The sequence below is a fragment of the Arthrobacter sp. 2MCAF14 genome (assembly GCF_052115645.1).
Classification (GTDB): Bacteria; Actinomycetota; Actinomycetes; order Actinomycetales; family Micrococcaceae; genus Arthrobacter.
Genome location: NZ_JBFRHB010000036.1, coordinates 1 through 42,406 on the forward strand (window position 1 = coordinate 1; position 42,406 = coordinate 42,406).

The 42,406-nt window shown below is 63.5% G+C and carries 37 protein-coding genes and 2 pseudogenes; 33 read left to right on the forward strand and 6 right to left on the reverse strand.

Translation table 11 applies throughout. The annotated features are described in order from the left end of the window. Positions 1-225 (reverse strand): annotated as a pseudogene (locus tag AB4074_RS20060) (hypothetical protein); the annotation flags it as partial. 382 nt (positions 226-607) lie between these two features. Between AB4074_RS20060 and lgt the strand changes: the two are divergent. The 4 genes from lgt to AB4074_RS20080 all read left to right on the forward strand — a co-directional run bounded on the left by lgt (position 608) and on the right by AB4074_RS20080 (position 5,670). Further along, positions 608-1,498 carry a prolipoprotein diacylglyceryl transferase gene (gene lgt / locus AB4074_RS20065; RefSeq protein WP_441414966.1) on the forward strand — a complete coding sequence of 297 codons (891 nt, stop codon included), beginning with the start codon at positions 608-610 and terminating at the stop codon, positions 1,496-1,498. A 248-nt stretch (positions 1,499-1,746) separates the two neighbouring features. Next, positions 1,747-4,017 carry a transglycosylase domain-containing protein gene (locus AB4074_RS20070; protein WP_441414995.1) on the forward strand — a complete coding sequence of 757 codons (2,271 nt, stop codon included), beginning with the start codon at positions 1,747-1,749 and terminating at the stop codon, positions 4,015-4,017. A gap of 878 nt (positions 4,018-4,895) precedes the next feature. Next, positions 4,896-5,399, forward strand: coding sequence for a hypothetical protein (locus AB4074_RS20075; RefSeq protein WP_441414967.1), 504 nt, complete (start codon positions 4,896-4,898; stop codon positions 5,397-5,399). 73 nt (positions 5,400-5,472) lie between these two features. Beyond that, positions 5,473-5,670 (forward strand): hypothetical protein, encoded by a 198-nt coding sequence (locus tag AB4074_RS20080; RefSeq protein ID WP_441414968.1) that lies wholly within the window; start codon positions 5,473-5,475, stop codon positions 5,668-5,670. 816 nt (positions 5,671-6,486) lie between these two features. Here the strand turns inward: AB4074_RS20080 and AB4074_RS20085 are convergent. Continuing rightward, positions 6,487-6,954 (reverse strand): hypothetical protein, encoded by a 468-nt coding sequence (locus tag AB4074_RS20085; RefSeq protein ID WP_441414969.1) that lies wholly within the window; start codon positions 6,952-6,954, stop codon positions 6,487-6,489. A 241-nt stretch (positions 6,955-7,195) separates the two neighbouring features. Here AB4074_RS20085 and AB4074_RS20090 point away from each other — a divergent pair, with 241 nt between their 5' ends. The 3 genes from AB4074_RS20090 to AB4074_RS20100 all read left to right on the forward strand — a co-directional run bounded on the left by AB4074_RS20090 (position 7,196) and on the right by AB4074_RS20100 (position 10,132). Then, the gene (locus tag AB4074_RS20090) at positions 7,196-8,167 is read left to right on the forward strand and encodes an MIP/aquaporin family protein (RefSeq protein WP_241710775.1); all 972 of its coding nucleotides are present in this window, start codon (positions 7,196-7,198) and stop codon (positions 8,165-8,167) included. Positions 8,168-8,798: 631 nt separating this feature from the next. Next, positions 8,799-9,818, forward strand: a complete 1,020-nt coding sequence (locus tag AB4074_RS20095) for an SDR family oxidoreductase (RefSeq protein WP_241710774.1) — start codon at positions 8,799-8,801, stop codon at positions 9,816-9,818. Then, positions 9,815-10,132: a hypothetical protein gene (locus AB4074_RS20100; RefSeq protein ID WP_241710773.1), complete on the forward strand. Its 318-nt coding sequence runs from the start codon at positions 9,815-9,817 to the stop codon at positions 10,130-10,132. The genes AB4074_RS20095 and AB4074_RS20100 overlap by 4 nt, the downstream gene beginning before the upstream one ends. A 43-nt stretch (positions 10,133-10,175) precedes the next feature. Here the strand turns inward: AB4074_RS20100 and AB4074_RS20105 are convergent, their stop codons facing one another. Next, the gene (locus tag AB4074_RS20105; RefSeq protein ID WP_441414970.1) at positions 10,176-10,661 is read right to left on the reverse strand and encodes a MarR family winged helix-turn-helix transcriptional regulator; all 486 of its coding nucleotides are present in this window, start codon (positions 10,659-10,661) and stop codon (positions 10,176-10,178) included. An 82-nt stretch (positions 10,662-10,743) separates the two neighbouring features. Between AB4074_RS20105 and AB4074_RS20110 the strand changes: the two genes are divergently transcribed. The 15 genes from AB4074_RS20110 to AB4074_RS20180 all read left to right on the forward strand — a co-directional run bounded on the left by AB4074_RS20110 (position 10,744) and on the right by AB4074_RS20180 (position 29,171). Continuing rightward, positions 10,744-11,199: a hypothetical protein gene (locus AB4074_RS20110; RefSeq protein ID WP_241710771.1), complete on the forward strand. Its 456-nt coding sequence runs from the start codon at positions 10,744-10,746 to the stop codon at positions 11,197-11,199. After that, entirely contained in the window at positions 11,196-11,846 is a 651-nt protein-coding gene (locus AB4074_RS20115; protein WP_441414971.1) for a gluconate 2-dehydrogenase subunit 3 family protein, read from the forward strand. Before AB4074_RS20110 ends, AB4074_RS20115 begins: the two co-directional genes overlap by 4 nt. Beyond that, positions 11,843-13,471, forward strand: a complete 1,629-nt coding sequence (locus AB4074_RS20120; protein ID WP_241710769.1) for a GMC family oxidoreductase — start codon at positions 11,843-11,845, stop codon at positions 13,469-13,471. The genes AB4074_RS20115 and AB4074_RS20120 overlap by 4 nt, the downstream gene beginning before the upstream one ends. 2 nt (positions 13,472-13,473) lie before the next feature. Further along, entirely contained in the window at positions 13,474-15,267 is a 1,794-nt protein-coding gene (locus AB4074_RS20125) for a thiamine pyrophosphate-requiring protein (protein ID WP_441414972.1), read from the forward strand. Beyond that, the gene (locus AB4074_RS20130; protein ID WP_441414973.1) at positions 15,267-16,385 is read left to right on the forward strand and encodes an enolase C-terminal domain-like protein; all 1,119 of its coding nucleotides are present in this window, start codon (positions 15,267-15,269) and stop codon (positions 16,383-16,385) included. The genes AB4074_RS20125 and AB4074_RS20130 overlap by 1 nt, the downstream gene beginning before the upstream one ends. A 16-nt stretch (positions 16,386-16,401) precedes the next feature. Then, on the forward strand, positions 16,402-18,156 hold the full coding sequence (locus AB4074_RS20135; protein ID WP_241710766.1) for a glycoside hydrolase family 15 protein: 1,755 nt from the start codon (positions 16,402-16,404) through the stop codon (positions 18,154-18,156). 355 nt (positions 18,157-18,511) lie between these two features. After that, positions 18,512-19,093, forward strand: a complete 582-nt coding sequence (locus AB4074_RS20140; protein WP_441414974.1) for a hypothetical protein — start codon at positions 18,512-18,514, stop codon at positions 19,091-19,093. A 225-nt stretch (positions 19,094-19,318) separates the two neighbouring features. Next, complete coding sequence (locus tag AB4074_RS20145) at positions 19,319-19,774, forward strand: MarR family winged helix-turn-helix transcriptional regulator (protein WP_441414975.1); 456 nt, start codon at positions 19,319-19,321, stop codon at positions 19,772-19,774. After that, complete coding sequence (locus AB4074_RS20150) at positions 19,771-21,375, forward strand: chloride channel protein (RefSeq protein ID WP_441414976.1); 1,605 nt, start codon at positions 19,771-19,773, stop codon at positions 21,373-21,375. Before AB4074_RS20145 ends, AB4074_RS20150 begins: the two co-directional genes overlap by 4 nt. Positions 21,376-21,594: 219 nt before the next feature. Beyond that, the gene (locus AB4074_RS20155) at positions 21,595-22,653 is read left to right on the forward strand and encodes a recombinase family protein (RefSeq protein ID WP_441414977.1); all 1,059 of its coding nucleotides are present in this window, start codon (positions 21,595-21,597) and stop codon (positions 22,651-22,653) included. 164 nt (positions 22,654-22,817) lie between these two features. Then, positions 22,818-23,099, forward strand: a complete 282-nt coding sequence (locus tag AB4074_RS20160; protein WP_241710761.1) for a DUF4177 domain-containing protein — start codon at positions 22,818-22,820, stop codon at positions 23,097-23,099. 1,074 nt (positions 23,100-24,173) lie between these two features. Beyond that, complete coding sequence (gene ligD, locus AB4074_RS20165) at positions 24,174-25,418, forward strand: non-homologous end-joining DNA ligase (protein WP_441414978.1); 1,245 nt, start codon at positions 24,174-24,176, stop codon at positions 25,416-25,418. Positions 25,419-25,561: 143 nt separating this feature from the next. Beyond that, on the forward strand, positions 25,562-26,248 hold the full coding sequence (locus AB4074_RS20170) for a hypothetical protein (RefSeq protein WP_441414979.1): 687 nt from the start codon (positions 25,562-25,564) through the stop codon (positions 26,246-26,248). 11 nt (positions 26,249-26,259) lie between these two features. Beyond that, positions 26,260-27,312 carry a DUF3048 domain-containing protein gene (locus AB4074_RS20175; RefSeq protein ID WP_441414980.1) on the forward strand — a complete coding sequence of 351 codons (1,053 nt, stop codon included), beginning with the start codon at positions 26,260-26,262 and terminating at the stop codon, positions 27,310-27,312. 614 nt (positions 27,313-27,926) lie between these two features. Then, complete coding sequence (locus AB4074_RS20180; protein ID WP_441414981.1) at positions 27,927-29,171, forward strand: amidohydrolase family protein; 1,245 nt, start codon at positions 27,927-27,929, stop codon at positions 29,169-29,171. Here AB4074_RS20180 and AB4074_RS20185 read toward each other — a convergent pair. Then, a complete protein-coding gene (locus tag AB4074_RS20185) occupies positions 29,168-30,379 on the reverse strand; it encodes an ROK family protein (RefSeq protein ID WP_441414982.1) in 1,212 nt (403 codons plus the stop codon). The genes AB4074_RS20180 and AB4074_RS20185 overlap by 4 nt on opposite strands. 128 nt (positions 30,380-30,507) lie before the next feature. Here AB4074_RS20185 and AB4074_RS20190 point away from each other — a divergent pair, with 128 nt between their 5' ends. The 4 genes and pseudogenes from AB4074_RS20190 to AB4074_RS20205 all read left to right on the forward strand — a co-directional run. Further along, entirely contained in the window at positions 30,508-31,602 is a 1,095-nt protein-coding gene (locus AB4074_RS20190) for a Gfo/Idh/MocA family protein (RefSeq protein WP_441414983.1), read from the forward strand. 40 nt (positions 31,603-31,642) lie between these two features. After that, on the forward strand, positions 31,643-32,551 hold the full coding sequence (locus AB4074_RS20195) for a sugar phosphate isomerase/epimerase family protein (RefSeq protein ID WP_441414984.1): 909 nt from the start codon (positions 31,643-31,645) through the stop codon (positions 32,549-32,551). Positions 32,552-32,571: 20 nt separating this feature from the next. Continuing rightward, positions 32,572-33,321 (forward strand): sugar phosphate isomerase/epimerase family protein, encoded by a 750-nt coding sequence (locus AB4074_RS20200; protein WP_441414985.1) that lies wholly within the window; start codon positions 32,572-32,574, stop codon positions 33,319-33,321. Continuing rightward, a pseudogene (locus tag AB4074_RS20205) lies at positions 33,297-33,932 on the forward strand (Gfo/Idh/MocA family protein); the annotation flags it as partial. The gene AB4074_RS20200 and the pseudogene AB4074_RS20205, both read left to right, overlap by 25 nt. 116 nt (positions 33,933-34,048) lie before the next feature. Here AB4074_RS20205 and AB4074_RS20210 read toward each other — a convergent pair. Continuing rightward, entirely contained in the window at positions 34,049-35,611 is a 1,563-nt protein-coding gene (locus tag AB4074_RS20210; RefSeq protein ID WP_441414986.1) for a PAS domain S-box protein, read from the reverse strand. Between the two features lie 166 nt (positions 35,612-35,777). Between AB4074_RS20210 and AB4074_RS20215 the strand changes: the two genes are divergently transcribed. Genes AB4074_RS20215 through AB4074_RS20245 form a run of 7 tightly spaced genes read left to right on the forward strand, consistent with a single transcriptional unit; the run spans position 35,778 to position 41,450 of the window. Next, positions 35,778-36,917 (forward strand): acyl-CoA dehydrogenase family protein, encoded by a 1,140-nt coding sequence (locus AB4074_RS20215; RefSeq protein ID WP_441414987.1) that lies wholly within the window; start codon positions 35,778-35,780, stop codon positions 36,915-36,917. 22 nt (positions 36,918-36,939) lie between these two features. Next, on the forward strand, positions 36,940-37,320 hold the full coding sequence (locus AB4074_RS20220) for a hypothetical protein (protein ID WP_441414988.1): 381 nt from the start codon (positions 36,940-36,942) through the stop codon (positions 37,318-37,320). A gap of 4 nt (positions 37,321-37,324) precedes the next feature. Further along, complete coding sequence (locus tag AB4074_RS20225; protein WP_441414989.1) at positions 37,325-37,819, forward strand: nuclear transport factor 2 family protein; 495 nt, start codon at positions 37,325-37,327, stop codon at positions 37,817-37,819. A 28-nt stretch (positions 37,820-37,847) separates the two neighbouring features. Further along, positions 37,848-39,128, forward strand: coding sequence for an aromatic ring-hydroxylating oxygenase subunit alpha (locus tag AB4074_RS20230; protein WP_441414990.1), 1,281 nt, complete (start codon positions 37,848-37,850; stop codon positions 39,126-39,128). Continuing rightward, positions 39,118-39,675 carry an aromatic-ring-hydroxylating dioxygenase subunit beta gene (locus AB4074_RS20235; RefSeq protein ID WP_441414991.1) on the forward strand — a complete coding sequence of 186 codons (558 nt, stop codon included), beginning with the start codon at positions 39,118-39,120 and terminating at the stop codon, positions 39,673-39,675. The genes AB4074_RS20230 and AB4074_RS20235 overlap by 11 nt, the downstream gene beginning before the upstream one ends. Positions 39,676-39,682: 7 nt before the next feature. Continuing rightward, a complete protein-coding gene (locus AB4074_RS20240; protein WP_441414992.1) occupies positions 39,683-40,441 on the forward strand; it encodes an SDR family NAD(P)-dependent oxidoreductase in 759 nt (252 codons plus the stop codon). A 49-nt stretch (positions 40,442-40,490) separates the two neighbouring features. Beyond that, positions 40,491-41,450 (forward strand): PDR/VanB family oxidoreductase, encoded by a 960-nt coding sequence (locus AB4074_RS20245; RefSeq protein WP_441414993.1) that lies wholly within the window; start codon positions 40,491-40,493, stop codon positions 41,448-41,450. A gap of 104 nt (positions 41,451-41,554) precedes the next feature. Here AB4074_RS20245 and AB4074_RS20250 read toward each other — a convergent pair whose 3' ends face one another. Next, the gene (locus tag AB4074_RS20250; protein ID WP_441414994.1) at positions 41,555-42,175 is read right to left on the reverse strand and encodes a response regulator transcription factor; all 621 of its coding nucleotides are present in this window, start codon (positions 42,173-42,175) and stop codon (positions 41,555-41,557) included. Between the last annotated feature and the right edge of the window lie 231 nt (positions 42,176-42,406).

A 42,406-nucleotide genomic window follows, 5' to 3' on the forward strand; every position in this document is an offset into this window, starting at 1 on the left:
ATTGATGTGCCAGATGCTCACCCTGAGACCGACGGCCGCCTGGGCCTCGGACGAGTCAGGCCAGAGAAGTCCGGAGAGGAACGTCCGCGGCCGCTCGCCGAGCAGGGCCAGCGCGGTGATAAGGCGTTGCTGCCGATGTGCTACCTTCTCCCGCCGGCCGGCCCGGGTCAGCATCCACCCGTTGAGCAAGCTCAGGGACCACTGCGGATCTGATGATAAAACCACGTCAATACCACCCCAATCGACCGCCGAATCACCGTAGGGCAAACGTCATTTGAATAGACACTATCGAATAATGACCAGCCCGGTCGCGAGTGACCGCTACTTGAATCAGGGCACCCTATCCGATGCCCTACTTACCAGGTCCAGGGGTTTCGGCAGGACCGGGGTCGCAAAGGCTGCCTATATCCCGCGTTTGAGTCCGCCTCTGGCTTGGAAGTAGAGGGCAACCGTTGAGTCCAGTTTGGACTCATCAGGAGGGCGTATGCGATCAGTGGGGCCTGAGGGCTGTTCCGGCCCGGGAGCGCCCGCCGGAACCCGGCTGACCTCAAGGTTGCCGAGCAACACTGTTTTTGCCCTAACTTTCCGAACAGGATCCCGAATCTCCATGACTGCAACTGATTCATTCTTCCCGTCCCCGACCGTGAGCGCTTTTCATCTGGGTCCCTTGAGCATCCATTTCTACGCCCTGTGCATCTTGGCAGGGATCGCGCTCGCCATCTGGCTCACTTCCCGACGTTGGACCGCCCGGGGCGGCGAGGCCGGGCAGGTGCTGGACATTTGCCTTTGGGCCGTGCCCGCAGGGATCATCGGGGGCCGGATCTACCACGTCATCACCGACCCTGAGCTGTACTTCTTACCGGGAAAGAATCCGTGGAACGCCTTTGCCATCTGGGATGGCGGCCTGGGGATCTGGGGAGCCGTGGCCCTGGGGGTAGTGGGTGCGTGGATCGGCTGCCGCAGGGCAAAGGTATCTTTGGTTGCGTTCCTGGACGCGGCGGCACCAGGGGTGGTTTTTGCCCAGGCCCTGGGCCGGTGGGGTAACTGGTTCAACAACGAGCTCTACGGGGATCCGACGACCCTGCCGTGGAAACTCCAGATCCACCAGATGGACCCTGCCACCGGGTCGGCGGTGACCGATCCCTCCGGTGCCCCCGTGGTCCTGGGCTACTTCCAGCCCACGTTCCTCTACGAATCGCTGTGGTGCGTCGTCGTCGGGCTGGTTCTCTTGTATGTGGACCGGCGCTTCACTCTCGGGGCGGGAAGCGTCTTCTCCCTATATGTTGCCGGATACACGGCAGGACGCTTCGCTTTTGAACTGATGCGCTCCGATTATGCCAACCTGATCCTGGGGCTCCGGGTGAACACCTGGGTTGCCGCCCTGATCTTCCTCGCGGGTGCCGTCGCATTCGCCCTGCTGTTCCGACGCAAACGCTCGACGGCCATGCCCGGGGACTCGGTCCCGGACTCCGCTGAACCGCAGATGGGCGGCGGCTGACATGCCGTGCCGGCATGCCTGCACGCACCCGACCCCGCCAACGCGCCCGATTTGCGGGCAACGCCCACCACCCGGGCGCTTGAGAGGCGCGGGGCGCTACGCCAGAACCCACACGATCCATCGCCAGAGAAGCTGAGGAAGATATGTTCAAACGGATACCGATACGAATTCGCCCCCTGAGGAGTGGACGGGGTGTGCTCCCGCACGGTGCGGGGTCCAATCCGGCCGGGACCCCCGCCCCGGCCGCCGTGGCTTCCGGCAGGAACCCGCTCTTGGATACGGGAACAACGCTCGGCCGGATCCTGGTCTTCCTCGGCGTGAGCGCCGTCTGCGGGATGCTCGTGGCCGGCCTGATGGTCCCTGCCGCGGCCGTGGCCGGGATCACAGCGAACGGCTCGGTCCAGTTCTTCAACGGAATGCCCAGCGAGCTGACCGTGGCCCCTGCCGGGCAGGTGACGAGGGTCCTCGCGGCAGACGGATCCCAGATCGCGACGCTGTTCAACGAGAACCGTACCCAGGTTCCCCTCGAGCAGATGTCCCCCAACATCAAGAACGCGATCGTCGCGATCGAGGACTACCGCTTCTACGAGCACGGGGGCATCGACCCGACCGGGATCCTGCGCGCCCTCGTGACGAACAGCGGCGGGGCCCGGCAGGGCGCCTCCACGCTGACCCAGCAGTACGTGACCAACGTGCTCAACGAGAACCTCATCGCCCAGGGCAAGGACGCCCAGGTCGTGCTCAACGGCCAGAAGAGCATCAGCGACAAACTCCGGGAGATGAAGCTCGCCATCGGCCTCGAGAAGCAGTTCACGAAGGACCAGATCCTCGCCGGCTACCTCAACATCGTCGGCTTCAACGCCAATGCCTATGGCATCCAGGCCGCCAGCCAGTACTTCTTCTCCGTTGACGCCAAGGACCTCACCGTGCCCCAGGCGGCCCTGCTCGCCGGGCTGGTCAACGGCCCCTCGCTGTTCGACCCGACCCAGCACCCGGTGGCGTCCAAGACGCGACGGGACCTGGTGCTCGATGCGATGCTTCAGCACGGCTACATCAACCGGCAGCAACACGACGACGCCGTCAACACTCCGATCCAGCTCAAGGTCAACCCGCCCAAGCAGGGCTGCGCCTACGCCGTCCAGGCCCAGTACTTCTGCGACTACGTCCTCCACCAGATACAGAACGACCCCGCCTATGGCGCGACCCAGGAGGACCGGATCCAGAAGATCATGCGCGGCGGCCTGACCATCAAGACCACCCTGGACCCGCGTCTCCAAGGACCCGCCCAGGCCCAGGTCGACGCCACGACAGGGGCGAACCCGGACAAATGGGGAGCCTCCCTCGTGACGGTCCAGCCCGGCACAGGCAAGGTCCTCGCCATGGCGCAGAACTCCCGCACGCTCGCCGGCCAGGGCACCGGCTTCGTCTCGACCTACAACTTCAACGTCGACCGCGCGGACGCCAACGGCAACGACCTGGGCGGCGTGGGCGGCATGCAGCCCGGCTCGACCATGAAACCCGTGACCCTCGCGGCCTGGCTCGGCGAGGGCAAAACGACGAACCAGATAGTCGACGCGTCAAAGCGGCGTTACGGCGTCAACTACCCGTGGAAGACGACATGCGGGCCCGTCCATGGCTGGTTCGACAGCACCCTTCCACCCTCCACGGACCTGCAGAACGACGAACCCGGCTGGTACCGCCCCATGACCGTCCGCCAGGGCATCTACAACTCAATCAACACCGCGACGTTCGCCTCCCTCGCCGGCCTGAACGACTTCTGCGACGTCCAGCGGGCCGCCGACGCCATAGGTCTGCACCTGGGCGACGGGAACGACAAGAAGATCGACCTCTCGACCCTGGGCAATATCCTGGGCAGCCAGAACGTCGCCCCCCTGACGATGGCCAACGCCTTCGCAACCTTCGCCGCGGACGGCACGTACTGCGCACCCATCTCGATCGCCGAAGTCGACGACGCCGCGGGCAAAAGAATCGGAGGACAGGCATCCGCGTGCCAGCCGAACGCCCTGAAACCCGATGTCGCGAAGGCCACCACCAATGTCCTCCAAGACGTCCTCACCAAGGGCTCCGGCCTGCTCATCCCGCAGAAGCTCGGCGTCCCGGACGCCGCCAAGACCGGCACCAACCAGTACAACAACCAGACCTGGGTCCTCGGCTACACCAAAGGCCTGGCAACGGCGTCCTTCTTCGGAGACCCCTTCAACGGCGGTCCCTCCCGGCTCGGACGCGACATCACGGTCAACGGCAAATACTACCCGGTGGTCGACGGCGCCTACATCGCCGGCCCACAGTGGGCGCAGTACATGCAGCAGGTCGTCGGTCTCTACGACCACGGCGACTTCGACGCCCCGCCCCAAAACCTCATCGGCGGTTCAACGCCACAGACCCGCAGCAGCGACCAAGCCACCGGCGGGACGGGACCGAGCCAGGCCCCGCAACCGACGGCGCCCCAGCCCTCGACAGCCCCGTCGAAACACGGGAACGGGAACGGGAAGGGCTGACGCCCCTCACGCGGCAGGCCAGGCCGTGCCTCGGACAGGCCCGCGAAGGGCCGCTGCCGTCCTCAAGGCACGTTCCGTGACCGGCACCGGGGGCCGCGCATAGCACCGCTCCGCGCCCGAACCGAAACCCCGGAGACAGGGAATGGCATGGCCAAGGAAGCCCGGGGGGATTCTCGCCCACGAAGATGCCGGGTAAGCCGGGCAGGGGTTCATAGCCACCGTGGTTGGGTCACCCGAGCAGTCGGACTGCCAACGGGCCAGCAAGCTCCACCGTTGTGTTGCCCCGGCGCCGTCGGGCACAGCCATGCGGTGCTCCCCCCAGCAGCAAAAAACATGAACGGAGGAGCCCTGCGTGGCAACGAGAGCGGGGCGTAATGTGGCAGCACCGCTACCAGAGGGCTGATGCACGGACGAAATCATCTCTCTACTCACCTTTTATGAAATTCTGGTATTTTGCTGGACCTGCATTGTCCGGAGCTGCAAGAACCCCGGCCGCGGGCGTCGGCGGGCCGGCACCGTTGCTGCGTGGACCACGGGAGGCTTGCCCGGATTGTCCTGCCACCTGGCGTTGGTACAGTGGGGACGGTCCCGTCGGGACTACCTACCCACCTCGGCGGGACTTATTGTGCCCTGCCGCATCCGTTGCACCGTGTCTTCTACGTGGTGCCCGCAGAACAGGAGCATATGTGGGCGATACGTCCCCGGAAAATCGGGCGAGACCCAACCCACCGCACCCGACGCACCGTCCAACGCCGGCATCAACCACAAAACCAGGCCGCTGTCACTAACAGCTTGATATACCGCTTCCGTGCGCGACCGGGAGGATGGAAACTGTTCTCAGGGGGTGTCATCGGCGATCAGGCGAGGCCAGGGCTGTCATGAATCCTTTGATCACGTTGGCTGCGCTGACCGGGCCGCGGGACAGCAGTCCGGCGACAGTCCCGGGCCGGCCCGCCAGGGATCTTTCCGAACTCACGCGGGTATGTCCGCACGCTTATGCCGAGGGCTCCGCACACCTGTACGGCGGAAGCACCGGATGGATCGCTGACACCCTCGACGGCGTCCGTGGCCTGGCTCTCGCCGAAGCGTCCCTGGTGACTACCACCCCGGACGGGCGCCTCACGGCCGCCATCATCACCACGGAAACGACGTTGGAAGACGGAAAATCTGCGGTGGCATTCGCCGGGCGCTTCACCGACGCCGCTCATCGCCGCAAGGACTGGTCGAAGAACTCCTGCACCGCTGCATGCATGCCCTGTATTCCGCTGGTCCGACCACCGTGGCCATCAGCATCGAAAGCAGCAACTCAGCGGCCATGGCCCTCTATAACTTCAGAGACTTTCCGCCGACTCACCGACGGCCGCGATGGGCACGGCGACTGAACAAACCCCGAGGGCGCCGGACCTGTTGCCCGCGGAGACCCCACCAACCCAACCGGAACAGGACGCACCGATCATGACCCGGCTCAAGCCCGAACTCGCCGCGGCCGTTGAAGCGGTCCGGCAGGAAGCCCTCGCTGAATGCCGCTGCGGCATCCTGATCACCCGACACGGGGCAGGAAAATACACAGTCAGCCTCAGCGAGGACGTGCCGTTCGGCCTCACCTGGGAACGGCACGCCGGAGCTGTCTGCCCCGGGGGGCGAACAAAGTGAGTACGGCGAGGGAGCCAACAACCCCGGTCGGGGAACTACACCAGTAAAGGCTCTGCCGTGTGATCCCGATGACCAGCTTCCCGGAAGGGGCGGGGATCTCCAGCCTTGACCGGTTGCCGCCATTGGGGAATGTCAAGTAAGGATCACTCGTGTGGTGGGACGGGTTGTGGGGTTGAATCAAGGCAAGGAACCTTGGTTGGGGGTTGGTCAGACTGCCCGGCTGGCCAGTCTGTCGGACGGTGGCAGCGGCGTCGCAGCAGGCCGCGCGGCGGGTCAGGCAGGACATGGGGCGCCTGCACGCGTCTCCGACCGGCACAACGGAAAGAGTGTGGATCTGCATGAGCCCGAGGATCGTCTTCGTCCTCGACGGCCCGCGGCGAGCTCATGGGCCGAATCGGACCTGTTGAGACTCCGGGCCCAGGCACAGTTGAACAAACCGGGCCAGAAAGAGGCAATGACAACCGCGGCACGTCCTGCCGGAGGATCAGGCAGGACGTGCCGATACCGAATGACCCCGGTCCGAGGGGCCAGCGGCCTGTGGGCTCCAGGACCGTCCCGCCGCCGACCCCGGTCTGATAGCCGGCACCAAGGCCGGTCGGACCAACCCACGCCGGGTTCCTCGCGACAAGTCAACGACTCCGCGCGTCCGTGCGCAGGAGTGATGGGTACTTAAAATTTCCCACGAGAGGTGACCCGATGACAAGGGAAGTCCTACGGGAAAGCCGTCGTGCGTGCGTCCCGGGACGCCCTGGTGCCGCATCCACGACGGCCGCGTCTTCGGCGCTCTCGACCTTTCAGGATCGGGGGCTTGGGCTTCTACGGCATCGTTCTCGCAGATTCCATGTCGGCTTCCATGTCGGCCCTGAATGGTAAGCGCGGTTCGTCGGGGATGGTGCTTACTTGTGCTGTGTTCCGGGATCGGTGCCGGGTTTGCGGAGCGGGTCCACGGTGCCATCTGTTCCGTAGTCGCCCTGGATACCGGCCGATCTCGGACTCGGCGGTGCGGCCGGCGGTCGACCCGGTGGCGCCGAAGTCGGCCTTTACATAGCGTCCCGACTCCCTGGCCTTTTCTCCAAGAGGTTCGGGGAGTCCGCCTTCGCTGCCGGCCGCACCGTAGTCCCCTTCGATGTATTGGCCTTCCTCGTCGTCCGCATGGCGGCCGCTCTGCATCCCGGCTGAGCCATAGTCGCCTTCGACGTATCGGCCCCGCAGGTCTGGGTCTACTGGCTTCTTGGCCGTGCCCGTCTCATCGAGAGCGTCTTCGAAGCTGCTGTTGTCGGTCATGTTGGTGCCTTTCCCGAAACGAACTCCGCGTCTTTCTACGGCGCGCTTTAAGTCTAGCGAGGGCCGTTGTTCCGTAACAGAACGGGGCCGGCACGGGAAGGCCTTGGCTCATGGATGCCTGGGGCAATCGTTGGTTACCTAAGGCAATCGACTAGTGACGCGGCGACGATCCAACTACCATGAAGTTGCTGGGGTTGTCAATTTCCAAAGATGAATCAGATGACTCAAGGAGGCACTCGGAATGAGTGATGTCAGTCCACTAAGGAATGCAGTCCGCAACGGAAGCGGCCTCAAGCAACTCGGTGGCACTTGGGGTGAACTCCTCGCCGAGTTCCTCGGCACATTTGTGCTGATCTCTTTCGGCGACGGGGTCGTGGCCATGGCGGTTGCCGCTCTACCAGGCTCAGGACGGGCCGCGACCTCGACCACGATCTTCATGGCCGCAGGCGACTGGCTTTTGATCACATGGGGATGGGCCATAGCGGTGACAATGGCAATCTACGTCGGCGGCGGGGTCAGCGGGGCGCATATCAATCCAGCCGTGACAGTGGCCTTCGCGGTCCGCCGTAAGTTTCCATGGAAAAAGGTAGGCCCATACATCTTTGCCCAGATTGTTGGGGCTTTCGCCGGCGCCGCGCTGGTGTACCTGCTCTACCACGATGCCATCGACGCCTATAACAAGGCTGTCGGCACCGGGCGCGCGGATCCGAAGGGACTGGCCACCTACTCCATCTTCGCCACCTTCCCGGCACCCTACTTCAACGGAAATCCCGTGGGCCCGCTGGTGGACCAGATTGTTGGCACCGCTTTCCTCGTTTTGTTCGTCGTCGCCATCATCGACATGCGCAACACGGCCGTGCAGGCAAACCTGGGCCCGTTCATGATCGGGCTGGCCGTGGCGGCGATCGGCATGTCCGTGGGCGCGAACGCCGGCTACGCCATCAACCCTGCCCGCGACTTCGGACCAAGGCTGTTTGCATGGCTCGCCGGATGGGGGCAGACGGCGCTTCCGGGCACTGTTGACGGGTCGTTCAGCTGGTATTTCTGGGTGCCCATCGTAGGGCCATTGATCGGCGGGGTGATCGGCGTGCTGATCTACGACTGGTTCATCGGCGACGTCCTCCACGCGCGGGCGCGGTTGGCGGAACCCGTGCCTCCGGGCCGGACGGGCGCAGAGAGCGCTCCGGCGTCCGAACCGAAACGTGCGGCCTAAAGTAGCTCAATCCCGGGGGTGATCGGAAGCCGCCGGGGAGACGGTCATCTGCGCCCGTAGACCGCTGCGCCAACGGCCAATCTGCCAGATTAGAATCGGCTGAAGACCTGCACTCCGGAGTCCTTCCTTTAAGGGCAGCAAGAGTACAGGTTGCGGGTCAGTCCGTGCTTCACCTCAGGCCTGGCCCTAGGCTTGCCCGTTGGTGGATTTCCCGCGGGTAGAGACGGCATAACTGAACTGAACCACAGGCGCCGAGGATCCGTAGAACCTGCCCTGTCGGGGCCTGAGCGTACGGCATAGAGAGGCGCCGTCCATCAAGCCGTGATCGGTTGCACCGCCACGGCGTGCACGGCCTCGAGCAGTGCCGCAGCCATCATGGCCTGCTAGGAATAGGCTCCCGCACGCATGACCGTCGTACGGAGACCTGACCGCTCACATCTCTGGGACCAGGCAGCACCGGTTCGTGCTGCACGCCCTCCATGTCCGGATCCCAAAGTTCTAAGCCTACATACCATTGCGCAAGCGCAAGCATTCCGGATAGATTGAAGACTTAGCGGGGACCCGCGCCAGCGCCCCGGCAGACGGCCGAGGGTGTTTGACCCAGTTTCTGACACGCTAAGGAGCCACCTTCATGGACAAGACCGGACGCATAGTTGTCATCACGGGATCCAGCGGCGGAATCGGACGCGCGTCTGCAGTCGCTTTTGCCCGTCAAGGGGCCGTCGTCGCCTTACTCGCTCGCGGCGAAGCGGGACTGGCCGGAGCCGCCCGCGAAGTGGAAGCGGCCGGCGGGCGGGCGTGGACCTTGAGCGTCGACGTCGCTGACGCCGAGGCGCTCGACGCGGCCGCCGAGCAGATAGAGCGCGAGCTGGGGCCGATCGATGTTTGGGTAAACGTCGCCTTCACCTCTGTCTTCTCCCCGTTGTCCGAAATCACTGCAGCCGAGTTCAAGCGCGTCACCGAGGTCAGCTACCTCGGTTACGTCTACGGAACCATGTCGGCTTTGAAGAGCATGCGGGCGCGGAACCGTGGAGTCATTGTGCAGGTGGGCTCAGCTCTCGCTTACCGGGGCATCCCGCTGCAGACCGCCTACTGCGGTGCCAAGCACGCCATTCAAGGATTCAACGAGTCCCTGCGCTGCGAACTGCTGCACGAATCGAGCGGCATCCACACCACCATGGTGCAGATGCCCGCCGTCAATACACCCCAATTTTCCTGGTGCCTCTCCCGTCTTCCGCATCAGGCGCAGCCCGTGCCGCCGATTTACCAGCCGGAGGTGGCCGCACGGGCGGTCGTGTACGCGGCGGACCATCCGGAACGGCGCGAATACTGGGTGGGCGGCAGCACCGCCGGAACCCTCATCGTGAACGCTTTCGCCCCTGCACTGCTCGACCGCTACCTCGCCAAGACAGGCTTCAAGGCCCAGCAGACCTCGGAGCCCCGAAGTCCGGAGCAGCCGGTGAACCTCTGGGAGCCCGCAGACAGTAGCAGGGATTTCGGGACGCATGGCATTTTTGATCGCAGGTCCTCCCGGCGCAGTGCCCAGCTGTGGGCCTCCCAGCGCCATGCAACGGTGGGCGCTGCCGCCGTCGGGCTCCTCACGGCCGCGGCAATTGCGCGCGGCGCGTTCTTGCGGAGGGCAGAGCGATGAAGCCCTTGGAAGTCGTCCGAGGGGTCTACGGCATGTGCGAGCTTCTGGCCCCGGATTTCCTGACCGGCCGGCTGTTGGGCAGGACACCTGACCGCAAGGCCCGGACCGTCATCCGAATCCTCGGCGCACGCCACCTGATTCAGGCGGTGCTGACAGCCCGGGCCGGGCATACCGCCCACCGCATCGGAGGCAGCGTGGACGCGGTCCACGCAGCGAGTATGGTCCTACTCGCTGCACTGGACCTCAGGTACCGGACGCCCGCGACCGCCAACGCCGTCCTTGCAATTGTCTTTGCAGCGGGAGAGTTCGAATGACAAGCACCATCGGCGACGGGCACGATACTGAATGCAGAGGCCGTCACCCGTGCAGATCAATGCTGAACCGGCCGTCTTCGGAGCCTTCGCCACCATCCGCCGCCGCAAACGCATCCATGCCCACGGCACAAACCCCGCGCAACCCCGCCGGCATCCGACCCAGCACCGCGGCGACGGCCTTGCGGCGGTGTTCCAGGACCGTGTTGACAAGGGAGACACCCTCGGGAGTCAGCGACAATGCCCGGTACCGGCGGTCACCGGGGTCATCGCGCCGACCGATCAGCCCCGCATTGACCAGCCGCTCGCAGATACGCGTGGCATTGGAGGGATGCACGCCCAGCTCCGCAGCGACGGCGCCGAGATTCTGCGGTCCGCGCGAGGCAATCATGACCAACACACGCAATTGCGGGCTCGTGACGATGTCCTCGACTTCCACGACCGACTGCGCCACGACCCGAAGCAGCACGTTGGCGGCCCGAAGCACCGCATCGATCTGGGCATCGGCGTCATGGTCTTCGATTCTCTCCACGAACCCCAGTATCACCCTCGTACTTGCGTGACTGCAATATTTGCGCCGCTGCACGGAACGTGTCTGATTGAGGAGGAACAGCATGAAACATGAAGCCGAAGACGAAGTGATCCACCTCGTCGATCGCATGGTCAGCAACGTGAAAGCGGGTCGCTTCGAAAGGTCTCTTTCGGGACTCACGGCTGCGGGCGCTCTGGTGACGGCGGCGGAGATCTACTTCGAACATGACAAGGCCAGCTTCGGGAACAAATGGATGTGGCTTCCCGTGGCGCTTGGCCCGATCGGCGCGGCAGCCGGCATAGCGGGGATCTTCAGCCGCAGGATGGCTAAAACTGCATTGCCGATCGCAAGCGCGGCGATAGTCGCCAACGGATTGCAAGGAACCTACCTCCACGCCCGCGGTATCGCCCAAAAGCCAGGCGGGTTCTCCAATCTGCGCTACAACCTGGAGATGGGACCGCCTCTGCTCGCGCCCCTTCTGGTGACGCTTGTCGGCGGCATGGGGCTGCTGGCTTCGATACTGAGGCGGGAGAAATGAGCTCGCTTCCTCTGGACAAGGAAGCCGGGGGCGGCCGATACCCTGGTTTCAGCACCGTTGCCCAATCCGACCATTGGGACAAGACCACCGCCGGCGTGGTCCTGGGCCGGCTCGCCCGGCCCGCCGACATCCGCTTTTTCACTCCGGCCGAAGATGCCACGGCCAAGGCGCTGTTTGACCAACTGTTCGCCCAGCACGCCGAGCCCCGCATCCCGGTGGTCAATTTCGTCGATGCACGGCTGGCCGAAAACCAGACGGATGGCTGGCGCTACGAGGACATGCCCGAAGACGGGGAGGCCTGGCGCACGTCGCTGTCGGCGCTGGACCGCGCGGCTGAGGAATCATTCAATCAATCCTTCGCAAACTGCAGCAACGAGCAACAGGCCGCCGTGCTTCAGGCCATCCAGGCCCTCGGCAGCTCGATGTGGCAAGGCATGCCGGCCGGTCACGTGTGGGGGCTGTGGACCCGCTACGCCTGCACGGCCTTCTACTCGCATCCGCGGGTGTGGGACGAAATCGGCTTCGGCGGTCCCGCCTATCCGCGCGGCTACAAGAACCTGGGGGTCGACCGGCTGGAACCGTTCGAAGTGGCCGACGCCAGTCCGCGGGAGGACCCCGTGACCCATGACGGAGGAGTCCGCCCATGAGCCACGTCCGGAACCACAACGAATCGGCGTGGCTGCTTCCAGCCGGTCCCGGCAGCAACCACCGCCTGCGCGATGACATGCGCACGTTCGATGACCGGGACGAAGTGGACATCGTCATCGTCGGATGCGGCGCGGGCGGCTCAACCCTCCTGCAGCGGCTGGCCCGCGCAGGATGGAGGGCGGTAGCTCTCGACGCCGGCCCGTTCTGGGATCCTGATCGGGACTGGGTAAGTGACGAGGCAGCATCGCATCACCTGTATTGGACAGATCCGCGCGTGATCGGCGGCGAGGACCCCGTGCCGCTGGGATCGAATAACTCAGGCCGCGGGGTAGGCGGTTCCATGGTCCACTACGCCGGCTACACACCCCGCTTCCACCCCAGCGATTTCCGCACCTTCACCACCGACGGCGTCGGCGCTGACTGGCCGCTGGACTATGCGGATTTGCGTCCGTATTACGAAGACATCGAAGAGGAACTCCCGGTCGCCGGAGAATCCTGGCCCTGGGGCGATCCGCACCGGTACCCGCACCGGCCCCACCCCGTCGGCGGCAACGGTGAACTATTCCTGCGCGGCGCCCGCGCCTGCGGCATCACTGCCAAGGTCGGCCCGGTAGCGATCGCCAACGGTCGCTTCGGCAACCGGCCGCACTGCATTTACCGCGGCTTCTGCCTTCAAGGCTGCAAGGTGAACGCCAAGGCATCACCCCTGATTACCCACATTCCGGACGCGCTCGCCCACGGCGCCGAAGTCCGGGCAGATTCGATGGTGACCCGTATCGGCTTCGACGAAGGGACAGGCAGGGCCACAGGCGTCCACTATGTCCGCGGCGGAAAGGAGCGATTCCAGCGCGCCCGCACGGTCGCCGTCGCCGGCTATTCGATCGAAACACCGCGGCTCCTGCTGAACTCAATCTCAACGAGGTTCCCCAACGGCATGTGCAATGACTTCGACCAGGTCGGCCGGTACCTGATGGTCCAGGGCGCGCCGCAGACGGCGGGCCGGTTCGACGCGGAAGTACGCATGTGGAAGGCTCCGCCACCTGAGGTGAGCACTGAGGACTTCTACGAAACGGATTCCGCCAAGCCCTACAAGCGCGGATTTTCCATCCAGACCGTTTCGCCGCTACCCATCGCCTGGGCCGAACACGTAGCCGCCCAAGGGCACTGGGGTGCGGAGCTGCGGCGGTATATGAGTGACTATCCACATTGGGCCTGCCTCGGGGCGCTGTGCGAGTTTCTCCCGCTGGAAGGAAACCGCGTCACCCTGGCGGACGAAAAGGACCGGCACGGGGTGCCCGTCGCCCGGTTCAGCTACAGCCAATGCGAGAACGACCGGCAGCTGATGGGTGCCGCCCAATCCGTCATGGAGAAGATCCTGAAGGCGGCCGGCGCGGACGAGGTCATCACGATCAAACGGTACGCGCATCTCGTGGGCGGGGCACGGATGGCAGCCAACGAATACCACGGCGTAGTGGACCGGACGTGCCGCAGCTTCGCGGTCCCCAACCTGTTCATCACCGACGGCAGCGTGCTGCCGACCCAAGGAAGCGCGAATCCGGCGCTGACGATCATGGCAGTGGCGGCACGCGCCGCCGAAGGACTGAGCGCAGGAAAGGAAGATTGATCATGGCATCACAGACGGTCGCGGACTACTTGCTCGCCCGGCTCCGCGAATGGGGCGTGGATAAGGTCTTTGCTTTTCCGGGGGACGGCATCAACGGGGTGCTCGCCGCCTTCGGGAAAGCCGGAAACGAGCCGAAATTCATTCAGGCCAGACACGAGGAAATGAGCGCCTTCGAAGCGGTCGGCTTCGCCAAATTCTCCGGAAAGGTCGGAGTCTGCATGGCCACCTCGGGCCCGGGCGCCATCCACCTGCTCAACGGTTTGTACGACGCGAAGCTGGACCACGTCCCCGTGGTGGCGATCGTCGGCCAGACAGCCCGCAGCGCTATGGGCGGTTCCTATCAGCAAGAGGTGGACCTGCTCAGTCTCTTCAAGGACGTGGCCTCGGACTACGTCCAAATGATCACCGTTCCCGAGCAACTCCCCAACGTCCTGGACCGGGCCCTGCGGATAGCGCTGGCCAACCGCACACCAACGGCGGTCATCATTCCGTCCGACGTCCAGGAACTGGAATACACGCCGCCGACCCACGCCTTCAAAATGGTTCCGTCCAGCCTCGGCATCCGTTGGCCGGATATCCAGCCCGACGACGACGCGATCCGAGGCGCAGCCGAGCTTCTCAACCAGGGAAGCAAGGTGGCGATGCTGATCGGCCAGGGCGCACGCGGGGCTGCAGCTGAGGTACGCGAAGTCGCCGAACTGCTAGGCGCGGGGGTTGCCAAGGCTCTGCTTGGCAAGGACTCCCTGCCTGACGACCTGCCGTACGTCACTGGATCGATCGGCTTGCTCGGGACCCGTCCGAGCTATGAAATGATGCGCGACTGCGACACGTTGCTGACGATCGGATCGAGTTTCCCGTACACCCAGTTCATGCCCGAAGACGGGCAGGCACGCGGTGTCCAGATCGACATCGATCCGGGCATGATCGGCCTGCGGTACCCGTACGAATTCAACATCGTTGCCGATTCCGCGGCCGCTCTGCGGGCGCTCATTCCGCATCTGGAACGCAAGGAGGACCGGTCCTGGCGCGCTGATCTTGAATCCAAGACCAGCCGGTGGTGGGAAACCATGCACGCCGAGGCGATGGTGGAAGCCAACCCGATCAATCCCATGCGGCTGTTCTCGGAACTCTCCGACCGCCTGCCGGAGGACGCAATCATCACGGCGGACTCCGGCTCCACGGCCAACTGGTACGCCCGGCAACTGAAGTTCCACGGGCAAATCCGCGGCTCCCTCTCCGGCAACCTCGCCACCATGGGGCCCGGGGTCCCGTATGCCATCGGGGCGAAATTCGCCCATCCGGAACGTCCCGTAATCGCCTTCGCCGGGGACGGTGCCATGCAAATGAACGGCATGGCCGAACTCATCACCATCCAGCGCTACTGGCGCGAGTGGAGTGATCCCCGGCTCATCGTATCGGTTCTGCACAACGATGACCTGAACCAGGTCACATGGGAAATGCGGGCCATGGGAGGCGTCCCGTCCTTCCGTGAATCGCAGGACCTGCCCGACGTCGACTACGCGGCTTTCGCGTCCAGCCTCGGACTGCAGGGCATCAACGTCGACTCCCCCGACGAGCTCGGGGGCGCCTGGGAGAAGGCCCTCGCTGCGGACCGGCCGACCGTCCTGGATGTGCGCACCGACCCGGATGTCCCTCCGATCCCGCCCCACGCAACCTTTGAGCAGGCCCTCAATAGCGCGAAGGCTGTCATGAAGGGGGACGACAGTGCCTGGGGCCTCATCAAGGAAGGAATCAAAACGAAGGCCCAGGAGTTCCTGCCGCACGGGGACGATTGATGGCTGTGACCGAGTCGACGCTTCAGGTGAAGTCCCTTGCGGTTTCGGCGTACACCGTCCCGACCAACAGTCCCGAGGCCGACGGCACCTACGCCTGGGACGCCACCACGATGGTCCTGGTGCAGGCCACGGCCGGAGACCGGACCGGCATTGGCTGGACCTACGCGCCGGCCGCCTGCGCGGCCCTGATTCGGGAAACCCTCGAGCGGGCCGTCGTCGGGCTCGATTGCTTCGACGTTCCCGCTGCGGCCGAAGCCATGGCCCGGACCGTCCGTAACGCCCCACGCCCCGGACTGGCCAGCTACGCCATCTCCGCCGTCGACTGCGCCCTCTGGGACCTCAAGGCACGGATCCTCGATCTCCCCCTGCACCGGCTGTTCGGCGCAGCCCGCGCAAAGGTGGATGTTTACGGCAGCGGCGGATTCACCACGTATTCAGAAGAGCGGCTCCGCACCCAGCTGCAGGGCTGGACCTGTGATCAGCAGATCCCGCGGGTGAAGATCAAGATCGGAGAGGACCGCGGCACGAACACAGTCCGCGACCTGGCCCGCATCCGGCAGGCCAGGGAAGCCATCGGCTCCGGCGTTCAACTTTTCGTCGACGCCAACGGTGGCTACACCGCCAAGCAGGCTATTCGAGTTTTCGACGCCTCCGCCGAGCAGGACGTGGCCTGGTTCGAAGAACCGGTGTCCAGCGACCATCTCGCAGGACTTCGCCAGGTCCGGCAATCCATCGCGGCCGATGTCGCAGCAGGCGAATACGGCACAACCTTGTTCTATTTCCAGCGGATGTGCGAGGCCGCCGCCGTGGACTGCCTGCAGGTGGATGTGAGCCGCTGCGGCGGGTTCACGGAGTGGTTCCGGGCTGCTGCGGTGGCGGCGGCCCACGGGCTGGAAGTCTCAGGACACTGTGCCCCCAACCTGACCGTCCCCGCAGCTGCAGGCACGCTGAATTTCCGTCATCTGGAGTGGTTCCACGACCACGTCCGGATCGAGGACATGTTCTTTGACGGCACCGGCGACCCTGACGGCGGCAGCGTCCGGCCTCGCGAGGACAGTCCGGGCAACGGTCTCACTTTCCGTGCGCGGAACGCCGAAAAGTACCGAATCAACGCATAGTCAGATGGAATCCGGAATGAAGTCCGACAGCACCCCGCTTTTCCCTGCCCAGGTTCTCCGCGAATACTCCCTGATAGGCGATGGCGAACGGGGCGCAGTGATCGGGCCGCGCGGAGACGTGGTCTGGATGTGTGCCCCGGTCTGGGACAGTCCAGCAGTGTTCTCTGCCCTGGTGGGCGGTTCCGGTGTGTTTGCCGTGACTCCCCTGAACCCGCGGTATGTCTGGGGAGGACACTACGACGACGGCACGCTGATCTGGAACAGCCGCTGGGTCACGACGGACGGGATTATCGAATGCCGCGAAGCCCTCGCAATGCCCGGCGACCCTGGGACGGCCGTACTGATGCGCCACATCCGGCTCATCTCCGGGACCGCTTCGGTCCGGATCCTTCTTCAACCCCAGCCCGGATTCGGATCGCATCGGGTGGATTTCTCCAGATCCGACGACGGCGTGTGGTCCGGTGACGGGGGCGGGTTGAGAATCCGGGTCAGCGGGATGGGCCAGGCAACCGTGACCGACGGCATGCTGGGGCAGGACATTGACCTTGTACCCGGAGGGGAACACCACGTCGTTCTGGAGCTCTCCAGCAAACCCCTGCCGTCAAGGCCGCCTGAGCCGGCCGCTCTCTGGACTGCTACCGGCCAAGCCTGGGCCGCATCGGTTCCTGCCATGGACGCGACTGTCGCGCCTGACGACGCGCGCCAGGCGTACGCGGTCCTGCGCGGGATGACGAGCTCGACAGGGGCCATGGTCGCGGCCGCCACCCTGGGCCTGCCGGAGCGAGCCGAGGCAAAACGCAACTACGACTACCGCTACGCCTGGATCCGGGACCAATGCTTCGCCGGACAAGCAGCCGGAGCCGGGGCGGCCACCGACCTGCTCGACAGCGCCGTCCGCTTCGTCAGCGAGCGTTTGTTGACAGACGGGATCAGCCTCAAGCCCGCTTACACCGTCACCGGCAGCAAGGTACCGGATGAGCACACGCTCGACCTTCCGGGCTACCCGGGCGGCACCGACACAGTAGGCAACTGGGTCAACCAACAGTTTCAACTAGACAGCTTCGGTGAAGCCCTGCTGCTTTTTGCTACAGCCGCGCGCCACGACCACCTCGACACGGTGCACTGGCTCGCCGTCGAACAGGCAGTGGCAGCCATAGAAGCAAAGTGGGACGTTCCCGATGCCGGCATCTGGGAACTCGGAAACGAACGGTGGACCCATTCCCGCCTGAGCTGCGTCGCCGGTCTCAAGGCCATCTCCCGCTACGCCCCTGCCGCACACGCCGCCGCCTTGGACCAACTGGCCAGTCTGATCCTCACACACACCCAGTCCACGTCCACGCATCCCAGCGGCAGGTGGCAACGATCACCCGCCGACGACAGGATCGACGCCGCACTTCTTCTTCCCGCCATCCGCGGAGCCCTGCCCGCCCGCGACCCCCGCTCCCTCGCCACCGCAGAGGCGGTCAGAAAAGAACTCCTCGACGACGGATACGTCTACAGGTACAGGCACGGGCCCGGTCCCCTGGCGGATTTCGAAGGCGCCTTCCTCCTCTGCGGATTCAACCTGGCCCTGACGGAACACCAGCAAGGCAACACCACGGACGCGATCAGGCTCTTTGAACGCAACCGGTCCGCCTGCGGCTCCCCCGGACTCTTCACCGAAGAATACGACATCGAACAACGCCAACTTCGCGGCAATTTTCCCCAGGCGTTCGTCCACGCCGCCCTGCTCGAAACAGCCCATCGACTCGCCCAGCCGCGCGCACCCTGACGATCATCACACCGCACAAAAGGGGCCGGCACTTTGGACCCCGCCAGATGACGCTCCGAAACTCTCCGCAGTGGACGACCAAAGAAGTGTCCCGCCGGAATGAGGGGGTACCAACGGGACAAAGCACTCCATAAAGCAACTGAAGGACCGACGTGCGGGCCAGAACCGATCGGGACACCCAATCTTTCCGGGAACCGATGCCTTGGCCCGACCACGCAATTCCAGTCCCTGCACTTCTCCCGCACATCCTTAAGTGCCGGGTCCTAGCACCATAAGACAGCTCCGAAACCAAAATTTCACCGAACGGTATCACGCACCAGTAGGCGTGCGTGCCGTCCAAAGAGGGAGGCCGGCTATGGAAAGCCCAACACAAGCGAATCCGAATAACGTGCAGCGACAGCTGGCCATCTTTGACGTTGTCAGCCGTGCTCCTGGCAAGAGCCTGCCGCAAATCAAGGCGATGCTGACCAAGGCGTTCGCCGATCGCGGCCTGTCCAGGCAACCGGGAGCCTGGCTGGATGCTGTGGCATCTGAGGCGGCCTACGGAAAGCCTTATCTTATAGATCTCCCCGCAGCGGTAGCCGCCAACAGCATCGCAGCTGCTCCCGACCCGGAAGTCGAAGACGACCTGCGCAAGCGCGGTATCCTCCGACGGTCCGAAAACAGCACCGGCAGCCAGCACCCGACTCCGGCAGCCACAAAGACAACGGACGAAGGTGAGGAATCAGGACACCCCACAACCCCAGTAGCGGAAGCGCGAAACAAGCGCGATGCCGCGCACCCTCGTCGCGCTTCAGACACATCCACCCGTCCGGCGCGGCGACTGATTGCAAGCGCCCTCCTCATCGCCTTGGCCGCGGCCGCGGTCGGCGTGGCCCTTCGCCAGCGTAGAGGGCGCCCCACTTCGCCTACCCTCGCAGTCGGCGCATGCAGGTGAATAACTTGGAAGCGCACACCGACGCGCATGAGGGCCGGTGGCGGAATCCGCCGGTACGCGAACGACGGTAGGCAACACGGTGGTCCCATATCGCTGGCAAACGACAAAGAAGGCACCTGATGCAACCAAGACCACCCTCGCGACGACATTCCAGGACAACGCGTGCCCGGGCCAAGACTAGCTCCGTGGGCAATAGCAAGTCTTGCATTGTGCAATAGTTGTCGTATGCTAAATCCTCTCGATCGCCACGTCGACGCCCTCCAGCGGGCCACGCGCGACTTGCTCGCCGTCGCCATGCGCAGTGTGGACGAGGTCACGGACCTTTCCCTGCCGCAGATGCGCATGCTGTTCGCCCTTCAGGACCACGGGACGCTGCCCAGCGGCGCCCTCGCGCACGTCCTGGAAGTCTCCGGATCTTCGGTGACCCGGTTGGCCGACCGGCTGTGCGCGGGAGGGTACGTCCGGCGCTCTGCTTCTGCCGGAAACCGCAGCCTCGTCCTGCTTTCCCTGACCGATGTCGGCCGCGGTGCCGTTGAAGCCGTCCTCCGCCGGCGCGACGACGAGTTCCGGGACGCTCTCGCGCACCTGGACCCGGAGCTGCGGGACCAGCTCGCCGCCGGTCTCACCGCTCTCCATGGGCACCTCTCGGCGGCGTCGCTGAGCCGGGCGGTGGTCGCGTGACCAGCCACCGCGGCCATCAGTTGGGCGATTTCGCCGTCGACCGGCGGATGCTCCTGGTGGCGGCCCTCGCGATCCCGGTCGGGGCGCTCGGGGCCCTCGCGTCCTGGGCGCTCCTGGGCCTGATCGGTCTTGCAACAAACCTCTTCTTCTATGGCCGCCTCTCGACAAGTCTCGTCGCCGTGGGCGGCGGACATCCGTGGTGGCAAGTGCTCACCTTGCCCGTCGCCGGCGGACTCGTGATTGGCCTCATGGCGCGGTTCGGCTCGGAGAAGATTCGCGGCCATGGCATGCCCGAGGCCATCGAATCCATCCTCGTTGGCGGCAGCCGGATCGCTCCGAAGGTCGCCGTCCTCAAGCCGGTCTCTGCCGCCATCAGCATCGGCTCCGGAGGCCCCTTCGGCGCCGAAGGGCCCATCATCATGACCGGTGGCGCGATCGGCTCGATCCTCGCCCAGCACCTCCACCTCACCGCTGACGAGCGCAAGACACTGCTCGTGGCGGGAGCGGCGTCCGGCATGGCTGCGACGTTCAATTCGCCCCTCGCGGCCGTGCTGCTCGCCGTCGAGCTGCTCTTGTTCGAATGGCGTCCACGCAGCTTCGTACCTGTGGCTGCCGGGGTCGCGGTCGCGACCGTGGTGCGCGGCGTGATCCTCGGCACCGCACCGATCTTCCCCGTCTCGACCACAGGATTGCACCTGAGCCCCGGTATCGAGGCGCTGGCCGCCGTGGTCGGCATCTCCGGCGCGATCGTCGCCGCCGGGGCAACCTGGCTCGTGTACCGGGCAGAGGACGCGTTCTCCCGGCTGCCCATCCACTGGATGTGGTGGCCCGCCATCGGCGGCCTCATCATCGGTGCCGGCGGTCTCATCGAACCCCGCGCCCTCGGCGTCGGCTACGACGTGATCGACCAGCTGTTGACGGGGCACGCGACGACAGGGCTCATCATCGGCATCCTCGTGGTCAAGACGCTCATTTGGTCGCTGTCCCTGGGCAGCGGGACCTCCGGCGGTGTGCTCGCACCGATCTTCATGATCGGCGCGGCACTCGGCGCAGCGGCAGGCCTCGTTTTGCCAAGCGTCATCCCGGGGTTCTGGGCTTTGCTCGGGCTCACCGCCGTCGTCGGAGGTGTCATGCGCTCGCCCCTCACGGGCGTGATCTTCACTCTCGAGCTGACGAATGCCTGGGCTGTTGCACTCCCGCTGCTCATTGCCTCGGTGGTTGCCTACGGCGCCTCCGTTCTGTTCCTTCGACGTTCGGTGCTCACCGAAAAGATCGCGCGCCGAGGACTCCACCTGACTCGCGACTACACGACCGATCCGCTCGAGACATTCTTCTGCGAGGACGTCATGCGCGCACCGACCGCTGCGCTCACCGAAGCAACGACTGTGCTCCATCCGCGGGAGACACTCCGTCACGCCGCATACGTTCTCGCTCGGACCGGCGCACCCGAGGCTGCAGTAGTGAACGACGACGGCACATGCCTTGGGCTCATCGGCCCATCTGATTTGCTTGTTGCCAGGCTGCACGACCTCACCGAGGCGACCGACCGGGACCGCTCGCTCCGCTACCTCACGCGGGTGGGAATGCAAGCCGGCAATTGATCGACGACGCCTCCACGAACTTCGCCAGTGGGTTGGCCACCCGGATCATGCGCACCTCTTCCTCCAAACGCCCGATTTTGAGAAACCGCAGACGATCCGCACCATCCGGGGCCGCGAAAGCCAGAATTCCTCTCAGAACCCCTTCTCACTCAAATAACGCACAACCGACTTCTGCGGCCGCATGGTTTTGCGAGACAGGTTGATGGGAGCCTCGCATAGATGACCGCACGAACGAAATATGATGCCGCGTTCCGTGAAGAACCGGTTCGGCTGGTTTTGTCCCCGAACCGGCCGGTGAAGCAAGTCGCCGAGGAGATGACGAGGAGCGAGCCCGAAACCACCGTCCCATCAGACGCCGATGAGATCGAGCAGCACCCGTGCCCCCACTGCCAAGTCCAGCCGGGCTCGCCGTGCCGGTCCCGCTCCGGTGCCGTTGCCTCGACCTACCACACCGGCCGGTTCACCAAAGTCCCCCGCCTGGCCAAGGAGCTGCGTATGCCGACCCCGGCCAGCCGTGGACCGGGCCAGCCCTGGCGGCCGGACACCCCGCCGCCGGCACGAATCCCCGCAGACACGCCTGGCGCGGACATTCGCGTCGGTTACGCCCGTTGCTCCCACCACCTGACCCAGGAACTCCAGTCCCAGCTGGATGCACTGGCCGCGCACGGCATTCCGCGCGAAAAGATGTTCGCCGAGAAGGTCTCCACCCGGGTGCGGGTGCGGCCGAAGTTCGAAGCCGCACTCGAGGCAGCCCGGCAGATCAAGGCCCACGCCCCGCACTGCCGTGTCATCTTCACCGTCTACGAGATGAAACGCCTCGGGCGGGATTCCGCCGAGCTGACCGCACTGGCTGACCACCTCACCGCACACGGCATCACCCTGGAGATCCTCGCCGGGCCGCTCACCGGGATCTACGACCCGACCGGCACCGGCCGGGTGCTGTTCGCGTTCCTCGCCGCGATGGCCGAAACCGAACGCGAGAACATCCGCGAAGCCACCCTCGAAGGCCTCAACACGGCCGCCCGCAAGGGAAACCACGGAGGCCGGCCCCCGGTCATCACCGACGACATGCTGCACACCCTGGTGCGCCGCCGCAAGAACGGCGACTCCCTCCACGACATCCGCCTCGACCTGATCATCCCCACCGGCAAACACAAAGGCCGCAACCCCAGCCTGGCCAGCATCTACCGGGCGCTCCGAGCACGAGAACGCCAGGCCCACCCTCAAGCCGATGACCAGGACCACGCCGACTTCGCCACGCTCCCGCCGGGCACCTGACGCGACGAAACCGCGGGCTGCTCTGGTCAGCCATATCCGCCCGTGAGTCTTTTGTGGCTGGGACGCTGCCGCGACGTTGACACGGTGCGCCGTCGAACCCTCGCGGCGCCGTCGCTCACGCCCCCGGAGGAGCGCCCCGCCGCATCGAGTAGCATTGCTCCCAATTGGCCAGCAATGGAAGGAAGTCGTATCATGCACAGTATGTCGTCCTGCAGGTAATCCTCAAAGAGAAACTGTGGGGAACCGGTTCGGGCAACCTGACTTCCCTGGAGAAGGCCATCAACGATCAGGCCGCGAAGGGCTATCGACTCCATACGGTAACCACCGCGAGCAGCGGGAGCAAGGGAATCGGTGGCCGTGACCGCATCCAGGCAATTCGAGAGCCTCGGATAACCGAACATCGCGAAACGAGCGGTATTCATGGACCGATCGGTTCCGAGTCATAGAAGTGAGATACCAGACGAACATGGCCAACTACACAGGGCCTCCCTTGATGTCTCCCGCAACCCTGGGCTTGCGGGAGACGCCCAGTGTGCCCAAAAACCGCCGCTGACTCGCCGGCCGTTTCCGGTCATCCACGCCAGCATGCCGACGGCCGTTGAAGAGCAGGCTCAGAGAGGCATGTAAATGGCCCCACGTCCGGATTTGGACAGGGAGGACCCAACCAAACCAGGGCGGCCCGGAAGAAAGCCCGGATCCCACACACCTGCGCTCTCGATCGGACGCCAGCCACAGACACCTCCGGAAACGTTCCCGTTGGCAGGAATGTCCTAGGAAACCTACGATCCGGGCCGCAAAGTCATGTCGCCTGAAATAGAGAACTTCATGAAGTGGTGTCGGGAAAAGCAGAAGGAAGGGGACCAGAATGCAGGTCGAAAAGCCGCCCGTGCACGAAAGTGTGCACAATGTGCGCACCCCCTTTGGCCGGACAAACATGCGATGAGCGGACTGTGGCTGGTGCGCAGAAAGCAGCTATTCGAGGAAAATCCTGGACGAGGATTCGGCTTGGTCATGTCGTCACCACAACTCTTGGACATGAATGAATGACGGCCAACAACTGACCACCGGCAACAGCAAGAAAGGACGGCCCACCAGCCAGGACCCTGACCCCGCCACCCACACAATCGAACAGGCCACCACGGCGCCCGGCACAACCGCGGCCAACGTCAGAGGGACCCGCAGAGGGTCAATGTCCACACATTAAAGCAAAACCCCTCTGACGAGGGGTCATGCTGTGCCCGAGGTGGGACTCGAACCGCATTCCGGGCCTTGGAAACATTGAGAACTCCATAGAACATGCCCAGTACGGGCCAGTCCGGCACCGGTACAGCCGAGTCCGACGGCAACAGTGTGCACATTGTGCACACCACTTCTTTCACGGAGACGATGTCCCGCTATGGCAAATGCGCCCCGTCCGACTAGCCGGGCAACCGTCTCAGTCGTCCTGTCCGCACCCTTGCGACATCCAGTGCTGCGAAGCTGGTCTGGCTGGGAGACCGGATCGTTGCTAGCGTGGCGGCATGTACCCGTCGAAGCACCCGGCAGAGGTCCTCAACATTGCGGGCGCCGAGGTTCGCATCTCGAGTCCGGACAAAGTGGTGTTCCCCGGCCCCGGGCTGACGAAGCGCGAGCTGATTCGCTACTACCTCACCGTCGCGGACGGTGCGCTGCGCGGCGCCGGCGGCCGGCCCATGGTGCTCAAGCGCTTCCCGAAGGGCATCGACGCTGAGCCGTTCTTTCAGAAGCGCGTGCCCGAAAACCACCCCGACTTCATCGACACAGCCACGCTGCACTACTCGTCGGGGACATCGGCTGAAGAGGCCGTGATCCGGGATGCTGCGGGCTTGGCGTGGGTCGTGAATCTTGGATGCCTGGACCTCAACCCGCACCCCGTGCGCGCCGAGGACCTCGACCACCCCGACGAGCTCCGGGTCGACCTCGACCCGATGCCAGGGGTCGACTGGTCTCAGATCGTCGACGTCGCGTATGTCGCGCGGGACGTGCTCGACGACGTGGGACTCGTGGGGTGGCCAAAGACGAGCGGGTCGCGCGGACTCCACATCCTGGTGCGCATCTCGCCGCAGTGGTCGTACCGCGACCTGCGGCTCGCCGCCGAGACGCTCGCCCGCGAGGTCGAAAACCGCGCTCCGGGTCTCGCGACCGCACGATGGTGGAAGGAAGAGCGCGGCGAAAGTGTGTTCGTCGACTTTAACCAGAACGCCAAGGACCGCACTGTGGCGTCGGCATACTCGATCAGGCCCCTGCCCGACGCCCGCGTCTCGACGCCGCTTACATGGGACGAGGTCACCTCCACCCGGCCGGAACAATTCACGGTGCCCACGGTGCTCGAACGCTTCGCAGAGGTGGGCGACCCTCACGCCGGCATCGATGATGCGGTCGGCACCCTCGACAGACTCCTCGATTTGGCGGCCGAGCTTGGCCCCGCCGAGAAGCCGCCACGGGGCGGTGACCGCTCCGGCCGCCGGCAGTCCGTGATGCCGCTCATAGAGGTGGCCCGCACCAAGACCAGGTCCGAGGCGCTCGCGGCGCTCGACGAGTGGAAGACTCGGCATGCGGACCTCGTCCCGGCCCTGCACCCGGCCGATGTGCTTGTCGACGGAATGCGCGGATCAAGCTCGCTCTGGTACAGGGTGCGGGTGAACCTGCAGCACGTCCCCGAAGCGGAGCGTCCACCGGTCGAAGAGCTCATCGCTGACTACGACCCATGGGCCGGCAAGGAGTGGCCTGGGCGGCCGGGGTCCTGACACCGTCCTTGTCGTGCTCGAGCATGTGGTGCGGTCAACCCACCCCACCACGCGTGGTCCTTGAGCTCGAGCATGGCGCTGTCCGCGTCGTCGCCAACTGACGCGGAACACGTGGCGCGCTGGTCCCCCGTGACTGAAAGGCGATGATCGAAAATCTGAGCGCCAGTGCCCGGAGCCTGGGCGAAGCGGAGCTCGGCGTCGAAGACCGCGCGAACGCCACCCTCGTTGTCCGCAACCTCCGCGCCATGGAAACGGCCCTCGCCGCGGCAGACAACCCCACGCCCGACAACATTCTGGACATGCAGCGGGCCGTCATCAACGCCGAGGCCGTGGAGACAAAACTAGGCCTGGACCACAGACGCAAGAAACGTGCACTGGATGCACTCGAGGAAGCCGGCACCATCGTGGGCGTCAACAAATTCACGCTGCCTGATGAGAGTGTCGTTTGTCGAAGTGCTTCTTCCCTCGTCCTTCGCTGGTTTAGCAGGCCATCTTCATCGGTCCAAGAGGCGATGCTAGGGTGTGGACTATGGATTAACCCGCGTGTAGCACTGTCTGCATTGGAAGGAAATCTCATGACCGCCGAACGGGGCAATACCAAGCACAGCCCGCATCTGGACGAGAAGATGAAGCAAGAAACCCGAGGAATGGTCAAAGGCAATCAGCCCGCACGCGCCGAGGAAGGGCGTGAGACCGAGCCGTTCCCCGATGAAACAGATCCTGCCCAGGTTCGGAACGCCCTGGGTATCGGCGAGGGTGACATTGATGACGCGGGCAGCGGACCTGGCGGCGAAGAAGACCAGGGCACAGGCGAGACACCACTGCCATAGTCGCCGCTAGCATGAACAAGGACGTACAAAAACCAACGGCGTGGGCGCGGGTCACTGGCTGGATTCACCACCATCGCGTCGCAGCGTTCCTTGCCGCGGGCTTCCTCGTCGCGATTGCCGGTACCGTCGCGCTTACGCTCCTCCAACAAAAACCGGTGCCGGAAAGCAGCGGCAAGTATTATTCACCACTCACGGGTGAACAAGTCGCTGATGAAGCGGAAACGAAACAGGCCGTCACGGCGATAATGATCGAAAATAGTCCGGATGCGCGTCCGCAATCAGGGATCAAAGATGCCGGCGTGGTCTACGAGGCGATCGCCGAGGGCGGCATCACTCGATTTCTGACGATGCATCAACAGGATAAGCCACTGATAGCTGGGCCAGTGCGAAGCCTCCGCATCTACTTCCTTGATTGGCTCGCACCATACAACGCCAGCGTGGCGCACGTTGGCGGCAGCGCAGACGCTCTCGCTGAGGTGCGAAACGGCAGCTACCGCGACATCGATCAGTTCTTCAACGCCGACAGCTACTGGCGCGCGGCAGATCGCGACGCCCCGCACAACATCTACACGAGTTTCGAAAAGCTCGATGCCCTTAATCACGCAAAAGGGTACAACGAGTCGCATTTCACGGGCTTTACCCGCGTCGACGGCAAACCAAGCGAAGCACCAACGGCGACAGCAATCACCATCGACTTCGGCGGACAGCTATATAACACCAGCTATGCCTATAACAAGACGACAAATACCTATGCCCGATCGCTGGCCGGAGCACCCCACCTCGACCGTGAAAAAGGGCAACTGACACCAAGTGTCGTTATCGCCATGCAGGTCGAAATGAAATTGATCCAGCCAGATAGCGGCCACGAGGATATAACGACAACAGGCACCGGCAAGGCGACCATTTTTCAAAACGGGACCGCCCAAGTCGTCGCCTGGCACAAAGCCGACCGGGCAGCCCAGATCAGCTTCACGGACGCCACCGGACGCGACGTACCTCTGGTGCGCGGCCAAACCTGGATAGCGGCCATCCCCAACACCGGCGGGAGTGTCTCATGGCGGTAACGGCCACCGTTTCGCAGCCAATCAGCCGCTGACCGACGGGACATGCCAACCGACCCAGCCCACGTTGCGCCATGCCAACCGCGTCCGGGCAAAGAACCCAATGCCACCCATTCACGCGGAAGTCATGTAGTCCGGTCCTCACCCTGCCCATGAAGAAGCAAGACCACAGAACACTCCCCCATCCAGGGTAGGCGAGGCAGAGGACCACAACAAGCCCCCGAAGGGGCCCGAAAAACCTGGTTTGTGCACAGTCAGGGACCAAATAGGCCCCCTGACCTGCGGAAACACGTGCCCGAGGTGGGACTCGAACCGCATTCCACCCCTTGAAATCACAGGGAACTCCAGAAAACATACCGAGTACGGCCCAGTCCGGCCCCGGTACGGCCCTGGTACAAAGTTCCAAGGCAAGAGGCCATCCCCGCGCCCTCACAGTCACCCCAACAGTCCGCCTCCCCGGACCAGGCCAGCCAAATTATGTACTAAATCGAACTTAAATCGGCATCTTGTTTGCCGAAATGAAAGATTTAGACTCCTTAATTGACGGCGTTCTGGACGTTGCCGATATGGCGACCCCCGAGTCGATGAAAGAAGTTCGGTCGGAAGGACCACAGCAAATGACCTGCGCAGTTAGACGTTTCGAGCACGCCCTCCTGATCGACGGAACCGGAATGGCACCGTTGCCGGACGCCACTGTGACTGTTGACGGCGACGGGAGGATCACTTACGCCGGACCGGCGGAACTCGCCCCGGAGTCTCTGGGTGCTGCCGTATTGGACCTGCAGGGCATGGCGCTTTTGCCGGGCTTCATCGACGCGCATGTCCATTTTCTGTTCGGGCCCAAGACTAATAGTCCCGCGGCTGACCAAGCGCTGACGGCCTTTCAGGTGGCCGAGAGGATGCGCCGGACCGTGCACGCCGGCATCACTGCCGTACGGGATCTCGGCGGGCTTTCGGCAGGCTACGCCAGAGCACAGGAGTTGGGCCTGATCGAAGCTCCCCGACTTCTTACGGCCGGTCGCATCATTGGACACACGGGCGGACACTGTGATGCCACGGGACCCGACGGCCATAACGCAACCAGTCACTTCACGATTCTGGCAGACGATGAACTCTCAGCGCGCGTCGCCGTTCGCACCATTCTGCGGGAAGGCGCCGACGTCGTGAAGATCTGTGCGACAGGTGGCATGGGCAGCCCTCATGACGACCCCGACGACGAGGACCTCAGCGAAGCGGAAATCCGGGCCGTGGTGGATGAAGCCCGCAGGCACCGCGGGAAGAAAGTCGCAGCTCACGCGCAGGGCACCGCTGGAATCCTCAACGCGCTTCGGGGCGCCGTCGCCAGCGTGGAACACGGCTACGGCATGACGGACGAAGCTTGCGATCTTGCCCTAGCCAACGGGACGTTCCTGGTTCCCACACTGGCCACGGCATTCCATCCGCTGGACCCGGCCAAAATGACGGCTGCTCACTTCAAGAAGAAGTCCCGGTGGGCCGACAACACGCGCCAAAACATCGCCTTGGCCATCAGCCGCGGTGTGTCGATAGCCATGGGTACCGATGCAGGAGTTAGCCCCCACGGCCTCAACCTCATGGAACTGTCATACCTCGTGCAGCTAGGAATGAGTGAACTCCAGGCGATCACAGCCGGAACCCTGAACGGGGCCCGGCTGCTGGGCATCGACAACGCCGTGGGAACAGTGGAAGCCGGAAAACTGGCCGACCTCGTGGTCACGGACGTCAATCCGCTGGACGACATTGCCGCACTGGCCAGGCCGGAACACATTCGGATGGTCCTGCAGTCCGGCTCCATACGAAAGGACACGTTGTCAGCAGCATCCCTTTCGCTTATCCCGTCCTAGTGGACCGCATCCGCGTGGCGGACGAGATGGGCGACAGTTCGGGGAAAGGCTTCGAGCAGCTCATCCGCTCCCAGACGCGCAGCCCCTACCAGGGCCGCCTTGTTACCCAGGCGCGACGGACTGATCACCAACCGGCGGGTAGCGATGGACATCGCCTCTTGGTACACGACGCCCCTAATGGTTGAGAGCACATCGTCGCTGAGTTCAACCATCGCCCCGCCAAGGACGATCGTCCTGGGGTTGAACATGTCCACCAGAATTGCCGTCAAGTGTCCCAAATGCACGGCGGCATCGCGCAGCGCCGCCGTAGCAGCGGGATCGGCGCGTCGGACAAGCTGCATCAGCGCTTTTCGGTCAGCCCGCGGGTCAGCGTCAGTGCCCCGTTCTATGCCGAGCTGGGACATCACGGCATGGAGACTTGCATATGCACCAATGCAGCCAACCTTGCCGCATTGGCAGCGCGCCTCAGACCGACTGTCAATGCGTAAGTGACCGATGTCGCCCGCGGACCCATCGGCGCCGCGGTGGATCTTCGCGTCGGAAGTGATGAGTCCTGCACCGATCCCCGTTGAAATCTGCAAATGCAGCAGAGGCAGCTCATCCGCATGCAGGGTTGTGGCAGCCCCCAGCGCCATGAGGTTCGCGTCGTTGTCCATGAGTGCCGGACAATCGAAATGCTCACTGAGGATTCCGGCGATCTGGATCCTCTCCCAGCCGGCCATGATGGTTCGATGCGCGGTGACTCCTTTATGGAAGTCGACGGGCGCGGGGACGCTGGCGATGACCTGGCGGATGTCGGCGAGTTCCAGGCCCTGGCCGGCCAAGAGCTCGTCCGCGGCGTCAAAGACTCTTTGCAGCACAGCTTCGGGATCAGGATTCAGGAGGATCTCGATGACGCGCGAATCTACGATTGCGGCGCTGGCGTCGGATATTGCCACACATGTATTGGTGCGATCAAAGATCACATCCACCACGTAGCCTGCCCCCTTTCCGACTGTTAGTTCCTTTGCCGGTCGGCCTCTGGCGCCTTGGGGCTCCTCAGTCTCAGCCAGAACTCCGTCGCGGAGCATTTGGTCCACATGAAGGCCGATAGTCGACCTTGCCATCCCAGTCACCCGCGCGGCCTGGGCACGGCTGGACACGACGCCTGCTGCCACGAGGCGCAGGATCGTATTGGCCGGCGATCGATCCGTGGGTAGTCCATTCATGAAACTATTATGACCCAGATCAGCAGTTTAAGTCCGACGATCGGACTTAAATCGGCATCTTGTGGCGCAAAGATCACCACGGATAGCCTGCCGATAGTGGCTTTCCAGCCTATTGAAAGGAAGATCAGTTGACTCTTAACATCGGCATCGTGGGCGCCGGGAATATCTCCGCGCGATACATGCAAGGTCTGCAAAAGTACGCCGAACTAAAGGTCGGATACATAGCCGACATAGACCATGCGCGGGCAGCCTCGCTTGCCGCGGAATTCGCCGTGCCGCGTTCCGGCAGCGCAGATGCGCTCCTTGCCGACGGCAGCATCGACGTCGTCATCAACTTGACACCGCCGAATCTGCACGCCAGGACTGTCATCCAGGCGCTGGAGGCCGGGAAGAGCGTCTACGTGGAGAAGCCCCTGGCGACAACCCGCGAGGATGGGCTGCTCATGCTGAAGGCCGAACGCGAGAATCCCGGCATTCTCGGTTCCGCACCGGACACGTTCCTGGGCAGCGCAGGGCAGACGGCCCGGCACGCCATAGACTCCGGCTACATCGGCACACCGATCGGAGCAAGCGCCTTCGTCCGCTCTTCTCGGGCGGAAACCTGGCACCCCAGCCCCGGCTTCCTCTTCGAACAGGGAGGCGGACCGGTCATGGACATGGGACCGTACTACATCGCAGCCCTCGTGAACTGCCTCGGTCCGATCCGCCGAGTAAGCGCAGACGCACGCATCGGGTCCGAAACGAGAATTGTCACGGCACCAGACCGGGCCGTGGACGAAATCCCGGTCACCGTCAACACGCACGCATCGGCGGTCTTCTCGTTCGCCTCCGGCGCCATCGGGACGATCCTCATGAGCTTCGATGTCTGGGACACGACCCTGCCCAGGATCGAAATCTACGGAACCGAAGGAACACTGAGCCTCAACGACCCAAATACCTTCGACGGCGATGTACGGCTTAAGCGGCGCGAGCACAGCGAGTGGCAGGTTCTTGAACCTGTGACACCCCTGTTCGGGGCCGTCGGCACGCCAGAGCAGCACCGCCGTGGACTCGGGGTGAATGATCTTGCTGGAGCACTTGCCGGCGGACCGCATCGGGCCAGTTCAGGCTTCGCCTTCCACGTCCTGGACGCCATGCTCGCGATCGACGAGGCAGCAGCCGCCCAGCAAACCATCATCCTTGAGAGCTGGACCGAGCGTCCGGCACCGCTTTTCAATTCCTGACCCAGGCTTCGGCCCCACACCATCGAAAAGAGTTTTCATTTTGCCTATCTCCCCCAGCCAGTTCGCCATCAATCCGCTCCAGTGGGTCGCCACGGATGACGGATGGATCAACCCCGGCCTAGCACCCGCGCTCCCCGATCGCCTTGCCAGGATTGCTGCCGCCGGCTTCACCGCGATCCAATCCGAGGTTCCGTCCGGCTCCAGCGTGGCCGAATATGCGCAGGCCCTTAAAGCCGCCGGTATTCGGCCGGGTCCGGGATACATCGGAATACCCTGGGAGGAGCAATCCGCCGACAGGGCGCAATACCTCGAACGGGCCAAGATACTGGCCGCCAACAATGTCGAGCTTGGCAATGATCTGCTCTTCTTGGCAATGGGTATGCAACGTGACGCGCCGCGAGTGGCACATCCCGCCGTCGGGCACGACCATAACCCATCACGGCTGGAACAGGTCCGGGACTACCTCGCCAAGGCTGCTGAGATCATCACCGCGGAAGGCGGCGTTGCTGCCCTGCACCCGCACATCGGAACCTGGGTGGAAACCGCAGACGACGCCCGCTTCGTCCTGGATACTGTCGACGAGAAGATCCTTAAATTCGGCCCCGACGCCGGACACTTTGCCTGGACGAGCATCGATCCCGCCCTGATCATCGCCGAATACCGCACCCGAGTCGCCGGGATCCACATCAAGGACTACCGACTGGATCTCGCACTGAGGAGCCGCACCGAGGACATCGACTACCGATCCACGGTCTGTGCAGGGATCTGGACTGAACCGGGAACCGGCGACGCGGACATTCCTGGAATCCTGGCCGCCGCCGGTGATGACTTCGCAGGATGGGTGGTCGTAGAAGTGGACCGCGGCACAACCGAAGCCCCGGAAGAGAGCATCGATCTTTGCGGCCGATGGTTTACCGCTAACTTCGGTCTGGAAGCCGCGTCGCGCTAAGAGGGCTAAGAGGGATGCCCATGGACATTTCCCAGAGCCAATTCGCTCTCAATCCCATCCAATGGCTTGCAACCGACGACGGCTGGATCGACCCAGGGCAGGCACCACCCCTTGACCGGAGACTACCGGTCATCGCGGCCAGCAGCTTTACCGCCATCAAGACTGAGGTTCCGGCCGGAACAACACCGCGTGAGTATCGGGAACAGCTCGCTCGCGCAGGGATCAGGCCAGGCCCGGGCTATGTCCCCATGCCGTGGTTCGAAGACGCGGCCGCCAGGCAGCCGTTTATGGAACGTGCACGGGTAACAGCCGCAAACAACGTCGGGGTGGGCGAACCCCTCGTGTTCCTGGCGATGGGCATGGACAAGGAAGCTCCGCGGGTCGCTCATCCGGGAGTTGGATTCGACTTCAACGCCGCCCGCCTTGAGGCTGTTCGTGACTATCTCGCGGAAGCCGCAACTATTATGGCCGGCGAGGGTGCGGTGCCCGCGCTCCACCCCCACATTGGTACTTGGATCGAGACTGTTGACGAGGCGCGCTTCGTCCTCGACACCGTCGATGACCGCTTGCTCAGCTTCGGCCCCGACGCCGGCCACTTGGCATGGACCGGGGTAAATCCGGCGCACATCGTAGCCGAGTACGCAAGCCGCGTGGCCGGAATCCACATCAAGGACTACCACAGTCACCTAGCAAAACGGAGTCGCACAGAAGATGTCGACTATCGTTCGACAGTGCTCGAAGGAGGCTTAGCGACGCCCGATCCCCCATGACCTGGCGCCTTAGCAAGGACACCGCAGGCTCCGGCGCCCTGGGCGACATCGCCTCGCACGCTATCGATCAAGTACTGTTCTTGCTCGGCGATTCCGTCACCGAAGCCTCGGGACGACTGCACACTTTCGTGACCAGCCGCCCGGGAATAAATGGTCCCGAAGATGTGACTGTTGACGACGCCGCATGGGCCACCCTGAGCCTCGGGTCCGGGGCAATCGCTTCTGTGGAAGCGTCACGCATGGCGACCGGGCAGAAGAACTCCCTCAAGCTCGAAATCTATGGGGACAAGGGTGCCTTGCTTTTCGACCTCGAAAAACTCAACGAACTCGCCTTCCTCGATGCCACCATTCCCGTGAGGGAACAAGGCTTCAGGCGCATCCTCGTCACCGAACCCGAACACCCCTATATGAACGCTTGGTGGCCGCAAGGTCACATTATCGGTTGGGAACACACCTTTACCCACGAAATCCGCGACTTCCTCATTGCGGTTGGAAACGGCACCGAGCCCTCGCCGTCATTCGACGACGGCCTGTCCGTTCAACGCATCCTGGCCGCGGTCGAGGAAAGTTCTGCCGCCAAAAGCTCCCTCATCGCGCTAGCAGGTTCCTAAGCATTAGGACCCAACGAGCATCGCAAACGTAAACCCGACGTCATGGACCCTTGAGCGCCCCACAGCTCAAGGGTCCATGACGTCGAATCCCAAAAATCGGCCGACTGGCTGTCACGTCATGCGCCAAAGTCTCGGGCCAAAGGCAACTCGAACGTGAACGAGGCGCCCCTGGACTCATTTTCCACGGCGTAGATTCGGCCGTGCTGGCGCGTGATAATGCGGTGGCTGAGAGCTAGGCCAATGCCGCTTCCGGTGGACTTCGAAGTGAAAGCTCCGTCGAAGATGCGGCCCTCCGGGATGTGGGACAGGCCTTTGCCTCGATCAGCCACTCGGAAAACACCGGCAGTCTCGCTAGCGCAAGTCGTGATGACGACGTGCCGCTCGCGCTGCGGCCAGCCAGACATCTCGTCGATGGCATTGTGGCAAAGGTTCAGGATCACCTGCCCCGTGAGGACTTTCTCGCAGCGGATCCAGATCGGGATCTCGCTCATGACCAGCTGCAATTCCGTCTCGTGTTGATCGGCCCGCAACCGGATGAAGTACAGGCAATCCCTGACAATTTCATTCAGGTCCACCACTTGTTCGGAATGCTCCAGCTGCACGACGAAATCGCGCAGGCTCTTCACAATCTGGTTTGCCCGGTCGATTTGCAGCCGGGCATTATCCAGCCCATAACTAAGATCATTGATGCTTCTCTCTGGATCCCTCACTCGACGGGACACACCCTCCACGAAATTCGTTGCTGCCGCAAGTGGCTGGCCGAGCTCGTGGGCGATCGCCATGGCCATATCGCCCATCGCGTTGTACCGTCCCAGGTAATTCAGGTGCTCAAGATCCCGCCGGTGCTCTTCTTCGGCCGCAACCTGCTCTGTGATGTCCTGGAGCAGCAGCATGGCACCGCTGAGGTCCTTTTCAAGTGCTAGGTACTGGCAGCTGACGCCGAACCATTTGTTGGCACCGTCGGGATGCGCAACTTCGACGCGCAGACTCAAGGAGGATCCGTCAGCGGGGTCCCTGGCGAGAGCTTTCTCCAGGGCAGGCCTGGAGGAGACGGCGCAGAGTTCAACGAAATTCTCCCCGAGCAGTTCGTTCACCGCGTGACCCAGCTGACCCGCTGCTGCTCCACTGGCGAAAGTGATCCGGCCATCCCCGTCCAGCACGAGGATACCCTCAGCCATGCGCCGCAGGAATGCCTGCAAACGCCCCTCTGTCCTCTGTAGCTCCGATTTCAGGGACTCTTCTTTTTCAATGTCCCGGAACTGAACCATGATGGCCTCGCCGGCTGTCAGTTCGACCCGGACTGCAATGGCTTCAGTCAGGAATTCCCGCCCCGTCTTGGACCGGTACATCCACTCGGTTCTGCTGATTCCGTGGTCGGCCGCGTCCTGAAGCCATTGCACACCCACCGAGCGGCGGAATCGGGAATCCGCGCTGCTCATGTCCGGCGCCTTGAGTGGTTTCAATTCCTCCAAGGTGAAGCCCAGCATGTCGCAGGCAGCCTGGTTGGCCCAGAGGATGTCCTTGGTGACGGCGTCATGGATCAGGATGCAGTAACTCAGCGACTGGACAAGGCGTTCATAATCCTCGGCGGCGGGGCCCGGCTGCGTGGACGGAGGGGGACCCGCGTCTCCAGGCTCGGCAGTCCGGCCCTGGGGTTCGCCTGGCAGGGAAATAGGCACACACGATTTTAGCGCGTGGACGCCATTTCCCGCATAGGTATTTCCCTTACTCTCCACTGGCATTTCCTCGGTTCACGGGTACGAATCACCGATTGAAGGCAACTGCCCCCACAAATAGGTTAAATCCCAGAAACAATTTGTCAGCAGTATCGATTGGAGAAATTCGATGACCGACGTTCTGGCTAGGGCTCCGCAAACCACGCTCGACAACGTGCTCAAGCTTATTGCCCAGCGCCGAGAAGAATTCGGAGAAAATAGATTTGTCCCCAGGGACATCATCTCGGAATTCAAGAAGTTGGGCATCTACCGGGCCGCCACTCCCCAACGCTTCGGCGGCGACGCCCTCCCGCCGAGCCTGTTCCTTCGGATCATCGAGCAAATCTCGGCTGTGGATGCCTCAGCAGGCTGGGTGGCCAGCTTCGGTTCTTCTGTCTATTTGGCTGCCCTCCCCCTGGAGACCCAGGCCGAACTGTACGCCGACGGTCCCGATGTGGCGTTTGCCGGGGGCTTGTTTCCCGTCCAGAAAGCCGCGCGCGTCGACGGCGGCTGGAACGTAGCCGGTGAATGGAAGTTTTCCAGTGGCTGCAAAGGCGCCGACATCCTCGGTGTTGGACTCGTGGGCAACGAGCACACTGACGGCAAGCCGCTGACTGCCCTGTTGCGTCCCGATCAAGTCGAGATCGTTGAGAATTGGGATGTCATCGGCCTCAATGGCACTGGCAGCCATGACCTGCTGGTCCACGGCCAGGTGGTGAGGGACGAATGGACCTTTGTCCGTGGCGGCAAGGTCACCGTTGATGAGCCGTTGTACCGCTACCCCGCGATTGCCTACGCGGCCCAGGTACTCGCCGTCGTCAATCTCGGCGCAGGCCGCGCAGCTCTGGACTACGCAATCAGCACAGGGAGCGGGCGCACCGGCATTACCGGCGCCCCCAAGCTTGCCGACAGGGCCTACTACCGCATGGACGTTGCCAAGGCCGAAGCCGAGCTCCGCTCTGCCCGCGCGTTCTTCTATGAGATTTCGGACGAGGTGTACGCCACCGTGGAGGCCGGCGACCCGGCGACGGATAAGCAAAAAGCGCTGTTGCGCCTGGCGTCCACCCATGTGGCCCGCGTCGGTGCGAAGGCAGTGCACACTGCCTACACGCTCTCCGGAACCGCGGCCATCTACAACTCCAACCCGGTGCAGCGTTATCTGCGGGACGCCTCAGTGGTCACCCAGCATGCGTTCCTCGGCGACGGGATCTACGACGGAGCCGGCGCCGTCCTGATGGACGTCCCGCCGTCGATACCCGCCTTCATCTGACACAAAGACCCAAGGAGCTGACATGAGCCAAACCGCCACCACGCCGCCACTGCGCGTACTGTTCTGCATCGGCATCAACCAGAACTTCTTCGATCTACCCAAGAGCGAAATCGGCACTGTCTGGACTGCCTTCTCAGGCATGATGGCCGACCTGGCGCGCATGCCCGGCGTCGAGGTCATCGGCAATATGGATGACGATTCCCACCTGGTGGGACCATCGGACGGCTGGCCGTGGACGTGCTACATCCTGGCCGACGTCGATACCCAGGAGACTGTTAAGGCGGCGTGCAACCTCTTCCGCACGACGATGGTAGGCGAATATGCCCTCTGGCGGTACGCCAAGATCGAGGCACGCATCGGCCGAGCCCTGACCATCCGCGACGACGTCAAAACGGCTGGCTAGCCATATGGAACACGACACCGAAGCTACCTTGGCCGAACGCTTGGCCGTGCTGGAACTCCAGGAAGCGGCACGGGCCACGCTCTCCCGCTACTTGGACCTGTGCGACGTCCCGCGGCATTCCTTCCCATGGGAGGACATGGCTTCGTTGTTCACCGAGCATGCGGTCTGGGAAGGCATCGGCCCCGAATACACCGGGAAATTCGGACGTCTGGAGGGCCGCTCCGCGATCCTCGCGATGCTGGCGGACTTTCTTCCGCCGTCGCCGCATTTCAAACGCAACGTCCATCTGCTCGGTAACGGCCGCGTCGCTGCAGCTGGCGGCACCGCCAGCGGCCAGTGGATCATGCAGCAGATTTCGGAGTACGACGGCGGCGGGACGGAACTGATCTCGGCCCGCCTCACGGTCGATTTCGAGCTCAGCGACGGAATGGCCCGGATCTGTCATTTCCGCACCGAGAAGCTGTTTACCGCCGGTCTCGTCAACCCAGTCCATGCATAGCACCGAGAAAACCACCAAGGAGCACCCCATGACTTCACCAACTTCAGAAAGGGCCGGCGGGTTCGCCAGCCTGGCTGCAGACGACCGGGTCGCCGCGCAGCTCTACACCGACCCGGAGATCTTCGACTGGGAGATAGAAAAGATCTTCTACAGCACCTGGGTCTGGGTAGCGCACGAGAGCGAGATCCCGGAGGCAGGCAGCTTCAAGATGTCGCACATCGGCCTTCAGCCGGTCATCGTCAACCGAGACCGCAAGGGCAACTTCAACGTCCTGCTTAACCGCTGCCGCCACCGTGGCGCGAGTGTCTGCGAGGTACCGAAAGGCAAGGCGAACGGCTTCACCTGCCCGTATCACTCGTGGTCCTACTCGTTGGAGGGCAACCTTCGCGGCATCCCTTACCCGGACGGCTACGAGGGCGTGACCGAGAAGCGCGACCTCCCACTACAGCGACTGCGCGTAGAGAGCTACAACGGCCTCATTTTCGCTAGTTTCAAGCCCGACATCGAGCCGCTCGAGGACTTTCTCGGCGATGCGAAAATCTGGATCGACCTCTTCATGAAGCAGGGCGCGGGCTTCCCCGTCAAAGTCCAGGGAGAGCACAAGTTCCGCTTCGAGGGCAACTGGAAGATCCAGCTGGAAAACACCACCGACGGCTACCACTTCCCCATCGTCCACCGCTCCTGGATGGCCTCCGTGGACGCCGAAACCGCGGACATGTTGTCCTTCATGACCGACGAGAAGGCAGTGACCCACGCCCTCGGCAACGGGCACAGCGTCGCCATCATGGTCCCCGAACACGTGGACCTGGAAGAGGACGACGGCACCGAGGAACTGCAGGAGCGCTTCCGCCACATCATCGATGAGCTTTCCGAAACCATGCCCCCGGACCAGGTCCGCCGCATCGTTCGCTCCATGCACGGCGCGGGATACAACCTGAACATATTCCCGAACCTTTCGCTCTCCATGTCCTTCTTCCGGGTCCTGCGCCCTATATCGGTCAACGAAACGGAAATCCAGCACATGGCGCTCGGCCTCGAAGGCGGCCCGGACAGCGTGAACCGCGAGCGCCTGCGGATCCACGAGCACTTCCAGGGGCCGTTCGGCTTCGGCACGTCCGATGACTCCGAGGCTTGGGACCGGGTGCAGCGCGGCGCCGTGGCGAACCCGGACATGCCGATCCTGGTCAACCGTGGCTTGGGACGTGAGGTGACTGTGGACGAAGGCTGGAAGACCTCGCACGTGACGGACGAAACCGGCATGCGCGAATCGTACGCAATGTGGAAAAGGATGATGAGCGATGAAAACTGACACCGCCGAAGAAGTGGCCGCGATCGACAACCGCCCAGCGCCCCAGCGCTACGAGTTGGGTCTCGGCCGGCTCGCCGATCCCCTCGTGGGCCGTGCCATCGAGCTGATCTGGCGCGAGGCCCAGCTGCTTGACGACAAGGACTACGAATCCTGGCAGACGCTGTACACGGAGGACGCCAAGTACGTCATCCCTGTCGACCCTGACACAGAGAACTTCGAATCGTCACTGAACATGGTGTACGACGACGCGCGGATGCGCCACATGCGAGTCACGCGCCTCGTGCAGGGCTACTCGATGTCCGCCGTCGCTGCCGCCCGCACCTCACGAACCATCTCCCGCTTCACCGTGGAAGAGATCACCGCGGACACCGTCACCCTGCGCTCTGCGCAGGTCCTGGTGGGCTTCAAGCGCGACAAGTTCCAGATGCTCGGGGCCGACCTCACACACCGCATCCGCTTCAACGGCGACGATGCCCGGATCGAGCTCAAACTCATCCGACTGGTCAACTCCGATTCCGCCGTCAACGCCTCCGGCTTCCTCCTCTAGGACCATCATGAACTTCGGACCCACAGGAAACCATGTCGCACTGGTCACCGGCGCCGCTCGCGGTCTCGGTGAAGTCATCGCCCGCAAGCTGCACAAGGAAGGTTTCAAGGTGGCCATCACCGGCACCAGCACTGCCTCCGTACAACCCATCGCGGACAGCCTGGACCCCTCCAGGGAAACTGTTTGGGCCGGCGCCCTGGATGTCCGGAAAAAGGCCGACTTCGAGGCCGTTCGGGACCTCATTGTTGAAAAGTGGGGCGGCACGGATGTGCTGGTGAACAATGCCGGACGTTCCCAAGTCGCGCCTTTGCTGGAGATCACTCCGGAGGAGTTCTCCGCGAATGTTGAGATCAACCTCAGCGGCACTTTCCTGGGCTGCCAGGTGTTCGGTCCGCATTTCCGGGACCGCGGCTTCGGCCGGATCATCAACATCCACTCTCTGGCAGGCCACAACGGCGGCACCGCCACCGGAGCTCACTATGCAGCCGCCAAGGGCGGTGTCTCCACCCTGACCAAGGTGTTCGCCCGGGAGTTCGCATCCTCGGGCGTCACCGTCAACGCCGTATCCCCCGGGCCGCTAGACCTGCCGGTCGTCTATGAAACTGTCGACCCGGACAAGTTGGACGCGATCAAGGCCAACATTCCGGTAGGCCGCTTCGGAGACGCCGAGTTCATCGCTGACACCGTGGCCCTCTTGGCTTCCCCCGGCGCATCCTCCGTCACGGGAGCCTGCTGGGACATCAACGGCGGCCTCTACATGCGCTAGCGCCGGCCAGGCCCTTTTACAAGCTGACAGAAGAAAGGAGCGTTGCCCCATGGGCATGTTCAAGGTACGCGTAGCTGAAGTACTGGAGGAGACAAGCAACATCAAGTCCTTCCGCCTCCAACGTGCGGACGGGGCACCGTTCGATCCCTATCCGGCGGGGGCGCATATCGACGTCGTCGGCCCGACCGCCGTTGTCAGGCAGTACTCGCTGTGCAGTCCACCGGACGATCTTGACGACTACATGGTTGCAGTCAAGCTGGAGCCGGAGTCACGTGGCGGTTCCCAGGCTCTCCACGACCAGGTCGAGGTCGGTCACGAGCTGGAGATCAGCGCACCGCGCAACCTCCTTTCCGTCGCCGGGGACGCCGACCGGCACATCCTCGTGGCGGCCGGCATCGGCGTCACCCCGATGATCAGCATCGCCTACCACTTGCACCGGAGAGGAGAAGAGTTCGAGCTGCACTACTTTGCCCGTTCCCGTGAAGAAGCCGCGTTCTGCGAACTCCTTGAGAAGCGAAGCGGTTTCGGCGAACGCGTCCATTTTCACTTCGGGCTGCAGCGGGACCAGCAGCCGGCCATGCTGGACGGCGCATTCGCGGGCCTCAGCGCCGCCTCGCACGTGTATACCTGTGGACCCCAGGGGTTCATGGAGCGTGTACGGGACAGCGCCACTGCGGTGATTCCCGAGGACAACGTACATATCGAGCACTTCCAGGCCGGCGAGCCCGCGGAAACAGCCGGCGATACCCCCTTTGAGGTGGAACTCGACGACGAGGTTTACGAGGTCCCCGTTGGTCAGTCCATCGTGCAAGTCCTCGCCAACAACGGCGTCGAAGTGGACACATCCTGTCAGGAAGGGATCTGCGGGACATGCATCATGGGCGTCCTGAAAGGCGAACCGGACCACCGGGACCAGTGCATGTCCAACAGCGAAAAGAAAGCCAACGAACAGATCGCGGCTTGCGTTTCCCGGTCAAAATCCCCCAGGCTGGTTCTCGAGCTGTTCTGAAAGCAGGAGTTCCGACTTTCGCAGAGGAGCCCCGTGTTCGATCTATCCAGATCGGCCACGGGGCTCCTTCGTTCGTTCAGACCCCACGAGGCCCGGCTTCGACCTCAGGCGACCCTGACGTTGTTTTGCAGAATGTCCCTCACCAGTGTGGCGATACTGTCCGCGCCGGTCTTCGCCTTGATTCGGGTGCGGTGGACATCAATGGTCTTCACGCTGGTCCCCAACTTCCTAGCGATATTCTGGCTCGGCAGGCCGTCGATAACGAGGGCAAGAATCTCCCGTTCGCGAGGCGTCAGGCCGGCGATCCGTTGCTCGATTTCCCGCCGGCCGCGGTCGGATTCAAAGCGTGCGCGGGCGAGTTCAAGTGTCTCCTGGACAACGTCGAGCATTAGCTGGGGATCGTACGGTTTTTCCAGGAAATTGACGGCTCCCTGGCGCAGGGCCTTCACAGACATCCTGATGTCGCCGTGGGCGGAAACAAAAATGATAGGTATCGGCGAAGCGATCTGGTTAAGGGTCTCTTGCAGTTGAAACCCGCCGGCCCTCGGCATCCGGACATCCAGGACCAGGCAGGAGGGAAGGTCCGGGTCGTACTCAGCCAGGAACGACGCTACGTCATAGAAGCTACGGGACTGGATGCTGACGGATTCAAGCAACCAGGCCAATGAGGCGCACAGCTCCTGGTCGTCGTCGATGATGTAAACGAGGGCTTCTGGTGAATCCATGTGGGGACCTTGCACTGCCTGGGGTGTAGTAGGGGGAAACTCGACGGTATCGAGTCCACGGCATGGCCGTCAATCATTGACACACTGATATGTAGGTCTGGTTGTCAAGAGTGCATGGATGAGCGGCTCCTGGGTTTTGTTCCGGAGGCCGCTCATCGTGTACCGGCCGGTTGTGGTGTTGTGCGGGCGAGTCGTTTTTCCGACTGCAGTGTCAGGCTGACATTCGCGGGT

Bases quoted from the DNA above. Each gene is read 5' to 3' on its own strand.
- AB4074_RS20080 (WP_441414968.1), top strand. From the start codon at position 5,473: ATGACCCGGCTCAAGCCCGAACTCGCCGCGGCCGTTGAAGCGGTCCGG.
- AB4074_RS20215 (WP_441414987.1), top strand. From the start codon at position 35,778: ATGACCGACGTTCTGGCTAGGGCTCCGCAAACCACGCTCGACAACGTG.
- AB4074_RS20250 (WP_441414994.1), bottom strand. From the start codon at position 42,175: ATGGATTCACCAGAAGCCCTCGTTTACATCATCGACGACGACCAGGAG.
- AB4074_RS20100 (WP_241710773.1), top strand. From the start codon at position 9,815: ATGAAGCCCTTGGAAGTCGTCCGAGGGGTCTACGGCATGTGCGAGCTT.
- AB4074_RS20240 (WP_441414992.1), top strand. From the start codon at position 39,683: ATGAACTTCGGACCCACAGGAAACCATGTCGCACTGGTCACCGGCGCC.
- AB4074_RS20090 (WP_241710775.1), top strand. From the start codon at position 7,196: ATGAGTGATGTCAGTCCACTAAGGAATGCAGTCCGCAACGGAAGCGGC.
- AB4074_RS20230 (WP_441414990.1), top strand. From the start codon at position 37,848: ATGACTTCACCAACTTCAGAAAGGGCCGGCGGGTTCGCCAGCCTGGCT.
- AB4074_RS20140 (WP_441414974.1), top strand. From the start codon at position 18,512: ATGGAAAGCCCAACACAAGCGAATCCGAATAACGTGCAGCGACAGCTG.
- lgt (WP_441414966.1), top strand. From the start codon at position 608: ATGACTGCAACTGATTCATTCTTCCCGTCCCCGACCGTGAGCGCTTTT.
- AB4074_RS20185 (WP_441414982.1), bottom strand. From the start codon at position 30,379: ATGAATGGACTACCCACGGATCGATCGCCGGCCAATACGATCCTGCGC.
- AB4074_RS20180 (WP_441414981.1), top strand. From the start codon at position 27,927: ATGACCTGCGCAGTTAGACGTTTCGAGCACGCCCTCCTGATCGACGGA.
- AB4074_RS20245 (WP_441414993.1), top strand. From the start codon at position 40,491: ATGGGCATGTTCAAGGTACGCGTAGCTGAAGTACTGGAGGAGACAAGC.
- AB4074_RS20095 (WP_241710774.1), top strand. From the start codon at position 8,799: ATGGACAAGACCGGACGCATAGTTGTCATCACGGGATCCAGCGGCGGA.
- AB4074_RS20075 (WP_441414967.1), top strand. From the start codon at position 4,896: ATGAATCCTTTGATCACGTTGGCTGCGCTGACCGGGCCGCGGGACAGC.
- AB4074_RS20130 (WP_441414973.1), top strand. From the start codon at position 15,267: ATGGCTGTGACCGAGTCGACGCTTCAGGTGAAGTCCCTTGCGGTTTCG.
- ligD (WP_441414978.1), top strand. From the start codon at position 24,174: ATGTACCCGTCGAAGCACCCGGCAGAGGTCCTCAACATTGCGGGCGCC.
- AB4074_RS20135 (WP_241710766.1), top strand. From the start codon at position 16,402: ATGAAGTCCGACAGCACCCCGCTTTTCCCTGCCCAGGTTCTCCGCGAA.
- AB4074_RS20145 (WP_441414975.1), top strand. From the start codon at position 19,319: ATGCTAAATCCTCTCGATCGCCACGTCGACGCCCTCCAGCGGGCCACG.
- AB4074_RS20115 (WP_441414971.1), top strand. From the start codon at position 11,196: ATGAGCTCGCTTCCTCTGGACAAGGAAGCCGGGGGCGGCCGATACCCT.
- AB4074_RS20235 (WP_441414991.1), top strand. From the start codon at position 39,118: ATGAAAACTGACACCGCCGAAGAAGTGGCCGCGATCGACAACCGCCCA.
- AB4074_RS20225 (WP_441414989.1), top strand. From the start codon at position 37,325: ATGGAACACGACACCGAAGCTACCTTGGCCGAACGCTTGGCCGTGCTG.
- AB4074_RS20085 (WP_441414969.1), bottom strand. From the start codon at position 6,954: ATGACCGACAACAGCAGCTTCGAAGACGCTCTCGATGAGACGGGCACG.
- AB4074_RS20170 (WP_441414979.1), top strand. From the start codon at position 25,562: ATGATCGAAAATCTGAGCGCCAGTGCCCGGAGCCTGGGCGAAGCGGAG.
- AB4074_RS20200 (WP_441414985.1), top strand. From the start codon at position 32,572: ATGGACATTTCCCAGAGCCAATTCGCTCTCAATCCCATCCAATGGCTT.
- AB4074_RS20125 (WP_441414972.1), top strand. From the start codon at position 13,474: ATGGCATCACAGACGGTCGCGGACTACTTGCTCGCCCGGCTCCGCGAA.
- AB4074_RS20110 (WP_241710771.1), top strand. From the start codon at position 10,744: ATGAAACATGAAGCCGAAGACGAAGTGATCCACCTCGTCGATCGCATG.
- AB4074_RS20155 (WP_441414977.1), top strand. From the start codon at position 21,595: ATGACCGCACGAACGAAATATGATGCCGCGTTCCGTGAAGAACCGGTT.
- AB4074_RS20175 (WP_441414980.1), top strand. From the start codon at position 26,260: ATGAACAAGGACGTACAAAAACCAACGGCGTGGGCGCGGGTCACTGGC.
- AB4074_RS20220 (WP_441414988.1), top strand. From the start codon at position 36,940: ATGAGCCAAACCGCCACCACGCCGCCACTGCGCGTACTGTTCTGCATC.
- AB4074_RS20120 (WP_241710769.1), top strand. From the start codon at position 11,843: ATGAGCCACGTCCGGAACCACAACGAATCGGCGTGGCTGCTTCCAGCC.